Annotated in this window: 56 protein-coding genes and 1 pseudogene (2 of these 57 running past the window's edge); 34 read left to right on the top strand and 23 right to left on the bottom strand. The window is 63.1% G+C overall.

The window, feature by feature from the left end:
* The 4 genes from B5V02_RS37395 to B5V02_RS37380 form a co-directional block, all read right to left on the bottom strand.
* Positions 1–400: the start of an acyl-CoA dehydrogenase family protein gene (locus B5V02_RS37395; RefSeq protein ID WP_111548924.1), read on the bottom strand. 821 nt of this gene lie to the left of the window's left edge; 400 of the gene's 1221 nt are visible here — the first part of the coding sequence; its start codon is at positions 398–400; the stop codon falls past the left edge of the window.
* Between the two features lie 10 nt (positions 401–410).
* On the bottom strand, positions 411–1448 hold the full coding sequence (locus tag B5V02_RS37390) for an ABC transporter substrate-binding protein (RefSeq protein WP_111548923.1): 1038 nt from the start codon (positions 1446–1448) through the stop codon (positions 411–413).
* 9 nt (positions 1449–1457) lie between these two features.
* On the bottom strand, positions 1458–2642 hold the full coding sequence (locus tag B5V02_RS37385; RefSeq protein ID WP_111548922.1) for an LLM class flavin-dependent oxidoreductase: 1185 nt from the start codon (positions 2640–2642) through the stop codon (positions 1458–1460).
* Positions 2643–2706: 64 nt separating this feature from the next.
* Positions 2707–4317, bottom strand: coding sequence for an ABC transporter substrate-binding protein (locus B5V02_RS37380; RefSeq protein ID WP_111548976.1), 1611 nt, complete (start codon positions 4315–4317; stop codon positions 2707–2709).
* 314 nt (positions 4318–4631) lie between these two features.
* On the opposite strand from B5V02_RS37380, the gene B5V02_RS37375 reads away from it, so the two are divergent.
* From B5V02_RS37375 to msuE, 6 genes are all read left to right on the top strand, one after another.
* On the top strand, positions 4632–5618 hold the full coding sequence (locus B5V02_RS37375) for an ABC transporter permease (protein ID WP_111548921.1): 987 nt from the start codon (positions 4632–4634) through the stop codon (positions 5616–5618).
* A complete protein-coding gene (locus B5V02_RS37370; protein WP_111548920.1) occupies positions 5618–6616 on the top strand; it encodes an ABC transporter permease in 999 nt (332 codons plus the stop codon). Before B5V02_RS37375 ends, B5V02_RS37370 begins: the two co-directional genes overlap by 1 nt.
* A 2-nt stretch (positions 6617–6618) precedes the next feature.
* Positions 6619–7617 carry an ABC transporter ATP-binding protein gene (locus tag B5V02_RS37365; RefSeq protein ID WP_111548919.1) on the top strand — a complete coding sequence of 333 codons (999 nt, stop codon included), beginning with the start codon at positions 6619–6621 and terminating at the stop codon, positions 7615–7617.
* The gene (locus B5V02_RS37360) at positions 7595–8542 is read left to right on the top strand and encodes an ABC transporter ATP-binding protein (protein ID WP_111548918.1); all 948 of its coding nucleotides are present in this window, start codon (positions 7595–7597) and stop codon (positions 8540–8542) included. Before B5V02_RS37365 ends, B5V02_RS37360 begins: the two co-directional genes overlap by 23 nt.
* 20 nt (positions 8543–8562) lie before the next feature.
* Positions 8563–9618 (top strand): aldo/keto reductase, encoded by a 1056-nt coding sequence (locus tag B5V02_RS37355; protein WP_111548917.1) that lies wholly within the window; start codon positions 8563–8565, stop codon positions 9616–9618.
* Positions 9619–9691: 73 nt separating this feature from the next.
* The gene (gene msuE, locus B5V02_RS37350) at positions 9692–10282 is read left to right on the top strand and encodes an FMN reductase (protein WP_111548916.1); all 591 of its coding nucleotides are present in this window, start codon (positions 9692–9694) and stop codon (positions 10280–10282) included.
* 76 nt (positions 10283–10358) lie between these two features.
* Here the strand turns inward: msuE and B5V02_RS37345 are convergent, their stop codons facing one another.
* The gene (locus tag B5V02_RS37345) at positions 10359–10706 is read right to left on the bottom strand and encodes a BRA0787 family protein (RefSeq protein WP_111548915.1); all 348 of its coding nucleotides are present in this window, start codon (positions 10704–10706) and stop codon (positions 10359–10361) included.
* A gap of 876 nt (positions 10707–11582) precedes the next feature.
* On the opposite strand from B5V02_RS37345, the gene B5V02_RS42870 reads away from it, so the two are divergent.
* The 3 genes from B5V02_RS42870 to B5V02_RS37325 are packed head-to-tail and all read left to right on the top strand — an operon-like array spanning position 11583 to position 12081.
* Positions 11583–11681, top strand: a complete 99-nt coding sequence (locus B5V02_RS42870) for a DUF982 domain-containing protein (RefSeq protein ID WP_111548914.1) — start codon at positions 11583–11585, stop codon at positions 11679–11681.
* Positions 11682–11737: 56 nt separating this feature from the next.
* Positions 11738–11923 (top strand): hypothetical protein, encoded by a 186-nt coding sequence (locus B5V02_RS37330; RefSeq protein ID WP_245446379.1) that lies wholly within the window; start codon positions 11738–11740, stop codon positions 11921–11923.
* Entirely contained in the window at positions 11920–12081 is a 162-nt protein-coding gene (locus B5V02_RS37325) for a hypothetical protein (protein ID WP_208647195.1), read from the top strand. Before B5V02_RS37330 ends, B5V02_RS37325 begins: the two co-directional genes overlap by 4 nt.
* A 68-nt stretch (positions 12082–12149) precedes the next feature.
* On the opposite strand, the gene B5V02_RS42085 is transcribed toward B5V02_RS37325, so the two are convergent.
* The 3 genes from B5V02_RS42085 to B5V02_RS42080 form a co-directional block, all read right to left on the bottom strand.
* On the bottom strand, positions 12150–12500 hold the full coding sequence (locus B5V02_RS42085; protein ID WP_245446378.1) for a hypothetical protein: 351 nt from the start codon (positions 12498–12500) through the stop codon (positions 12150–12152).
* A gap of 141 nt (positions 12501–12641) precedes the next feature.
* A complete protein-coding gene (locus B5V02_RS37315) occupies positions 12642–13085 on the bottom strand; it encodes a hypothetical protein (protein ID WP_111548913.1) in 444 nt (147 codons plus the stop codon).
* Positions 13086–13411: 326 nt separating this feature from the next.
* Positions 13412–13687, bottom strand: coding sequence for a hypothetical protein (locus B5V02_RS42080; RefSeq protein WP_245446377.1), 276 nt, complete (start codon positions 13685–13687; stop codon positions 13412–13414).
* Positions 13688–14056: 369 nt separating this feature from the next.
* On the opposite strand from B5V02_RS42080, the gene B5V02_RS37305 reads away from it, so the two are divergent.
* Positions 14057–14428, top strand: coding sequence for a response regulator (locus tag B5V02_RS37305; protein WP_111548912.1), 372 nt, complete (start codon positions 14057–14059; stop codon positions 14426–14428).
* A 43-nt stretch (positions 14429–14471) separates the two neighbouring features.
* Positions 14472–14753: a hypothetical protein gene (locus B5V02_RS40955; protein ID WP_167458814.1), complete on the top strand. Its 282-nt coding sequence runs from the start codon at positions 14472–14474 to the stop codon at positions 14751–14753.
* Positions 14754–14775: 22 nt separating this feature from the next.
* On the opposite strand, the gene B5V02_RS37295 is transcribed toward B5V02_RS40955, so the two are convergent.
* Positions 14776–16146, bottom strand: coding sequence for a tyrosine-type recombinase/integrase (locus B5V02_RS37295; protein WP_111548911.1), 1371 nt, complete (start codon positions 16144–16146; stop codon positions 14776–14778).
* 800 nt (positions 16147–16946) lie between these two features.
* Between B5V02_RS37295 and B5V02_RS37290 the strand changes: the two genes are divergently transcribed.
* Positions 16947–18824, top strand: coding sequence for an adenylate/guanylate cyclase domain-containing protein (locus tag B5V02_RS37290; protein ID WP_425374452.1), 1878 nt, complete (start codon positions 16947–16949; stop codon positions 18822–18824).
* Between the two features lie 359 nt (positions 18825–19183).
* Here B5V02_RS37290 and B5V02_RS37285 read toward each other — a convergent pair whose 3' ends face one another.
* The 5 genes from B5V02_RS37285 to secA form a co-directional block, all read right to left on the bottom strand.
* Positions 19184–19516 carry a hypothetical protein gene (locus B5V02_RS37285; protein ID WP_245446376.1) on the bottom strand — a complete coding sequence of 111 codons (333 nt, stop codon included), beginning with the start codon at positions 19514–19516 and terminating at the stop codon, positions 19184–19186.
* 201 nt (positions 19517–19717) lie between these two features.
* Entirely contained in the window at positions 19718–19963 is a 246-nt protein-coding gene (locus B5V02_RS37280) for a DUF982 domain-containing protein (RefSeq protein WP_111548909.1), read from the bottom strand.
* Positions 19964–20363: 400 nt separating this feature from the next.
* Complete coding sequence (locus tag B5V02_RS37275) at positions 20364–21644, bottom strand: GNAT family N-acetyltransferase (protein WP_111548908.1); 1281 nt, start codon at positions 21642–21644, stop codon at positions 20364–20366.
* Positions 21644–23044 (bottom strand): oligosaccharide flippase family protein, encoded by a 1401-nt coding sequence (locus tag B5V02_RS37270; RefSeq protein WP_111548907.1) that lies wholly within the window; start codon positions 23042–23044, stop codon positions 21644–21646. The genes B5V02_RS37275 and B5V02_RS37270 overlap by 1 nt, the downstream gene beginning before the upstream one ends.
* A gap of 402 nt (positions 23045–23446) precedes the next feature.
* On the bottom strand, positions 23447–26179 hold the full coding sequence (secA, locus tag B5V02_RS37260) for a preprotein translocase subunit SecA (RefSeq protein WP_111548905.1): 2733 nt from the start codon (positions 26177–26179) through the stop codon (positions 23447–23449).
* 249 nt (positions 26180–26428) lie between these two features.
* On the opposite strand from secA, the gene B5V02_RS37255 reads away from it, so the two are divergent.
* Complete coding sequence (locus B5V02_RS37255; protein ID WP_111548904.1) at positions 26429–27346, top strand: peptidylprolyl isomerase; 918 nt, start codon at positions 26429–26431, stop codon at positions 27344–27346.
* A gap of 79 nt (positions 27347–27425) precedes the next feature.
* On the opposite strand, the gene B5V02_RS37250 is transcribed toward B5V02_RS37255, so the two are convergent.
* From B5V02_RS37250 to B5V02_RS37245, 3 genes are all read right to left on the bottom strand, one after another.
* Positions 27426–28025 carry a TetR/AcrR family transcriptional regulator gene (locus B5V02_RS37250; protein WP_111548903.1) on the bottom strand — a complete coding sequence of 200 codons (600 nt, stop codon included), beginning with the start codon at positions 28023–28025 and terminating at the stop codon, positions 27426–27428.
* A 114-nt stretch (positions 28026–28139) separates the two neighbouring features.
* Complete coding sequence (locus B5V02_RS42345; protein WP_281005062.1) at positions 28140–28271, bottom strand: nuclear transport factor 2 family protein; 132 nt, start codon at positions 28269–28271, stop codon at positions 28140–28142.
* Positions 28261–29382, bottom strand: a complete 1122-nt coding sequence (locus B5V02_RS37245) for a caspase family protein (protein ID WP_245446375.1) — start codon at positions 29380–29382, stop codon at positions 28261–28263. The genes B5V02_RS42345 and B5V02_RS37245 overlap by 11 nt, the downstream gene beginning before the upstream one ends.
* Before the next feature lie 153 nt (positions 29383–29535).
* Here B5V02_RS37245 and argJ point away from each other — a divergent pair, with 153 nt between their 5' ends.
* The 5 genes from argJ (at position 29536) to B5V02_RS37220 (ending at position 32725) form a co-directional block, all read left to right on the top strand.
* The gene (gene argJ / locus B5V02_RS37240; RefSeq protein ID WP_111548902.1) at positions 29536–30777 is read left to right on the top strand and encodes a bifunctional glutamate N-acetyltransferase/amino-acid acetyltransferase ArgJ; all 1242 of its coding nucleotides are present in this window, start codon (positions 29536–29538) and stop codon (positions 30775–30777) included.
* Between the two features lie 29 nt (positions 30778–30806).
* Positions 30807–31559, top strand: coding sequence for a GNAT family N-acetyltransferase (locus B5V02_RS37235; protein ID WP_111548972.1), 753 nt, complete (start codon positions 30807–30809; stop codon positions 31557–31559).
* Positions 31560–31567: 8 nt separating this feature from the next.
* Entirely contained in the window at positions 31568–31990 is a 423-nt protein-coding gene (locus tag B5V02_RS37230; protein ID WP_111548971.1) for a (deoxy)nucleoside triphosphate pyrophosphohydrolase, read from the top strand.
* A gap of 128 nt (positions 31991–32118) precedes the next feature.
* On the top strand, positions 32119–32436 hold the full coding sequence (locus tag B5V02_RS37225; protein ID WP_111548901.1) for a hypothetical protein: 318 nt from the start codon (positions 32119–32121) through the stop codon (positions 32434–32436).
* A gap of 109 nt (positions 32437–32545) precedes the next feature.
* Positions 32546–32725, top strand: a complete 180-nt coding sequence (locus B5V02_RS37220; RefSeq protein ID WP_111548900.1) for a Flp family type IVb pilin — start codon at positions 32546–32548, stop codon at positions 32723–32725.
* Positions 32726–32752: 27 nt separating this feature from the next.
* Here the strand turns inward: B5V02_RS37220 and B5V02_RS37215 are convergent, their stop codons facing one another.
* Positions 32753–33628: a class I SAM-dependent methyltransferase gene (locus tag B5V02_RS37215; protein ID WP_111548899.1), complete on the bottom strand. Its 876-nt coding sequence runs from the start codon at positions 33626–33628 to the stop codon at positions 32753–32755.
* Between the two features lie 64 nt (positions 33629–33692).
* Between B5V02_RS37215 and B5V02_RS37210 the strand changes: the two genes are divergently transcribed.
* The 4 genes from B5V02_RS37210 to B5V02_RS37195 are packed head-to-tail and all read left to right on the top strand — an operon-like array spanning position 33693 to position 36090.
* Complete coding sequence (locus tag B5V02_RS37210; RefSeq protein ID WP_111548970.1) at positions 33693–34493, top strand: ComF family protein; 801 nt, start codon at positions 33693–33695, stop codon at positions 34491–34493.
* A gap of 27 nt (positions 34494–34520) precedes the next feature.
* Positions 34521–34799: a glutaredoxin 3 gene (gene grxC / locus B5V02_RS37205; protein WP_111548898.1), complete on the top strand. Its 279-nt coding sequence runs from the start codon at positions 34521–34523 to the stop codon at positions 34797–34799.
* A 2-nt stretch (positions 34800–34801) separates the two neighbouring features.
* The gene (locus tag B5V02_RS37200; protein ID WP_111548897.1) at positions 34802–35668 is read left to right on the top strand and encodes a carbon-nitrogen hydrolase family protein; all 867 of its coding nucleotides are present in this window, start codon (positions 34802–34804) and stop codon (positions 35666–35668) included.
* The gene (locus B5V02_RS37195) at positions 35665–36090 is read left to right on the top strand and encodes a DUF1178 family protein (protein ID WP_111548896.1); all 426 of its coding nucleotides are present in this window, start codon (positions 35665–35667) and stop codon (positions 36088–36090) included. Before B5V02_RS37200 ends, B5V02_RS37195 begins: the two co-directional genes overlap by 4 nt.
* Positions 36091–36094: 4 nt before the next feature.
* Here the strand turns inward: B5V02_RS37195 and B5V02_RS37190 are convergent, their stop codons facing one another.
* Entirely contained in the window at positions 36095–36580 is a 486-nt protein-coding gene (locus B5V02_RS37190) for a MarR family winged helix-turn-helix transcriptional regulator (RefSeq protein WP_111548969.1), read from the bottom strand.
* 98 nt (positions 36581–36678) lie between these two features.
* Here B5V02_RS37190 and B5V02_RS37185 point away from each other — a divergent pair, with 98 nt between their 5' ends.
* Both B5V02_RS37185 and B5V02_RS37180 read left to right on the top strand, forming a co-directional pair.
* A complete protein-coding gene (locus tag B5V02_RS37185; protein ID WP_111548968.1) occupies positions 36679–37602 on the top strand; it encodes a DMT family transporter in 924 nt (307 codons plus the stop codon).
* Between the two features lie 110 nt (positions 37603–37712).
* Positions 37713–38228, top strand: a complete 516-nt coding sequence (locus tag B5V02_RS37180; protein WP_111548895.1) for a flavin reductase family protein — start codon at positions 37713–37715, stop codon at positions 38226–38228.
* A 200-nt stretch (positions 38229–38428) separates the two neighbouring features.
* Here the strand turns inward: B5V02_RS37180 and ubiG are convergent, their stop codons facing one another.
* Positions 38429–39178, bottom strand: a complete 750-nt coding sequence (gene ubiG / locus B5V02_RS37175) for a bifunctional 2-polyprenyl-6-hydroxyphenol methylase/3-demethylubiquinol 3-O-methyltransferase UbiG (RefSeq protein WP_111548894.1) — start codon at positions 39176–39178, stop codon at positions 38429–38431.
* Positions 39179–39461: 283 nt separating this feature from the next.
* Here ubiG and B5V02_RS42075 point away from each other — a divergent pair.
* Positions 39462–39512, top strand: a pseudogene (locus B5V02_RS42075) (hypothetical protein); the annotation flags it as partial.
* A 156-nt stretch (positions 39513–39668) separates the two neighbouring features.
* On the opposite strand, the gene B5V02_RS37165 reads toward B5V02_RS42075, so the two are convergent.
* The gene (locus tag B5V02_RS37165; protein WP_245446374.1) at positions 39669–41471 is read right to left on the bottom strand and encodes a CHASE3 domain-containing protein; all 1803 of its coding nucleotides are present in this window, start codon (positions 41469–41471) and stop codon (positions 39669–39671) included.
* 303 nt (positions 41472–41774) lie between these two features.
* On the opposite strand from B5V02_RS37165, the gene B5V02_RS37160 reads away from it, so the two are divergent.
* The 8 genes from B5V02_RS37160 to B5V02_RS37125 all read left to right on the top strand — a co-directional run bounded on the left by B5V02_RS37160 (position 41775) and on the right by B5V02_RS37125 (position 53479).
* On the top strand, positions 41775–43028 hold the full coding sequence (locus B5V02_RS37160; RefSeq protein ID WP_111548892.1) for an aspartate kinase: 1254 nt from the start codon (positions 41775–41777) through the stop codon (positions 43026–43028).
* A gap of 83 nt (positions 43029–43111) precedes the next feature.
* Positions 43112–45382 carry a phosphoenolpyruvate--protein phosphotransferase gene (ptsP, locus tag B5V02_RS37155; RefSeq protein WP_111548967.1) on the top strand — a complete coding sequence of 757 codons (2271 nt, stop codon included), beginning with the start codon at positions 43112–43114 and terminating at the stop codon, positions 45380–45382.
* Positions 45383–45392: 10 nt separating this feature from the next.
* Complete coding sequence (gene prfA / locus B5V02_RS37150; RefSeq protein ID WP_111548891.1) at positions 45393–46472, top strand: peptide chain release factor 1; 1080 nt, start codon at positions 45393–45395, stop codon at positions 46470–46472.
* Positions 46465–47343: a peptide chain release factor N(5)-glutamine methyltransferase gene (gene prmC / locus B5V02_RS37145; RefSeq protein ID WP_111548890.1), complete on the top strand. Its 879-nt coding sequence runs from the start codon at positions 46465–46467 to the stop codon at positions 47341–47343. The genes prfA and prmC overlap by 8 nt, the downstream gene beginning before the upstream one ends.
* Before the next feature lie 305 nt (positions 47344–47648).
* A complete protein-coding gene (locus B5V02_RS37140; protein WP_111548889.1) occupies positions 47649–48590 on the top strand; it encodes a DUF4167 domain-containing protein in 942 nt (313 codons plus the stop codon).
* A 221-nt stretch (positions 48591–48811) separates the two neighbouring features.
* On the top strand, positions 48812–51418 hold the full coding sequence (clpB, locus tag B5V02_RS37135; RefSeq protein WP_111548888.1) for an ATP-dependent chaperone ClpB: 2607 nt from the start codon (positions 48812–48814) through the stop codon (positions 51416–51418).
* 59 nt (positions 51419–51477) lie between these two features.
* Positions 51478–51843 carry an MmcQ/YjbR family DNA-binding protein gene (locus tag B5V02_RS37130; RefSeq protein ID WP_111548887.1) on the top strand — a complete coding sequence of 122 codons (366 nt, stop codon included), beginning with the start codon at positions 51478–51480 and terminating at the stop codon, positions 51841–51843.
* A gap of 151 nt (positions 51844–51994) precedes the next feature.
* On the top strand, positions 51995–53479 hold the full coding sequence (locus B5V02_RS37125; protein ID WP_111548886.1) for a L,D-transpeptidase family protein: 1485 nt from the start codon (positions 51995–51997) through the stop codon (positions 53477–53479).
* Between the two features lie 24 nt (positions 53480–53503).
* Here the strand turns inward: B5V02_RS37125 and B5V02_RS37120 are convergent, their stop codons facing one another.
* Positions 53504–54136 carry a TMEM175 family protein gene (locus tag B5V02_RS37120; protein ID WP_111548885.1) on the bottom strand — a complete coding sequence of 211 codons (633 nt, stop codon included), beginning with the start codon at positions 54134–54136 and terminating at the stop codon, positions 53504–53506.
* 255 nt (positions 54137–54391) lie between these two features.
* Between B5V02_RS37120 and B5V02_RS37110 the strand changes: the two genes are divergently transcribed.
* Positions 54392–55951 (top strand): MFS transporter, encoded by a 1560-nt coding sequence (locus tag B5V02_RS37110; protein ID WP_111548884.1) that lies wholly within the window; start codon positions 54392–54394, stop codon positions 55949–55951.
* Between the two features lie 29 nt (positions 55952–55980).
* On the opposite strand, the gene B5V02_RS37105 is transcribed toward B5V02_RS37110, so the two are convergent.
* Positions 55981–56551, bottom strand: partial view of a M23 family metallopeptidase gene (locus B5V02_RS37105; protein WP_167458812.1) — the final stretch only. Its footprint extends 1397 nt past the window's final position; 571 of the gene's 1968 nt are visible here — the last part of the coding sequence; the start codon falls outside the window, past its right edge; it ends in the stop codon at positions 55981–55983.

The raw sequence follows: 56551 nt of genomic DNA, 5'->3' as shown, positions 1-56551 counted from the left end.
GGGCGGGTGAGCCGATCCCCGGCTCGGCCTGCGCGGCGTTGATCAAGGCAGGGCCGAGACGGCCGGCCTCGACAATGCGCTGCACCAGATGGCGCGGCCATTTCCCGGATTTCCGCAGCGCATACTGGCTGTTGTAATGCATGGCCAGCACCAGCGCGGTCGACGGTTCGCCACGGCCGATCTCGGCGATCACCGCCTGGGCTTCCGTCAGCCCGCCACCCAAGCCGCCATGCTCGCGCGCCGTGACCAGACCAAGCAGCCCGGCCTGGTGAAGCCGGCCGAAATTGGCGAAGGGAAATTCCCCGGTCGCGTCGTGATGCGCGGCGGTCAGCGCGAAGTCGTCGGCAAGGCCAGCTGCCGTGTCGAGAAGTTGCGGAAATTCGGGGATCGTCGAGGTCATGAGCTTCCTCTCAGGCGGCGGCGCGGATGGTCACCAGATCGAGCGGCCGGCGATCGACCCATGTTCCGACGTCGAAATCGCTGGCGAGAAAACCCCAGTCGCGCAGGAAATCCTTGTAGTGGGAAACCGCCGCGACGAGCTCGGGCTGCAGTCCGAGGCCGAGATGCTTGTGGACATCCGGCCCGTTGGCAGCCAGCACCTGTTCTTCGGTGGCGCCGGATTCGCGGGCGACGAAGCGGCGCGTCTCGTCCGGATGCGCCTCGGCCCAGGTGCTGGCGCGCAGGATCGTCTCGATCAGGCGCGCGACCAGATCGGGGCGCTCTTCGGCCAGCAGATCATCGACGGTCAGCACACGCGGCGAACCGGAATTGATGCGGATGTTCGGGTCGGGGTGGAAGCCGAATTCGGCGACCTGGATGGCGCCGATCAGATTGGCGACATTGATGCCGGCCGTGCCTTTGACATAGATGGCGTCGACCTCGCCACGGATTAGCGCGGCGGCCTCCTCGCCATAGACCTGCTTGCGCTTGAGGCCGAACAGCGATGGTCCTTCCTGGCCATCGAGCACGCTGTCGGTCAGCGCGATGTCGACAATCTCGACGTCGGCATGGCTGAGGCCTTCGAGCGACAGCGCCGAGACCAGTCCCTTCAACGCCGTCGCCCGCATGAAGTCGACAATGCCTTCGGGGCGCCGGGCGATGCCGAAGCGGCGGCCTTTCAGGTCCTGGGTCGTCCGGATGCCGGTACCGGGCAAGGTGGTGATCGCCTGGAATTCGTCGGTCCAGGTGATGCCGACGAGACGCGTCTTGCGCCCTTCGGAGCGCGCGCGGATCGGCGGCACGTTGCCGCCGTGGCGGAACGACCAGTCGAGCGTGTGGTTGAAATGGCTCTGGCGGATATCGCGGTTGGGCGAGTCGATGATCGACTTCAATTCGATCCCTTCCTTGCGGAAGGTCTCGTCCAAGAGCCCGAGCTGCGCCGCAAGCCCGACAGGCGTCGGCACCGGGCAGCGTGTGTACCAGATTTCGGAGATCGCAGTCGTGGTCATGAATACTCCTCAGGCGTTGCGCAGGCCGGCCTGCTTCATCAGCGGCAGGATGTTCTCGCCGAAGAATTCGAGGTCGGGCTTGAAGTCGAAGAAGGACAGCTGCAGGCCGTCTATGCCGGCGTCCTTGAGCTTGACGAACTGGTCGACGATCTGTTCGGGCGTGCCGATGAGATAGATGTTGCCGCCGACCTTGGCGTAGGGATCGTCGCGGCCTTCGCGGCCCTTCCATGCCTGGGCGTCGCTGTTGAAGGTCTGGAAGCCTTTCGGCGTGCGGCTGTCGGCATGGGCGACGATCTCGTCGGCGACCGCCCAGGCTTCCTTCTCGGTCGGACGGCTGATGACCAGCGGATTGAGCAGCGTGCGCACGGTGCGGCCGACGCCGAGGGCTGCGTCCTTGACCTTCTTGGTATGCGCCGGCAGTGCCTCCAGCGCGCTGGCGATGTCGGAGCCGGCCGGGCTGGTGACGAAGACGATGTCGGAGTAACGGCCGGCAAAGGCGATGCCGGCATCGGAGCCGGTGGCGTTGACCAGGATCGGCCGACCGTAATTCGGCTTCGGCGTGACGAAGCCGCCATTGAGCTTCCAGCTCGATTCTCCGGAGAAGGAGAAATTCTCATCATCCTGCCACAGCCGCTGCAGCACCTCGACGAATTCGGCCGCCAGTTCGTAGCGGCGGTCATGCTCGATCCGGTTCCAGCCGAACATTTCATGTTCGACGGCGCGATGACCGGTGACCACGTTGATGCCCCAGCGGCCGCCGGAAATATGGTCGAGCGTGGCGCCGAATTTGGCCAGATGCAGCGGATGCCAGGGCCCATAGAGAACATGCATGGTCGAGATCAGCATGATCTTTTTGGTGATCGCGGCCATGGCCGCGACGGACACGAAGCTGTCCAGCGCCTGGCCGTTGAAGACACCGCCGTAGCCGCCCTTGGGCAGCCATTGGCTGAGCGCGAAGACGAGGTCGAAGCCAAGCTCTTCGGCCTTGAGCGTCAGGTCGCGATTGTAGTCGAAGCGCCAGTCGGTCGAGCGCGGCAGGGTGGAGTTGGTCCAGCCGCCGGCCTGGATCGGCAGGAACAGCCCGAGCAGCACCGGCTGCTGAAGCGCTTTCGACAGCGGGCTGTCCGGATAGTCGGTCGGCGCCTTGAAGAAGGGTGTGCCGACGATGGAACCAGGCTTGTGGGCGAGCGTCATGGGGGGTCTCTCGGGGAAGGAGAAAGAGAAGCCATGCGCGAAGCACCGCGCATGGGGCGGCGGATCAGGCGACGATATGGGCTGAAGCGAGGCTACCGGCATTGCCCTCGGCGCCCACCGTGTGATCGGCGATGCGCCTGTTGTAGAGGGTGATTTCCGGCTGGCTAACGATGCCGATGTCGGGCAGGTCCTCGACAAGGATCTGCTGGATCGCGGCCCATTGCTCGAAGCGCTTTTCGTGATCGACCTCGACGGCGGCCGCTTCAAGCAGCTCATCCACCTTGGGATTGCTGTATTTCGACCCGTTGGAGAACGGCACGCCCGGCTTGAAATTCTTCGACCAGTAGAGCCGCTGCACGCCGACCGTCGGGTCGAACAGATTGCTCATGCCGTTGAAGGTGAAGTCGAAATCGCGGTCGGTGTAGATGCGCTTTGTGTAGGTGGCGAAATCCTGGCTGCGCACGGTGACCTCGACACCGACCGCGGCCAGTGCCTGCTTGATGTAGTCGGCGCCGCGCTTGTAGGTCTCGCCGCTCGGGACATAGTCGTGGACAAGCTTGAGGCGTGTGCCGTCGGCGTCGCGCGGCAAGCCTGCTTCGTCGAGCAGTTTCTCGGCGGCGGCTGCGTCGACCGGATAGGTCTTCAGGTCGGCGACGAACCACTTTTTCAGATTGGGGTTGATCGGACCGGGAATGGTCTCGCCATAGCCATAGTTGATCGTGTCGCGGATGACGTTGCGGTCGATGACGTGGGCGAAGGCGCGGCGGACCCGAACATCCTGGAAGTAGGGCTTCTCCAGGTTGAACTCGACCCGGCTGACACCATTGGAATACTGATAGCCCTGCTTCTCGAAGCCGATATGCGGCAGCGTTTCGAAGCGCTGCAAATCGCTGTACGGGATCGGCGTTGCCGGCGCCAGGTCGATCTCGCCGGTCTCCAGCGCCAGCGCGCGCGCCGAAGCGTCGGGGATGAAACGGACGATCAGCCGGTCGAGATAGGGGCGCGGCGCATCCCAATAGTCTGGATTGCGGTCGTAGACGATGTGGCTGCCGCGGACCCATTCCTTGAAGACGAACGGGCCGGTGCCGACCGGCGCGTTGTTGACCGGATTTTCGGCTGCCTTGCTGCCGTCATAGAGGTGCTTGGGCACGATCGGCGTCTCGGCCGCGGCCAGCGCCGTGATCAGGTAAGGCGCCGGCTTCGACAGGACCAGTGTCACGGTCAGCGGATCCGGTGTCTGGATGTCGACAAGATTGAGGAAGGTGTTGCGGCCACGCGGATGAACATCCTTGATCGTGGCGATCGAGTAGGCGACGTCAGCGGCGGTGAATGGCTGGCCATCATGCCACTTCACACCTTCGCCCAGTTTGAAGGTGTATTGCAGGCCATCGTCGCTGACCGACCATTGCCTGGCCAGCGACGGGCGCGGCGTGAGATCGAAATCATAGGTCAGCAGACCCTCGGTGGTCTTTGCCGAGACGTAGACGGAATTGAACGCCGTGTGGGCGATCGTCGTCAGCACCGGCGGCTCGGCCGAGAGCAGCAGCGTCGCCGTCCCACCCAGTCTCGGCTCGGCTGCGTAGGCGCTGCGCGATGCAGGCAACAGGGCCGCTCCGAGCGCGGTTGCCGACAGGCCAAGGAACCTGCGGCGGTTCGGCGTGAGGAAATGAGACATGGCGCTCTGGTCCTTTTTTGCTGCCGGCATCGATCGGCCGGTCGTCGACAGCCGGGTAAAAAATCCATCGTTCCAAGAGCCGGCCCGTTTGTGAAAAGATTTGGCCGCTCTGCTCCCGCACTTAAGATTTCATACTTCAAACAGCTATTTTTGTAGCATGAAATAAAATTCTATTCTGCAATGTCGCCATTTACAGAATAAAATTTCTTAAATCAGATTTGACAATGTCTATAAATCTTGTCAACTAAAAAGCGCGGAACTTTCCGGGAAACAGCAAACCCGCATCGTCAGCCACAGCCGGGATAGCGAAAACGATGTCGACCCTGACGCGCATTGGCAGAACCTTCCGACGCACGGCCATCCAGGCGGTGCCGACGGTTCTGGGCATCGTCGTCCTGAACTTCTTCCTGCTGCAGCTTGCGCCGGGCGATGCCGCCGACGTCATGGCTGGCGAGGCCGGTTCGGCCACGGTGGAAACCATGGCGGCGCTGCGCCAGCGCTTCGGGCTCGACAATCCGCTGCTCGTCCAGCTGTTCAACTATCTCTACAACCTGGCGCATTTCAGCCTCGGCTTTTCGCCGCGCTACGGCATGCCGGTCGCCGACCTGATCGGCCAGCGGCTACCGGGAACGCTGTTGCTGATGGCGGTGGCGCTGACCATCGCCATCGCACTCGGTCTCGTCCTCGGATCGTTGATGGCAGTGTTCTCCGGTCGCCTGCCGGATCGTCTGCTTTCGGTCGTTTCGCTGCTGTTCTATTCGATCCCGGGCTTCTGGATCGGGTTGATGCTGATCGTGCTGTTCTCGGTCAAGCTAGGCTGGCTGCCGAGTGGCGGTTCGGGAACCATCGGCAGCAACCTGACCGGCCTTGCCGGTCTCTGGGACAAGGTGCGCTACATGATCCTGCCGGCGCTGTCGCTGGCACTGTTCTACGTGGCGATCTATGCGCGGCTGACCCGCGCGGCAATGCTGGAAGTCCAGTCGCAGGACTATGTGCGCACCGCCGCCGCCAAGGGCCTGTCGCCGACCGTCATCACCATCCGGCATGTCTTGCGCAACGCGCTGATCCCCATCACCACCATGGCCGGCATGCATGTTGGCGGCATGCTTGGCGGTGCCGTGGTCGTCGAGACTGTCTATTCCTGGCCTGGCCTCGGGCGTCTTGCCTTCGAGGCGGTCATGGGCCGCGATTTTACCGTGCTGCTCGGCATCCTGCTGCTGTCGTCGCTGCTGGTCATCGTCGCCAATGCGACGGTCGATCTGCTGCACGCCTGGCTCGATCCCCGCATCGGAGTACGCTGATGGCTTCCACCGATTTCACCGCCGGCGAGGCCCGCTCCCGCCGCGCCTATGCCGAGGCTCGCGAGCCTGCGGTACCGGCTGAACCCGAAGCCAGGAGCTGGAGCAACCTCCACGCGCCGGACGCGCGCTCTGCCTCGGCGGCGTCGGTACCTATTGCCGCCGGTGGCCGGGCGCTGAAGGTTTTCCTGCGCAATCCCAACGCCATGTTCGGCGTGGTGTTCCTGTCGCTGGTCGTGCTGGCTGCCCTGCTGGCGCCCGTCGTCTATCCGGCCGATCCGTTGTCGATGGTGGCGCGGCCCTTCCTGTGGCCGGGCCAGAATCCGGCCTTCCCGCTGGGCACGGATTCCATGGGCCGCGACGTGCTTTCCGGCATCCTGCATGGCGCCCGGATTTCGCTGTTCGTCGGCCTGGTGGCGACCGCGCTCGGTCTCAGCTTCGGCATCCTTGTCGGCGCCACCGCCGGCTATTTCGGCGGCTGGATCGACGACCTGCTGGTGCGCCTGATCGAGATATTTCAGACCATTCCGAGCTTCGTGCTTCTGGTGGTCATGGTGGCGATCGCGCAGCCGACCGCGCCTGTGGTGACGGTGGCGATCGCCGTCATCACCTGGCCGACGGTGGCGCGGCTGACCCGTGCCGAATTCCGGGCTATTCGCGAGAAGGATTTCGTCATGGCCGCCCGCAGCCTCGGCTACGGCCATGCCCGCATCATCTTCCGCGAGATCCTGCCCAATGCGCTGCCGCCTTTGATCGTGACCTCATCGGTGATGGTGGCAACCGCGATCCTGATGGAATCGGCGCTGTCCTTCATGGGTCTCGGCGATCCCAACGTCGTCAGTTGGGGTTCGATGATCGGAGCGGGCAGGGAACTGATCCGCACCGCCTGGTATCTGACGGCGCTTCCGGGACTGGCGATCGTCTTCACCGTGCTGGCGCTGAACCTAATTGGCGACGGCCTCAACGACGCGCTCAATCCGCGCTTCTCGCAGGAGCGCTAGAGATGGCCGCTCCTTTGCTCAAGGTCGACAATCTGACGGTTCGCTTCCCGACCACCGAGCCGGTCAGCCGGCTGAGCTTCGAGGTTGGCGAAGGCGAGACGCTGGCGATCGTCGGTGAATCGGGCTCCGGCAAGTCGCTGACAGCACTTGCCCTGATGCAGCTTTTGCCGCGCTCGGCAAAAATCCCCAACGGCCGGATCGAATTCGCCGGCAGGGACCTGTTCGGTCTCGACCAGAAGGCGATGCGGAACCTGCGCGGACGCGAGATCGCGATGATCTTCCAGGAGCCGATGACGTCGCTCAATCCAGTGCTGACCATCGGCCGGCAGATCACCGAGGTGCTGACACTACACGAAGGCATACGCGGCAAGGCAGCGCGGAGCCGTGCCATCGAGCTTCTCAATCTGGTGCGCATTCCCGATCCGCAGCGGCGCATCGACGACTATCCGCACCAGCTTTCCGGCGGCATGCGCCAGCGCGTCATGATCGCCATCGCCGTTGCCTGCCGGCCGCGCCTGCTGATCGCCGACGAGCCTACGACGGCTTTGGACGTGACCATCCAGGCGCAGGTGCTCGACCTCCTCGATACGCTGCGCCGCGAATTGTCTATGGCGGTGGTGCTCATCACCCACGATCTCGGTGTCGTCGCGCAATGGGCCGACAAGGTCGTGGTCATGTATGCCGGCCGCAAGGTCGAGCAGGCACTGCCAGGTGCATTGTTCAGAACCCCGCTTCATCCCTACACGCGCGGCCTGCTGGCGGCGTCGCCGCGGCTGAAGACCAATCTCCATTACCGCGACGCCAGGCTGACGGAGATTCCCGGCAGCATCGTCTCGGCCGCCGGCGAGAAGGGCTGCCCGTTCCGGCCGCGTTGCGCGGTGGCGCGCGACAGCTGCGCCCATTTCGTGCCCGATCTCGTCGAAGTCAGCGAAGACCGGTTGGTGGCTTGCCCCTACAGCTTCATTCCGGAGGTTGCGCATGGCGCTGCTTTCGGTCTCTGACCTCTCCACGCATTTTCATGCCCAGGGTGGTGCGCTGCGCGCCGTCGACGGCGTTTCCCTCGAGGTCGAGCGCGGCGAAACGGTTGGTCTCGTCGGCGAGAGCGGTTGCGGAAAGTCGACACTCGGCAAGACCATCATGCGGCTGGTCGATCCGACGGGCGGCAAGATCGAGTTCAACGGCATCGACATCACCGTGCTCGACGCTCGCCGGCTGAAGGCGGCGCGGCGCAACATCCAGATGATTTTCCAGGATCCGTTCGCGTCGCTCAACCCACGCCACACGATCGGCGATATTTTGACGGCGCCGCTGAAAGTCCATGGCATCGGCAACAAGGCCGAGCGGCGCAAGATTGTCGAGGACATCATCGAGCGTGTCGGTTTGCCAAGAGATTCGCTTGGCCGCTACCCACATGAATTTTCCGGCGGTCAGCGCCAGCGCATCGGCATTGCCCGCGCGCTGATCCTCAATCCGGAACTGGTCGTCTGCGACGAGCCTGTGTCGGCGCTCGATCTCTCCATCCAGGCGCAGATCCTCAACCTTTTGGTCGACATGAAGCGGCAGCTCGGCCTGTCCTATCTCTTCATCTCGCACGATCTCTCGGTGGTCCGCTATTTCGCCGACCGGGTGCTGGTCATGTATCTCGGCCGCATCGTCGAAAGCGCCGACAATGCAACGCTGTGGACCTCGCCGAAGCATCCCTACACGCTCGCGCTGATGGACGCCGTGCCCGACCCGGCGCGCCGTCGCCAGGCCGCACCGATCCACGGAGATCTGCCGAGCCCGCAGAACATCCCGAGCGGTTGCCGCTTTCACACGCGCTGCCCGCTGGCGACTGATCTCTGCCGTTCGCAGGAACCGGCGTTCCGGGCGGTCGCGCCCGGACACCACGTCGCCTGCCATTACGCCGAACCAACCCTCAACTGAAAGTTCAACGGAGCAGAACAATGTCCGATTACCGCTATCTTGGCCGTAGCGCCCTGAAGGTTTCCCCGCTCAGCCTCGGCACGATGATGTTCGGCGGGCCGACCGAGGAAAATGTCGCGCATCGCATCATCGACAAGGCGCGCGAGCAAGGCATCAATTTCATCGACACCGCCGACGTCTATCACAATGGCAAGTCCGAGGAAGTCGTCGGCCGCGGCATCAAGGCGACGCGCGATCATTGGGTTGTGGCGACCAAATTCGTCAACTCGCATGACAAGGGTCCCAATCTCGGCGGCCATTCGCGCAAATGGGTGATCCAGACCGTCGAGAACAGCCTGCGGCGCCTCGGAACCGACTACATCGACCTCTTCTACTTCCACCGCGCCGTCTTCGATGCGCCGCTGGAAGAGCCGGTGCGGGCGATCGCCGACCTGATCCGCCAGGGCAAGCTGCGTTATTTCGGCGTCTCCAACTTCCGTGGCTGGCGCATCGCGGAAGTCGCGCATCTGGCCGATGAACTCGGCATCGACCGGCCGGTGGCCAGCCAGCCGCTCTACAACATCGTCAACCGCACCGCCGAAGCCGAGCAGTTGCCGGCAGCCGCCTATTATGGTCTCGGCGTCGTCTCTTACAGCCCGTTGGCGCGTGGCGTGCTGACCGGGAAATACGAGCCGAACCAGGCGCCTGCGGCGGACACGCGAGCCGGCCGTGGCGACAAGCGCATCGCCGAGACCGAATGGCGTCCGGAGTCGATCGAGATCGCCAGGCAGATCGCCGCGCACGCAAAGTCGCGTGGGGTCTCCGCCACCGATTTCGCGTTGGCCTGGGTGCTGAACAACCGGCTGATCACGGCGGCAATTGCCGGTCCGCGCACCGAGGAACAGTGGGACAGCTACGCCAAGGCACTGGACTTCAGGCTGAGCGCCGAGGACGAGGCCTTTGTCGACCACCTCGTCACCGCCGGCCATGCCTCGACGCACCGCTTTAACGATCCGAGCCATCCGGTCGAAGGCCGCGTGCCGCGTTCGGAGCCGGCAGTACCGATCCCGCTGACGCGGCCTCTGCGCGCCGCCTGACAGTCGCTCACGAAATGGCGGGGTCAGTGGCCCCGCCTGAGTTTCCAATCGCATCGGACAGATGGGAGAATCCATGAATTTCCATGTCGAACGGCTGCGCCAGAACGTCGTCGTGCTGTCAGGCAACACCCACAGGCCGTCGAAATCACGGACGCTGGCGCATCATCTCGGTGAGGCGCTGCGCGAAAAACTGTCGGTCACGGCGAATTTCCTCGATCTCGTCGATGCCGGCCGCGGTCTGGGTGCCGCGTTCACGCGAAAGGAGTTGACGCCGGAGGCGCTGAATGTGGTGGAGGCCATCGAGCAGGCCGACGCGCTGATCGTGACGACGCCGGTCTACAACGGCTCCTATGCCGGCCTGTTCAAGCATCTGTTCGACCTCATTGATCCGCTGACGCTCGTCGACCGGCCGGTTCTGATCGGCGCGACTGGCGGTGGCCAGCGCCACGCGCTGGTGGTCGAACACCAGCTTCGCCCACTGTTCGGCTTTTATTCGGCGCTGACAGTGCCGAGCGCCGTCTGTGGCAGCGACAGCGATTTTGCCGACGGCAAGCTTGTGGACCCGCTCGTCCTGGCGCGAGCCGGGCAGGCCGTGGACCAGTTCGCGGCCCTGCTTTCAGCGCGCCAGCCGAGGAGCAACCTGGTCAGGCTGGCCTCGGGCTGACGGATACAGTGCCAAGGCGAGCGAGGAGCGTCCCAAGGCGCGGCGCGTCTGAAGGGCTTACACAACGCGCCGCAAGTTATTGTGCCAAGCGGACGTAGTCGTCGCCCCGAAGGCGCTTCACGCACAAGGCGCGAAGGACGAGAGCGGCATCGGCGTAGGTGATCGCCCTTTCGCCGCTGGAAATCAGTGCGTCACCGACGATATCCAGGACATCGGCCTCGATGCGCCAAGGCAGCATGTCGGTGCAGGTCCGCATCCGACCGAAGACCGAACTGATCGGGATCATGTGGTTCTCGAATTCCACTTGCGGCTCGTCCGTCCCCGGAGTCCAGGTCTGGTAAGCCTCCAAAGCCTCGTAGAAAGCTCCGTGCAAATGGATCGGTGCATGGCCCTCATGCAGTGCGGGCAAAAGGCGTGTGGTCATCGGTCTCCTCCATCATCGCAGCAGCAACCATGCTGCCAGGGAACCCCCGCATTTCGATTAGGCGCTTTGGTTCATTTCCATGAAGCGAACGCGGCAGCGTCTACCAATAGCCGCATGTGCCGACGCCCCAGTAGAAGCCTTCATCCCGTTCCGGGCGACGAGAGTCCGTTTCCGGCCTGAAATCGGCTCCCGCCTTGGGCGACCCCGCTAGACGGTGCGAAAGTTCCGAAGCTGGGAAAAGAGTGTCGATCACCGCTCTGAGGCGGCCTGGAACTGTCTCCAGGAATGTCTGCGTCATCGTCATCTCCTGATCATATGAACACGAATGGCGAAAGTGTCAGGCACTTGAACTCACAGTATGACGTGCTCTGCAGCAAATGTCTATAAAACTTGTAGACATTGCTTTGGTAAGGAGCGAGCCACAACCGGCCAGACGAAATGCCACACGGAATGGAGCATTTCCAGGCGAGAGGAGCCTCAACCGGAGTCCTCGCTACTAGGTTCGCCACCGAATACGAGAAGATACGAAGGATCTGGCTGGGCTAACCACCCGCCAACTGGTTGTTTTTGTTGAAAAGACGACGTCCCACCGGGATCTCCGGATCTCTCCGGCAGAATTCGATGAGGTCACAGCGGAACTGGGACGGACACTGGACTTCTTCAAGGTCCCGAAGCCCGAGAAGGCCGAGGTCCTGGCAGCCTTCGCCGCCCACAAGGACGAGGTCACCGCCGACTATGTCAAAGCTAAGGGCTGAAGCATCCTGTGTTTCCCGGGGTAGACGATCCCGCCCAGATTTGGCTGGGCGGAGATTGTTAGCTGCGCGCCGACGAGGTGATCGAACAGACCTGCTGTCTGCTGCGCCATGAGTCCGCCAGATGATGGACGTAATGGAGCAGCGCAAGACCGTGAGTGTCGCGAGAAATGCATTCGTCGGCGCTGCCAAGGAGGCAGGGGTGTTCATTCGTCAGGACTAGACGCGGAACTCTCCGAAATCTTGCTCGTTGTGGTTATTGCAAAAGGAGTCTCCGCCATGGGCAAAGACAACATCCCCAACGACAACCCAGCTCCCACCATCGACCCGGACAACGTGTTGGATGTCGAGGCACTGGCCCTTCGAACCGGCATCACGGGCGACCAAGCGCAGGCACTGATTGATCGCATCGGCAACGACCGCGAGGCCTTGGAGCAGGCGGCAAGGGAGCTTAAGAAGCCATGATGACCAAGAAGAAGACCGAAGGAGAAGACAAGAAGGCCCAGCACCTGGCCGAGACCACGGACGTATCCCCGAAGCAGGCGAAGGACCTCATGCGTGAGCACGGCAAAGACAGCCCAAAGGTCGAGAAGGAAGCGAAGAACTTCAAGGCCGAAGGCTGAGCCACCGGCTTGTGGCTGTCCTAGCTTGAGGGCACAGAGGCGGGCAGCTTGTTCTCAATTGCATTCTGCTAAGTACTGCCGGCATCATCCCTATCGTGAATGATCGATATCCCACGCACTGCCGCCTTTTTGATTATCAGCCCTTCCAAATCGGCATCGGAGCGCTCAGTGCCTGTGCGCTGCCTCAGCATGGCTATTGTGGCCTTGACCGATATGCGGTGCTCGCTCAGTATTTTGTCGATCACGGCAGCTACGTCAGTTGGTTCCCTATGCGGCGGTTGCATGGTGTTGGCCTCCGGCCAACCAAAAGATTGCGCTTCAAAACTATCAAAGTCGAGTCGACTGAAACTCAAGGCCGAAGGCTGAGCCGGACTCTCGGCTAGTCTTCCTAGCATCCGTCCGCCTGTGGTGCCGGCCATACCAAAGCCGTAACTTACCGCAGGGCGTCAGGTGATCTGGCGGGACGGGGATTGAGAAGGCTGCTTTCGACCCCTTTTAAAACTTCACAGGGTCCGTTTTCCGATTCGAGTCCAAGTACCAAGGTTGCGCTGTAGACTGATCTAAACGGATGCTCGATGGACGGCGTAGGCGATGATCAGGCCGAAACCGAGCATGGCCAGCAGGTCCTTGGCGATCTTCGAAATTCCCGGGAGTGGACGACTGGGCGCAACTGAAAGCGGTACGACGATATAGGTCATGACCACGAAAACTCCGACGCCGTAGGCCAGGCCGGTTGCGATCCACATCCTCGCTAGAATCGGCAGCCAAAGGCTGGCTAACCCATATATAGCTGCGATAACGACACTCATCGCCAATTGCAGAAGAAAGCCCGAGGCTGAGGCCAACGCTCCGCCTTTCAGCGCCTTGGGACCAAGAAGACCACTCGCGATGCCGCGCAGGATAGCGAGGGGGCCCTTTCGATTGATCGCCGCCGCCGCGCCGATGTCGAGGATTCCAGCAACCATCCCGCCAATCAGAACGGCGCTCAGCAAATCCGGGCCCATGAAAGTTCCTCCGCCGTTGTCGCGTATACGATCCTGGACGGCGTCTGCTGTCCACCCATTTCAGACGCTTCTCAAAAGCCCCGTTGGGATCTTGGCTAGAACAACGAACCGGAGCCGGTGCCTGCTGCGGAACTTTGATTTGCGTGGCAGGCTCCGGCGCCGTGCGCTGTAGCCGCTTGACCTTCGCCCATGGCGCAGGAAGCCACGTCTCAGTTTCCTCTTGCGTCGTCTGGATTACCGGCATCGCCTTCTTGTGGATCGGCTTGATGAGGGCGTTGGGCGCGGTTGTCAGGAAGCCATAGACCTCGTGCTCGCCGGGCCGTCCTTCACCTTGCGCACCCCTGCCAAGGCGTCCAGAGGCCAGCAAGGAAGAACAGCGGGCGGTCTTCGTTCAGCGCGAACCAGTAGTTCCCCTGGATGCCTGTCTCGGAGTCCTTGTCGTTCTCCACGGGGCTGGGCTCCGCGAAGCTGGTCACCGGCACCACGCTCAACTCCAAGATACTGCTGCGGCCGTACTGCGGGTTGCGGATATTGGTGGTGCCGTAGTCGGCCTTGCCCTTCACCCGCTCCAATAGCGTCGGCAAGCAGCCTTGCAAGCTCACGTTCGCCGTCCGGTGCATTGCGCACCACCGGGCCGGGCTGATTGGGATAAATGTCAATGGACGGCTCAAGGTTGCCTAGAATGTCCCGTAAGGCGCGGGTCCACTGGCGGATGGCCTCTTGGCTGGTGGTGATGTTGTATAGGTTGCACATGGCTGCGAAGGTGCCCCAACAGCTTCCTCTTCGCTACGCCATTTTGGGGCTACCCGGGCTCCGCAACTGTCCAATTCTACCCCTCGGATTTTCCGTCGATTTGAGACGCCATTGACGAAAATCGCACTGGGGGATTTACTCACAACGTCACCAGCCAATGTGAGGGCGCTGGTGCTTGAGAGCGACCATCAATCTCTCGCCCCGGCTGGGAGGGCGCGATGGACCGCCAGACGTGTGCATCAGTTGTTCTTTTAGAAGACGAAGCGCTAATTGCGCTCGATGTTGAGTACTCGCTGCGCAATGCGGGCTTCAATGTTCTCGGCGTTTTCTCATCGTGCGCCGCCACGCTGGAGTGGTTGAAGACCAACTCGCCCGACGTAGCGGTGCTAGATATCGACCTTCGTGATGGGGACTGCGTATCAATCGCCAAAGTGCTTTGCGCCCGCAAAATCCCGTTTGTTGTTCATTCAGGAAGTCCAGCGAGTTCGGGCTATCACGACCCAATTTTCCTCAAAGGAAAATGGGTTGCGAAACCTTGCTCACCCTCTGACCTAGCTGATGCGGTCACTGCGTCTCTTGCACTAGCCTAATGCGGTGGCTTCCGCCCTCCATATCCATCACAGGCGGCAGATCATGCGGCAACATCCTGACTGCGACGACCTCGATGACCACAGCAGTTCGAGCCGTGAAGATCAGAATCTGGCAACGAGTGAATACGAGCCTTCGGGGCCGTCGCAAAAATCGGTCGCCCAGCGCCGACTTTTTGCGCGAGACATTTGCGACAGCCAAGCCCTTGATCGGACTGAGACGTCCGGCAGCTCGGAAAATCAGGAATTACGCGACAAGATCACGGCTTTTGCCGCCTCAACGAAGCCCGATCCACCCGGCCCCCGCGTGATCCAGCACGGCGGCTGAGGAATCTGATCGAGGTATGCGGTCACGGTGCTGACGCCCACCGTATGCTGAAAGAACGAAAACATGGGCGCGTCGTTCCAACCTTGGTACGGGACGGGTATTTCCCATCTTCGAGGCCCGTCAGCGGGGCTGACGGTCTGACCTCCTTTGCCGGCTCCGGCGCTTTGCTCGGCGCGGCTTCGACAGCCTCCGGCGCGGGCAGGATGATTGCCGGCGCGTTGGGCGTCACAACCAATCGGCGACGGGCTGCGACCACGTCAGCGGCCAAGCGGACTGGGTCATCCTCGTTGTGAATGTAGCGCATGAACATCGCGACGGTCTTGTGGGCGGTCAGGGCCATGCCGACCTTCAACGGCACGCCGGAATTGGCAATGTCCGTCGCGGCGCGATGCCGGATGCCGTGCGTTCCGACATGGGGAATGCCTGCGCGCTTCAGGACCCGTCGCCACCCGTGATGATAGGTGTTCACCGTCATCGATTTGTCGGGATCGAAAATGGATGGGCAGACGAAGGGCGAGTCTTCGAAGCGTGGCGCTTCGCTCAGAAGATGGTGGCCCTCGTCGCTGAGCGGCTTGATCATGTCGCCGGTCTTGCTGTCCGGCCAAGTGACGCGGCGCTGTTCAAGGTCTATCCAAGACCATTCGAGTGACAGCACTTCTGACATCCGAGCGGCGAACTCGAATTGCAGGCGGATCGCCAGGATCAGGAACGGATGTTCGAGCCCGTCACGCTCCGCGGCGTCGAGATAGGTGAAGAGCTTGCGCATCTCGTCGTCGGTGATGAACCGCGTCGAACCCTTCTCTGCATACTTCTGCACATGGCGGCAGGGATTCGACCCGTCCGGCCGATAGCCCCAAATCTCGGAGAGATTGAACATCTTGCGGAGGCAAGCGAGCGTCCGATTTGCGATGATCGGACGGTCGGAGAGCGCCGTCATGAGAGTTGAAATATCCGCTCGCGTCACCTCGTGGACCTTCATCTGGCCGAGGCGCGGGACGATATGGTTCTTGATGTTGAGCTCATTGCCTTCGACCGTGTTCGGCTTGTTGTGCAACTTGGAATACTCTTCGATGAACTTCTCGCAGAGCTGCTTCATGGTCGGCGCGGCGCGAGCGGCGGACTTCTCAGCGCTGGGGTCATTTCCTTGGCGGACCTCGGCCAGCCAGTCTTGGGCGATCTTTCGTGCCTGCTCGACGGTCAGTTCTCCGAAGCGTCCGATGGCGGGCTTTCGGCGAACTCCAGAGTTGGTTTGATACTGGAGCATGAATATCTTGCGCCCCGCTGGTGTGACTTTCACCATAAATCCGGGTACGGTCGTATCCCGGAGTTCATAGTCGTGGTCCCTCGGGGTTGCGGCATCCACCGCGGTCTTTGTGAGCTTGATTTTGGCCATCTATCGTCTCCGAACCTCAAAATTCTAGGAGCCGAATAGGGGCACTCAGGCGGTCGGCTCCCGGCTACTGCCGAAAGCCATGGAGAAGGTTGGCGACCCCACGATGCAAGACAAGTCTTTGATCGTAGTAGGTTTTCGCATTCTTACTTGCATTCGGCGAGGTTCAGCATAGCCGCTCATGGACGGCTCAAAATCGAGTTCCGCAAGGAGTGCTGGTTCGATTCCGGCTAGGGGCACCAATTTCCTACTGAAAATGGCTTACTTCCAGTAGGATACAAGAACTGGATGGATTTCCATCCACCCGAAAATCCACCTTAGAAGGCTTCGTTGGCAGCCCTATGTAGCCCGTACCATGGCCGTCTAGGCGAAAATGGGGGTATTGGTTTGTATGCCTACCTGTTGGGGTCATGACCGCTGCGGCTTTCCAGCCTCAAGCAAACATCCTCCGGCGTCGGACGAGGGACGACAGGGGTTTGAAGTAAGTTGATGATCGCCATCGTCACGAAGAACGTCATTCACGGCCCATTCCCGCCGTTGACCAACAGTCCCACCGCTATCATTCAGCTTCCCCGAAGCGGCCATTGGTGTCGGCGGGAGCGTCAATTCTGCGGACAAAATGACCAAAGAAGGATGCCTAGGGCATCCAATTTGCGGCATGCTCACCTCGATAGTTTGGCCAACAGCAGACATGCCGTTTTGGCGGTGTGGTAGCGGCGCCACTTCGATGGGTGTAGGGTGATCGGCATACTGCATGTACATGCAGGGGCACGATGGTGAGTAGTTCCCCGCTCGACCGGAAGATGCTGGCGATCCTGGCGGCCGATATGGTCGGCTATTCAAAGGCGATGGAGGCCGATGAGGCCGGCACCATTGAGCGATTGAAATCCGTTCGTGCCGAGCTGTTCGACCCCACCATCTCCCTGCACCATGGCCGCCTCATCAAGCTCATGGGCGATGGCGCGCTTGTCGCCTTCGACAGCGTGGTCGACGCAGTCGCCTGCGCAGCGGAAATCCAAAGCGCGGCGGCCGCGCGCAATGAAGGTCTACCCGAGCCTGAGCGCATCGTGTTCCGCATCGGGGTCAATCTGGGTGACGTTGCGCTGGTTGACGGCGATGTCTATGGCGATGGCGTCAATGTCGCCGCGCGATTGCAGCAACTCGCTGATGCTGGCGGCGTGATCGTGTCGGGCACAGCCTTTGACCATCTGCAAGGCAAGCTTGATTGGTCCCTCGATTTCGCTGGCGAGCAACAAGTAAAGAATATCAGCCGTCCGGTGCGGATGTACCGGCTAAGGCTCGATGGCAAGCGGCCGCGCTGGACCTTGCGCAAGGCGATGCCGCGCTGGACCAGGAAGGCTGCGGCGGCCATCGTGGTGCTGGCTCTGGCGGGTGGAGGGACCTGGTGGTTCTTTCAGCCTACGCCACTGGGGGCCAAGCCGTCGGTCGCAGTGCTGCCCTTCAACAACTTTGGCGGCGACGACGCCACCGGGCGTCTGGCCGATGGCCTCACCGAGGACATCATCACCGATCTCGCGCAGTTTCCCGAACTCGACGTCGTGGCACGCAATTCGACGCAAGCGTACAAAGGCAAGTCGGTGGATGTCCGCCAGGTCGCGAGTGCGCTCGACGTCGGCTATGTGCTGGAAGGCTCGATCCAGCGCCAGGGCGGTCGGCTGCGGATCACCGCGCAGTTGATCGATGCAAAAACCGGCAACCATCTGTGGTCGGAGCGATGGGACCGGCCTGCTGAAGACGTATTCGCCGTGCAAACCGAGATCGCCGAGCAGGTCACCAACCGTCTCGGCAACGGCGTGGGGCTGATTCAGGGAGCGGGGCGGGCTGCAGCGAAGCGTAAACGGCCGGACAACTTGACTGTCTATGACTACTATCTGCTCGGAACCGAAAGGATTGAAAAGATTACCGTAGCGGATGAGGAGGAGGCCATTAGGCTGCTCAACCTCGCTGTCAAGCTGGACCCGGAGTTCGCCCGCGCCTGGGTGGAACTCTATCATGCTCATAACATATTGGCTGGCTTCGGTATCAATTCCGAGAGCGAGATCAAGGCGGCTGCCGATGTGGCCGAACGCGCGGTGCGGCTCGATCCGAGCGACGCCGAGGCGCACGCCGTTTTTGGCATGAGCCTCAAAGACAAGGGCGACAACGCCCGCGCCAAGGTCGAGCTGGACACGGCCCTCCGCCTCGCTCCCGGTTCGGCCGAAATCCTGACATTCTATTCCGGCTTTGCGTCAGGCTTCGACGAACCCGAACGCGGCGCTCAGTTGGTCGACCAAGTTATACGGCTCGACCCGAATTACCCGATGTGGGCAACTGGTTTCTACTCCACTGCCTATTTTATGGCTGGCCGCTATGAGGACGCCTTGAAGATGCTGGTACGCAAGACGCCCGATAACTACAGCAAATGGGAATGGGTGATGCGTAGCAGCTCCCTGGCGGCACTGGGTCGAATCGATGAGGCGAATGCTTCGGTTAGGGAAACCCTCAAACGGTATCCGGACCTGACCGTCGAGGGCATGGTCAATGAATTCAGCTCGAGCAAGACGGAGCGCGGTCGTTTCATCGAGACAATGCCGCTCGCCGGCTTCCCGCTTTGCGCCAAGCCCGAGGCGCTGGCAGGGCTCGCCAAACCAGTGCGACTACCGGAATGCGAGACGGGGTAGGCGAATTCGCCTGGGGAGCCATAGAACAGCCCTGTGCAAGGTGCGCGGGCCGCCGATCGCCCCGGTAGCGGCGGGCGCTGACGCAAATGGTTGCGCTGTCGGGCGTTTGTCGGGGCGACGACGGCCATTGCTAGCTGTGGTCGTATGTAAATGCCGGCTAGGGGCACCATTCTTCGACGTCATCTCTTCGAGCCGTCAGATTTCGGTAGCGTCTTCCTGTCTTGCGCGAAGATTATGACATTCGGGCTGGCGGGCAGGTCTTGCCGGTTGGCGCTGTCCGATTGTGCCGTCGTGCAGGCGTCGTTGAACGAGAGTTGCGACTTCTACTGGGCAAGGGCGGCGACGAGGACGCTGAAGCCCTATAGGACGACCACCGACAACAGCAACATGACGCCGATCCCGATCATCAGTAGGCCGGGCCAGTTTTGCGACAGGCCGAGGAAACCGAGCCCGCGACGGCGCGGCTCAAGTGTGGGACCTGGCGTTGCGAGATTTGGCGTCGGGCCATCGGGCGGCGCGGGAAAGGGCGTCGGATCGCTAAGCCGCCCGCGACTAAGGACTGCGAGCGCCATGTAGACAATGCCAGCGACAATGAGCAATGCACCGATCAGGATGACAGCCATTTCTACTCGCTCTTTTCGCTTGGCGAACGCCCCGGATTCGCCGGTTGCCCGCTGATACAGAACGGTCAAGATGGCCGGCAGGTTCCGACAAGGGTCACCTAATGGTTCGCGGCGTGAGCCAAACGGCAACGGAGCAGCAACTCAATTTACCGTGGACGACTGGGAGCTTGCCGCCGACGAGGCCATAGCGACCTGCGGCGGGGAGCCGACCACGCTCTTTGTTGGCGGGGACGTGCCTGACATGGAGTGAGGGTTGGGCGGTCAGGGGGCTTAAGCGGGTGGAAGGAGCATGCTCTCTTCCTTGGCCGCTGCCTCGAATGCCCTGCGGGCGTCCTGAGAGGGCACGTCTCCTTCAATGGCGGCCATGCAGGTCTCAATCGCCTGCTTCCACTTGGGGCCGCGCTTGGTCCACCTGAGGAGTTGCTCAGCGGCGCCCTCGGCGTGACTGACCCCGAAGCGGAGCCCAGGTCGATCAGTCCTAACGTAGACCGGAGGGTTGAACCAATGGAGAGACATGAGGGGATGGTAATGGAGGTCGGGAATGTTTGGTACAGATTTCTCTGAACCGATCAGATATGCGGCAGCGCGCGATTACCCGTTGAAGTACATTGAGACTATCGGCCTCGGGCGAGGGGCACATAAAGTCTTGTGATTGCTGATAGATTGTTCGGTCTGGACGCCAGTTCGATCCAGCCTTGAGACCCCGGCTAGGGACAGCATCCCATTTTCAGGCACTGATCTTATTGGGCTCAAGACGGCTTGCAGAGGCAGACACGACAACCGTTGGAATGCACTTCGACGGTTCGATCGTCTTGAGCTCAGTGTGCCTGAAGGCATTTCCAAATGTGATTGCAAGGCCAATCAGCAGCGCGGCCCACAGACCAGGTTGTCGCAATTTCCGGTTTGGCATCAGTTACTACCGCCGGCCCAGCAAGCTCTTCATCCGGAGGCGCAGCAGGCGGGCCATGTTGCGGGTCTCGCGGTAGAGATGCAGCTGCGAAGCGGCCTGGCGGGTGAGGCGGTCGGCGTCCGGCGTCAGGCCGATCACCAGCGTGCCCATCGGTTTGCGCTCGGTCCATAGCCGGCTCATCACCGGATGGTCGGGCATGGCGCAGGAATCGGTCATCATGATGTTGGGATCGTCGAGATGCTGCCTGGTCACCTCGATCATCAGCAGCGTGCCCGGCGAACAGGCGGCCAGCGTCTCGTCATAGGCCGTCTTCCAGGTGTAGGCGATGCCGGCTTCGACGAAGACGATCAGGCAGGCAATGGTGCGGCCGTCGAGCGTCAGCGAATGGATGCGGCACATGTCCTGTTCGGCCAGCCGGTGCACGGCTTCGCGGGCGAAGGCGGCGCGGTAGCGGTCGATCGCCATGGCTGTGCGTTCGCGGCCTTTCCAGCCGGCTGCTTCCAGCGACAGGAAGCTTTCGATGGCATGGCGGATCTCTTCAGGGCCGCGCGCCACGGCATGTTCCAGTTTGCCGAGATCGCCGAGGCGCCGCTTCAGGCGCCGGAACTCGCGATAATGGTGCGGGCGCAGCGAGGCCTTAAGATACTCGTCTCCGTCGGCTTCGCTGTCCAGCGCGGGGCGCTGGGTCTGGCCGGTGGTGACCAGCATCAGGCCGCGCGTCTCGGCCACGGTGGCAAGCAGGCTCGCCACCGGGCCATCGAGCCGGATGTCGGGCAGGACGAAGACTTTCGGCAGCTTGAGGTGCGGGCGCGACAGCACCGAGAAGAAGTCCTCGACGACGCCAACCGGATCGTCGCGATCGACCAGCGGCGTGCCGAGCGGGCCGAACGGGCTCGACCACGTGCGCATGACCGGCACGCCGAGCGGCATCCCCGGCCGTTCCACCGAGAACGGCACCAGCAGCCGCAACCGGTTGCGGTATTCGTCGCCGTCGCGGATCACCGCCAGCCGCACCTCGCGATCCTCCAGCCGGGGCATGGCCGGCGCCAGGAAGCGCGGGTTGAAGAAAACGTTCGGCTCGATCGTGCGGGTGCAGAGATAATCCAGTTCCTCGACCAGGTCGAAGCCGGCCGATGCCGGGTAGATGGCGAGTTTTCGCTCCGGCCGGTTGTTGGCGAAAATTTCGATATGGGCGGGGTCGGCGTCGCGGGTCAGCCCGGCAAGGCCGGACACCATGGCGCCGGCCGTGCCGCCGCTGGTTTCCTCAAGCAACGGGATGGCGGCCATCACGCGGCTCCTTTCGCAGGCACGAAGATGAGCATGACGATGCCGAGCTTGCGCCACACGGTGAAGGACAGCGCGCAGGCTTCGAAGATCATGGCAAAGGCGGTGGCCATCGCCGCGCCCCACAGGCCGAAAGGCGGGATCAGCATCACGTTGAGGCCGATGTTGAAGGCCAGCGTCATGGCATAGACGGCGGCGCAGATGTTCTGGTTGCCGCTCATCGTCAGCAGGCTTTCGCACGGACCGACGGCGGCGCGGGCCACGACGCCGAAAACGAGCAGGAACAGCAGCGGATAGCCACTGCTGAATTCAGGGCCGAACAGCACCAGCATCGGCTCACCCAAGGCAAGCACCAGCAGCGCCATCAGCAGCGAGGGCCAGAAGGTCCACGACACCGTCTCGCGGGCGAAGGCGACGAGCTTTTGCGGCTCGCCATGGGTGAACTGCGCATAGCGCTGGGCAACACCGGCCTTGACGGCGAAATAGACGAAATGCACCAGCGCCAGCGTCTTCACCGTGGCGAAATAGACGGCGACGTCGTTGGGATTCATATAGGCGCCGACCATCAAGACATCGGCATTGGTGAGCAGGAAGAAGAAGCTTTCGACCAGGAAGATCGGCAGCGACACGATGAACCATTGCGCGAAATGCACCTTCATCGGCCCTGCCGGGGTTCTCTTGTCCATGCGTTGGGTAACGCCGATGAGTTGACCGAGCGTGGTGACATAGGTGGCGGCGATCGAAGCGAAGATGGCGGTCTTGGCGTCCGGCGCATAGCCGGCGACCAGCATCAGCGCCATGAACAGCAGGATCAGCACCGGCCGTATCAGATAGGTCGGCGACAGCGCGAACAGCGCCCATGAATTGGCGCGCGCCAGCCCTTGCAGCAGGTCGGACATGGCGATCATCGGCAGGCAGATGACGCCGAGGATGAACGGTACCACGTAGTAGTTCTCTATCCACGGCGAAGCCAGCCAGACGCCGAGCGCGCCGAGCCCGGCGATGAGCGTGGAGGCGATCAGCACGAACAGCCGGCTGGCCAGCACGATGCCGCGCAATTCGGCCAGCATGCCGCGCTCGCGGTATTCGGGAATGAAGCGGATGACCGAGGTGTGGAAGCCAAGGCAGGCGAGGTTGCCGACGATGACCATCGTCACCCAGACGAGGACGAAGATGCCGTATTCGAACGAGCCCATCCAGCGGGCCATCAGCACCTGGCTCACGAAGGCGATGACGGCGCTGATGATGCGGATGGAGAAAGCGATGACCGACATGCGGCCGGCCTCGCCGCGTTCGTCGGCGGTGAACAGCACGGCGTCGATGCGGCCTAGCAACGGCCCCATGCGCAGCGCCAAACGCCGCGGCAAGAACCGCCCGGCTGTCGTGGCCGCGGAAAAGCGCACCCCGATTACTCTCCGTTTTCCGCCTCTTTTCAGGCTTTGGTGTATCAAAGACACATTAAGAAACGGTTGGGTGAGGAGCGGTCCGCACAGCGGACGAAAAGCCAACGATTTGGCTTTTCGAGCGACGAACGCCCGGAGCCATAGCGAAGGGCCGGCAAGGCCGCCGATGCGCGGGGCGCGCATTCGCTATGCCGGCAGACGTCATGCAGGTCGCCGGCGAGATCGAAGAGCATATACGTGCGTGGGCGATGCCGCCTGAGCGAGCCAGGCGCGGCGCCACAGCGCCCCCGATGGCCTGCCGGCCTCTGGTGGGGATCGGCTAATCGCGAAGATCCGCGCCGCCCCTCATCCGGCCCTCCGGGCACCTTCTCCCCGTGAACGGGGAGAAGGGAGAACGCGCGCTTAGGCGAACGCGCCGTGGCAGTGCTTGTACTTCTTGCCGGAGCCGCAGGGGCAGGCTTCGTTGCGGCCGATCTTGCCCCAGGTCGCCTGGTTGTTCGGGTCGCGGTCTTCGGGAGCGACAATCGCGTTGGTCTCCGGGCGGACCAGGAGGGCGGTCTCGCCGCCGTCAAAATCGTTTTCGCCAGTGCTGCCGTCGATATGGGTACCGAACATGTCGGGCGCTTCGGGCGGCGGTGCTTCGGCGGCCTGGCGGACCAGTTCGACGCGCATCAATTGCGCGGTGACGGCCTGGCGCAGATTGCCCAGCATCGCCTGGAACAGCTCGAACGCTTCGCCCTTGTACTCCTGCAGCGGATCACGCTGGGCGTAGCCGCGGAAGCCGACGACCGAACGCAGATGGTCGAGATTGACGATGTGCTCGCGCCACAGATGGTCGAGCGTCTGCAGCACCACCGAACGTTCGACATAGGTCATCACCTCGGGGCCGAAACGCTCGGAGCGTTCCTTGGCGGCGGCGTCGGCGGCCTCGGTGATGCGCTCGCGGATGTCGTCCTCGGCGATGCCCTCTTCCTTGGCCCAGTCCTCGACCGGCAGGTCGAGATTGAGGAATTCGGCGACCTCGGCCTTCAGCCCGGCAACATCCCACTGCTCGGCATAGGCATTTTCGGGGATGGCCTTGGCGACGATCTCGTCGATGACGCCCTCGCGCATCTCGCCGATGATTTCCGAGAGGCCTTCGCCGTCCATCAGTTCGATGCGCTGCTCGAACACCACCTTGCGCTGGTCGTTGGAGACGTCGTCATATTTCAGCAGGTTCTTGCGGATGTCGAAGTTGCGCGCCTCGACCTTCTTCTGCGCCTTTTCCAGCGCCTTGTTGATCCATGGATGGATGATCGCTTCGTCTTCCTTGAGGCCGAGCTTCTGCAGCATGCCGTCCATGCGTTCGGAGCCGAAGATGCGCATCAGATCGTCCTGCAGCGACAGGAAGAATTTCGAGCGGCCGGGGTCGCCCTGGCGGCCGGAGCGGCCTCTGAGCTGGTTGTCGATGCGGCGCGATTCATGGCGTTCGGTGGCGAGCACGTACAGGCCGCCGGCGGCCAGCGCCTTTTCCTTCAGCCTGGCGATGTCGTCGCGGATCGCTTTTTCCTTGGCCTCGCGCTCGGGGCCCTCAGGCATGTCGCCCAGTTCGTCGGCGATGCGCATCTCGGCATTGCCGCCGAGCTGGATGTCGGTGCCGCGGCCGGCCATGTTGGTGGCGATGGTGATGGCGCCCGGCTTGCCGGCCTGGGCGACAATCGCCGCCTCGCGCTCGTGGTGGCGGGCATTCAGCACCTCGAAATCCTTGAAGCCTTCCTTGCGCAGGCGCTCGGCCAGTTGCTCGGACTTTTCAATGGAGGTGGTGCCGACCAGCGTCGGCTGGCCCTTGGCGCTGGCCTCTCGGATCTCCTTGACGATCGCCTTGTATTTCTCCTCGACCGTCCGGTAGACCTCGTCGTCCTCATCCTTGCGGATGACGGGCAGGTTGGTCGGGATCTCGGTGACGTCGAGATTGTAGATGTTGCCGAATTCCTCGGCCTCGGTCAGCGCCGTGCCGGTCATGCCGGCGAGCTTCTTGTAGAGGCGGAAATAGTTCTGGAAGGTGACGGAGGCGAGCGTCTGGTTCTCCGGCTGGATCGCCACATGCTCCTTGGCTTCGAGCGCCTGGTGCAGGCCTTCCGAATAGCGGCGGCCCGGCATCATGCGGCCGGTGAACTCGTCGATGATGACGATCTCGTCGTTGCGGACGATATAGTCCTTGTCCTTCTGGAACAGCCGGTGCGCCTTCAGCGCATTGTTGACATGGTGGACGATGGCGACGTTCTCGACGTCGTAGAGCGACTCGCCCTTGAGCAGGCCGGCGTCGCGCAGCAGGTTCTCCAGCTTCTCGGTGCCTTCCTCGGTGAAGATCGAGGTCTTCTGCTTCTCGTCGATCTCATAATCCTGCGGCTGCAGCTGGATGATGAAGGTGTCGATGGTGTTGTACATTTCCGAGCGGTCCTCGAGCGGACCGGAAATGATCAGCGGCGTGCGCGCCTCGTCGACCAGGATGGAATCGACTTCGTCGACGATCGCGTAATTGTGACCGCGCTGCACCATCTGGGCGCGCTCGTACTTCATGTTGTCGCGCAGATAGTCGAAGCCGAGCTCGTTGTTGGTGGCGTAGGTGACGTCGGCGGCGTAGGCGACGCGGCGCTCCTCGTCGGACAGGCCGTGGACGATGACGCCGACCGAGAGGCCGAGGAACTTGTAGACGCGGCCCATCCATTCGGAGTCGCGGGTGGCGAGATAGTCGTTGACGGTGACGACGTGGACGCCGTTGCCGGCGAGCGCGTTGAGGTAGACCGGCAGCGTCGCGACCAGGGTCTTGCCTTCGCCGGTGCGCATCTCGGCAATGCCGCCATTGTGCAGCACCATGCCGCCGATCAGCTGGACGTCGAAGGGGCGCATGCCGAGCACGCGGCGCGCCGCCTCGCGGGCGGTGGCAAAGGCGGGTACCAAAAGGTCATCGAGCGTGGCGCCGTTGGCGATGTCCTGGCGGAATTTCGCGGTGCGGGCGACCAACTCTTCGTCGGAGAGCGCCCTCATCTCGTTTTCCATGGCGTTGATCGCCTCGACACGGGGCCGGGTCGATTTGACGCGACGGTCGTTGGAGGAACCGAAAACCTTACGGGCGAGACCGCCGAGACTGACCATCCAATGGTCCTTTCGATAGAATTCTCAATCTTGAGATGGGCGCCGGCCGGCCCCATCAAATCCACGTGAACGCGGACAAACACAAAAAGCGCCCGGAAAACGGTTCTGGACGCAAAGTCGTTGGACAGATAAGAGGGGGCTCAACTGATGTCAACGCCGCGCTGGCCCTGCCGGTCGCGCCAAATTCCGCCACAATCCGGCTGATCTGGAAACCTTCCCGCCCTCATAATCCCTTACCGGAGTCATCTTATGTCCTTGTTGTTCCGCCGCGCGTCGCTCGCCAGCTTTGGTCTGGCCTTCGGCTTGTCGGCCCTTTCGCTGTCGCCGCTGATGGCGCAACAGACCGCTCCCGCTCCGGCGGATGCAGCAGCACCTGCCGCGGCACCGGTCGATCCGAATACCGTGGTCGCCACGATCAACGGCCAGCCCTTGACCGAAGCCGACCTCGTGCTTGCCGAAGGCGAGCTGTCGCAGCAATTCGCCCAGCTGCCGGCCGAGCAGCGCCGCGCCGCGGCCCTTTCGGCGGCCATCGAAATCCGCGTCATGGCCGCCCAGGCGGTCACCACCGGCCTCGACAAGGATCCCGACTTCCAGCGCCGCATGGCCTTCCTGCAGCAGCGCGCGCTGCATGGCGAGATGGTCGAGAAGGGCGTCGTCGACAAGGTCACCGACGCCGAGGTTCGCGCCCGCTATGACCAGGAGATCGCCAACACGCCGCCCACTAACGAGGTGCATGCCCGTCACATCCTCGTGAAGACGAAGGAAGAGGCCGAGGCCATCATCAAGCAGCTCGACGGCGGCGCCGACTTCCAGAAGCTCGCCAACGAGCACACCAGCGATCCCTCAGGCAAGACCAGTGGCGGCGATCTCGGCTGGTTCGGACCTGGCCAGATGGTGCCGGAGTTCGACAAGGCGGCCTTCGCGCTCGAGGTCGGCAAATACACCGAGCAGCCGGTGCAGTCGCAGTTCGGCTGGCATGTCATCAAGCTCGAGGACAAGCGCACCAAGCAGCCGCCGGCGTTCGACGACGTCAAGGACCAGGCCAAGCAGGCGGTCATCCGCGACAAGTATTTTGCGCTGGTCAAGTCGCTGCGCGGCGGCGCCAAGGTCGAGATCCCCGATGCGAACCTGAAGAAGGCGGTCGAGACGCTGGAAAGCGCCAAGTAAGCCTGAAGGAATTTTTGAAGAGGGCGCGGCAGCCAAGGGTTGCCGCGCCCTTTTTTGTCAGCCGGCGCCGGCCGCTTTTTTACTTTCCGGGTGCGGCTATGCCTCGCATCACGTAGTTGACCGTCTTGCGTATGGTCGCTTCATCCTCGTCGAGCCGGTTGGTCAACAGATGCTTCCAGGCGAAAGAGGCGATCAGGTCGGCGACCAGCGCTGAATCGATGTCGACGCCGATTTCGCCCCTTGCCTTGGCGCGTTCGAGTATCTGGCCGGTATGCGAGCGTCGGCCGAGCGCATAGCCGGCAAGTGACGCGGACGCCGTATCATCCGACTGCGCCTCGGCGATCAGCGACCGGAACACGCTGCCAGACGATGTCTCGCGCCAGTGGGCGAACAGGTTTTTCAGGAAGCCGACGAGATCCTCCTCCAGTCGGCCGGTATCGGGAACATCGACGCGTTTCTGGCGCTGGTAGACCTCAAGCAGCAATGCGGCCTTGCTCGGCCACCAGCGATAGATGGTGGGTTTTCCGGCACGAGCCCGCCGCGCCACCGCCTCGATCGAGAAACCGGCATAGCCGGCCTCGACCAGTACTGCCTCGGCGGCTTCGAGAATGGCGTCGGCGCTGTCGGGATTGCGCCGAGCGCCAATCGATTTGCGCGCCGGATCGGCGTCTGCGGCCATTCCTGTCGTCCTCGTCAACAACTTCGCCGGCAATATACGTGACCCGGCGATCAAACGAAACGGCCCGTTTTCAGGCTTCTGAAAGCCGGTGACGATGGCGGCGCCGGCCGGTGTCTATTGCATCGCTTGCGATGTCTCGGACTCGATGCGCCAGCCGCCGTCGGCCTTGACCAGGCCAAGCGTCACCCGCGCCTTGCCGGTCAGGCGCACCGCCGACTTGTCCTTCGGCAGATAATCATAGCGCATCGCGAAGACCGCCTCGGCGCGGTCCTCGCCGTGCGGGGTGACCTCCAGGCTGCCGGGCTCCAGGCCGAGCGACCAGGAGGGCCCACTGCGCGAACCAGTCGGTCTTCACCTTGACGATGGCGTCGGCGTCGTAGCGGGTGCCGAAAATGGTGGCGGAGGGGCCGTAGAGCCGCTTGACGGTCTCGCTCATCGCCTTGGTGTCCGGCGTTAGATAGTCCCGGCGCAGGAATTTCTCGATCGAGCCCTTGTCGTCACCCACCGAGCGTTCAAGCGCGGCAACTTCAGTCGAAGGCGCCGGAGCCGCGGCCGGCTTCGGTGGCTGAGCGGGTTGTCCGTCCGAGACAAATTCGAAGCGCTCGAGCAGCGAGCCTTGCTCCCAGGGGCGTTGCGCCTCGCGCGTTTGCGACACCACGTCTCGGCGCACCGCGATCATCATGTCGTTGATGCTCTGGCCGGGCTCGGCGATGTGCCGCAGCAATGCTTCGGCGAAGGGCGAGTTGCGCCCGCTTCCGTCCATGGCGACCGCACCTGGCGCGGTCGAGAAGGCAATGAACGAGCCGCGCGTCGAATCGAACTGCGCCAGCCCGGCCAGCGCTGTTGCCGAGCGGGTGGTGGCTGTGCGGCTCAGGCTGCGGGCAAACGGGTTGTTGCGGCAGGCATCGAGAAACACCAGGCTGACCTTGGTCTGCTGTTCCATGATGTCGAGGACTTCGTCGATCGGCACGGCCTCGAGTTGCAGCTTGACCGGCATGTCGAGCCTGGCGTCGACCGGCACGATGTAATTGCGCCCCTCGACCTGCAGGCCGTGGCCGGCATAGTAGAAAAGCCCGACGCCGGCGCCTTCGAGCGCGTCGGAGAACTCGCCGATGCTGCGTTCGAGCTCACGCTTGCCGAGATCATTGCCTTCGATGACCTCGAAGCCGATGGAGCGCAGCTTGTCGGCGATGTCGAGCGCGTCGTTGACCGGATTGGCCAGCGTACCGGCTTCGGCATAGGTGCCGTTGCCGATGACCAGCGCCACGCGCCGTTGCGGCTGTGCATCGACGCTCAGCAGCAAAAGTCCCAGAAATGCCCATGCGAGGATCGCAAGCCTGCCCTCGCGGAAGATCATAACGTCATCGGCCCCGGCGACGCCAACAGATTTGAAATGCAGGCTTAATCCCGATTGGGTTTCCGCCCCTGGCGACAAGCGAAACGCCCTTGCGCCCGCGCGTCGTATCGGGCAAACCGGCCTTCCCTTGCGATTTTCCCGCCCGAGGTCCCCATGTCCACGACGATTTCGCCGCTTGCGCCGAAGAAATACCCCAAGATGCCGGCCATTGAGGGGGTGCGCATCGCCACCGCCGAGGCGGGGATAAAGTACAAGAACCGCACCGACCTGCTGACCATGGTGTTCGATGAAGGCACCGCGGTCGCCGGTGTGTTCACGAAATCGAAATGCCCCTCGGCGCCGGTCGATTTCTGCCGGCAGAATCTCGGCGCCGGCAAGGCGCGGGTGCTGGTCGTCAATTCCGGGAACGCCAACGCCTTCACCGGCAAGAAGGGCCGCGAGTCCACTGCACTGACGGGCGAAGCCGCGGCGAAGGCTGCCGGCTGCAAGGCGAGCGAGGTTTTCCTGGCCTCGACCGGCGTCATCGGCGAGCCGCTCGACACCAGCAAGTTCAGCCATTTGCTGGCGGGACTGGTCAGCAACGGCAAGCCTGGTTTGTGGACCGAAGCGGCAAAGGCGATCATGACCACGGATACCTATCCGAAAGTGGCGACCGCAACCGTCAAGCTCGGCGACACCGATGTCACCATCAACGGCATCTCCAAGGGCGCCGGGATGATCGCGCCCGACATGGCAACGATGCTGTCCTTCGTCGCCACCGACGCGCCGATCGCCGCACCCGTGTTGCAGGACCTGTTGTCGCGCGGCACGGCCAAGACCTTCAACGCGGTCACCGTCGACAGCGACACTTCGACCAGCGACACGCTGCTGTTCTTTGCCACCGGCAAGGCCGCCAGCCGTGGCGCGCCTGATATAACGGACCCGAAGGATGCCCGCCTTGGCGCGTTCCGCCGGGCGCTCGGCAAGGTGCTGAAATCGCTGGCGCTGCAAGTGGTGCGCGACGGCGAGGGCGCCCGCAAGCAGGTCGAAGTCACCGTCACCGGCGCCAAGTCGGCGCGGTCGGCCAAGCGCATCGCGCTGTCGATCGCCAATTCGCCGCTGGTCAAGACCGCGGTCGCCGGCGAGGACGCCAATTGGGGGCGTGTCGTCATGGCCGTCGGCAAGGCTGGCGAGCCCGCTGACCGCGACCGGTTGTCGATCTGGTTCGGCGAAAACCGGCTGGCGCATGAGGGCGAGCGCGATCCCGGCTATTCCGAGGAAGCGACCTCGGCCTACATGAGGCGCGACGATATCCGCATCCGTGCCGATATCGGCATCGGTCGCGGCAAGGCGACGGTGTGGACCTGCGATCTCACCAAGGAATATGTCGCCATCAATGGCGATTATCGGAGCTGATGGCTTTGGCTTCCAGGCATCCGGCAAGCATGCTCGCGATCGTGCGCCGCTACGAGGCGGCCGGCTTCCGCGCCTGGCCGGCAGCGGCGGTCCATTATGACGGCACCTGGGTGGTGCGGCTGACCGCCGGCCATCCGGCCAAGCGGCTGAATTCGGTCAATCCGCTCGATCCCGGCGACATCCAGCATATTGCCGACCGCATCGGCCGGGCCAGCCGCCGTTTCGACGCCTATGGCAGGCCGCTGACGTTCCGCATGTCACCGCTGTCGGGTCCCGATCTCGCCAGTCATCTCGACCGCGAGGGCTGGAGCCGTTTCGACGAATCGCTGGTGATGCGGCTGCCGCTGGCCGACGCGCAACTCGATGCCGCCATGGACCAGATCCCGCTGAAGGATATCAGTCGCTTCATCGGCGCGTCGCTCAAGGTCAGCGGTTCGGACGTTTCGTTGCGACCCGGCCTGTCGGAGATCATCGGCGCCATCCAGCCCGAGGCCGGGCTGTTCGCGCTCGAAGATGGAGCCGACCCGCTGGCGACGCTGATCTGCGTGCACGACGGCGATCTCGCCGGCCTGTTCGAGATCGCCACCGACAAGTCGGCGCGCAACAAGGGCCACGGCCGCAACCTGATCCTGTCGGCGCTGAAATGGGCGCGGCTGCGTGGCGCCCGCGAAGCCTGGCTGCAGGTCGAGGCCGGCAATGTGCCGGCGCTGGCGCTCTATCGTTCGCTCGGCTTCGACGAGGTCTATCGCTATCACTATCGCCGGCCGCCTGTTCATGGGTGAAATTGGGCATGAGTGATGTGGCGATCGCCGGCAAGCGCCTGCTCCTGGTCGCCGCCTGCGCGCTGGTCGATGCCGATGGCCGCGTGCTGCTGGCACAGCGGCCCGAGGGCAAGCAACTTGCTGGCCTGTGGGAATTTCCCGGTGGCAAGGTCGAGCCCGGCGAGACGCCCGAACAGTGCATCATTCGTGAACTGCACGAGGAAATCGGCATCGAGACCGACATCCCCTGCCTGGCGCCGCTCACTTTCGCCAGTCATTCCTACGACGATTTCCACCTGCTGATGCCGCTGTTCATCTGCCGCCGCTTCCGAGGCATCGCCCAGCCCAGGGAAGGGCAGGGGCTGAAATGGGTGCGGCCAAAGCAGATGCGCGACTATCCAATGCCGCCGGCCGATGCGCCGCTGATCCCGTTCCTCATCGATCTTCTTTGAGGGGCGCCCGTCCGGCTTGCCGGTCGAGGCGTCGTATCAGCCAGCGTTAATGGAAGATTTATCTCGTCATGAAAAAGTGAAGCAAGGTCGTTCGCGGCCGCGCCGCCGATTCGCTGGGGAGCGATAGAATGAGCCTAGACAGGGATTGGGACTCGATCCGGCCCGAGCGCGGTTTTCGCACCGCCGACGCGGGCATGGGCATATTGCGCATCACGCTTCTGTTCGGTTCGGCCGCGGTGGCGCTGGCGCTGATCGCGGCACCTTTCCTCGATAGCCAGACGCGTTCGCTGTCGGCCCGCGATGATCTTGCCGTCGGGCTCGACATGACGGCCACCGGCTCGGTCAGCCATCGCGAAACCTATACGGTGCGCCGCAGCGTGCTGCAGCCGCAACCCAGTTCGGTCTGCATCATCAGGTCCAATGGCAGAAGCAGCGGCGACTGCTGACATGGTTAAGAGATTTCGGCAAGGCGGCGGTTTCACCGCCTGTTAAGCCTTTGCCGTTAACCTTTCTTAACAGATCGGCGGTAAGGTCCTGGCGAGAGGGGTTGAGGTCATGAAAGCAGTGCTGCTGGGATTTCTGAAGGACGAGAACGGCGCCACGGCCATCGAATATGGCCTTATCATCGCCGTGCTGTCGCTGGCGATTGTCGGCGGCATAGGTCAGGTCTCCAACTCGATCACCTGGCTGTTCAGCGACAACAGCAGCAGGCTTGCGAACGCCTTCGCACCCTGACCTGGCTGTCCGTGTCCACGGACCGGATCATTGCCCGTCGGGAGCCTCCAGTATCGTCTTCAGCGAGACCTTGGCCGAACCCGGCTTCAGCGGTTTTTGCTGCGAGGCGTCGGGCGCCCAGCCGGACATCCAGACAATCGAGAAACTTGCCCTTACGCGGCCGTCGAGGTCGGAAAACCGCTCGGCGTAGATTTCAGCCGCGCGGGCAAACAGCTTGCGTGCCCCGGGCCGGCGGCTGCGATCGGTGAGCGCGCTGGTTTCGCCCATGGCCCGCAGATCCGCCATCAGGCCGAACAGGCTGGCATAGCGCACCGTCACCGTCTCGACGTCGGCGACCGGCAGAGCGAGACCGGCGCGCTGCAGTAGCGCGCCGGCATCGCGCACATCGGTGAACGGGATGACACGCGGGCTGGCGCCGCCGTAAAGCTCGGTCTCGGCCGCAAGCAGGCTTTCGCGCAACTCGAAAAGCGTGCCGGCGCCGGCAAAGGCGCCGAGGAAAAGCCCGTCCGGCCGCAGCGCGCGGCGGATCTGGATCAGCATGCCCGGGACATCGTTCATCGCCTGCAGCGACAGAAGGGAGACCGCCAGATCGAGGCTTTCCGGTTCGAACGGCACGGTTTCGAGCGGTGCGATCAAGCCGACGCCGCCGCCAGTCAGGAAAGCCGTGTCCGCCTCGACGCGGACAATGTGCGCGACCTTGCAGCTCTCGGCAAGCGTTTCGGCTGCCGCCGGCGTCTGGCAAAACAGCACCGCTGCCTTGCCGAACCGGCGCTCGACGGCATCCAGCCGGTCGGCAAGATCCTCGGCCGTGCGGCGCATGAGGAAATCCGCGCCGTCAACCGGATGGGCAAGCGCGCGCCGCTTGTGCGCCAGCCAGAGAGAAATATCCATTATCGGCTGCAACCGGCAAATCCTTGATTGTCCACGCTCTGACATAGTTCATATAGTGGCGCGCAGGACCAACCACGTGGCCGATCCGATGCCCAAGATCAAGCCCATCGAGATCAAGAGCCTGGCCCGATCGGCCTTCGGCTGGCCGGCGCGCATTTTGTTTCCGCCGGTCTGCGCCGGTTGCCGCCGGCATGTCTCGCAGCCCGGCGTTCTGTGTGGCGCCTGCTGGCCGAAGCTGCGGCTCCTGGAACGGCCATGGTGCCCGGTGATGGGCACGCCGTTCACCCACCATATGGGCGAGGGCTTTCTATCCGCCGAGGCGATCGCCGATCCGCCGCCCTTCGAGCGGGCGCGGGCCGCCGTTGCTTATTCCGGCGTCGCCCGCCAGATGGTGCAAGGGCTGAAATACCAGGATCGCACGGATCTTGCGCCATGGATGGCGCGCTGGATGGTGCGCGCCGGCGCCGATCTCATCGCCGAGGCGGATGTGGTGGTGCCGGTGCCGCTGCACTGGCGGCGCTTTTTCAAGCGTCGCTTCAACCAGTCGGCGGAACTGGCCAGGGCGGTCTCCGTGCTCAGCCAATTGCCCTTCGCACCCTCGGCGGTGCGGCGCGTAAAACTCACCCGCCAGCAGGTTGGGCTGGAGAGGCAGGAACGCGAGGAGAATGTGCGGGCCGCCTTTCGGGTGCCCGCCGAAGCGGAAATCGAGATTGCCGGCCGCAGGGTGCTGTTGATCGATGACGTCTACACCACAGGCGCCACCGTTCGTGCCGCAACCAAGGCGCTGAAAAGAGGTGGCGCCGGCGCCGTCGACGTGCTGACCTTTGCGCGTGTGTTGCCGGGGGACTTTCGGGCGGACGAGTCCGCGACTATATAAGTAGGCAACGAACAGCGGAAATTCGTCATGGTCGATGTCACCATCTACACCCGCATGATGTGCGGCTATTGCACGGCAGCCAAGCGGCTGCTCGAGCGCAAGGGCGTCGCCTTTACCGAGCACGACGCCTCCTTCTCGCCCGAACTGCGCCAGGAGATGATTTCCCGCGCCCAAGGCCGCTCGACCTTTCCGCAGATTTTCATCGGCGATACGCATGTCGGCGGCTGCGACGACCTGCACGAGCTGGAGGCCGAAGGCCGGCTGGACAAACTGCTCGCCAACGGCGCGACGATTCGAGGGATATGACGATGGGTGTTTTCAAGGCCGCTGCGATCCAGATGCGTTCAGGCGAAAGTCCCGAACGCAACGCGGTCGATCTCGAACGGCTGGTGCGTGAAGCCGCGGCCCAAGGTGCGACCTACATCCAGACGCCGGAAATGACCGGGGCGCTGATCCGCGACAAGGAAGCGCGCGCCGCCTCCTTCACCTCCGAGGACAAGGACATCGTCGTCGCGACCGCGCGCAGACTGGCGAGCGAACTCGGTGTCTTCCTGCATATCGGCTCGACCGCCATCCTGCGCGCCGACGGCAAGCTCGCCAACCGGGCGCTGCTGTTCGGCCCGGACGGCGCCACGCTTGCCACCTACGACAAGATCCACATGTTCGACGTCGATCTCGACAATGGCGAGAGCTGGCGCGAATCCGCCGCCTACGAACCGGGTACCGAGGCTGTCGTCACCGAGATCGCGGGCGCGAAACTGGGTTTCGCCGTTTGCTACGATTTGCGGTTTCCGCAATTGTTCCGCGCCGAGGCGCTGGCCGGTGCCGACCTGCTTTCCGTGCCCGCCGCCTTCACCCGTCAGACGGGCGAGGCGCACTGGCACGTGCTGCTGAGGGCACGCGCCATCGAGAACGGCGCCTATGTCGTTGCCGCGGCGCAAGGCGGCCTGCATGAGGACGGCCGCGAGACCTATGGCCATTCGCTGATCGTCGACCCCTGGGGCCGCATCATCGCGGAAGCCGCGCATGACGAGCCGGCGGTGATCGTTGCCGAGATCGATCCGGCGCAGTCGGCGGCGGCGCGCAAGAAGATTCCCAATCTCAAAAATGCGCGGGATTTCGCGGTCAATGCAGGTTCGTCCGAGGCGCCGCGTCTCAGGGGTGCTGCCTCTTGATCCGCTTTGCCCTGATTTGCGAGCATGAGCACGAATTCGAGGGCTGGTTTCGTAGCAACGACGATTTCGACATCCAGAAGAAGCGCGGCTTTGTCGATTGCCCGACCTGTGGCTCGCACAAGGTGCAGAAAGCCCTGATGGCGCCCGCCGTCTCCACGGCTCGCAAGCAGGAAACGATAGCGCTCGCCATGGGCGAGGCGCAGAAGCAGGCCCTGGCGCAGCTCAAGGCGATGGCCGAGAAAGTGCGCGAGAATGCCGACTATGTCGGCGACAAGTTTGCCGAGGAAGCCCGCAAGATCCATTTCGGCGAAAGCGATGCGCGCGGCATCTATGGCGAGGCGACGCTGGACGAGGCCAAGAGCCTGGCGGAGGACGGCGTCGAGTTCATGCCGATCCCGGTGTTTCCGGACGACCGCAACTGACTGGTTACCTCACGCTACCGATCAATTTCTCAAGCAGTCGAGACAGCGTTTCCCGTTCCGCCGGCGTCAGGCCCGCGAGGATCTCGTGCTCGTTGGCAACGTGGGCGCTAACGGCTTCGTCGATCAGCGCGAGACCCTTTTCGGTCAGCCGCACGACAATGCCTCGCCGATCGTTGGGGTGCGGCCCGCGCAGGATCAATCCGGACGTTTCGAGCCGGTCGAGCCGGTTTGTCATGGCGCCCGATGTCACCATTGTCGCTTCGTAGAGAGCGGTCGGCGTCAGCGCGTAGGGTGATCCCGAGCGGCGCAGCGTCGCCAGCACGTCGAATTCCCCGGACTGCAGCCCGAAGCGGGCAAAGAGCGGAGCGAGGCGCTCGCGGGCGATCAGCGAGGCGGCCTCGTTCAACCGCCCAAGCACGGCCATCGGCGAGACATCCAGATCCGGCCGCTCCCGTTTCCATTGCTCGATCGCTCTTGCTGCCCTATCCAACTGTCTCACCATCATGTATCTTGACGTTAAGAATCTTTCCATTATCTTACCCCAAGATGCAATGCTGGCCAAGGGGCCGCGCACGACAGGGCTCGATGATGAAATTTCTCTGGGATTCGGCGCTCGGCCTGCTGGTCGTCACCGGCGGCCTGCTCGGCCTAACGCTGCCGTTCGGCAAGATCGCCACGGCGGTCGGCGTTCCGGCCATGGTCTGGGCCTTCGTCATCTCGCTTGGCGCCGGCGGCGTGCTGCTGTGCGCCTTGCTGCTGCGCGGCCAGCGTGTCCGGCTTACTCCGCACAAATTGCGCTATTTCTTCGTTACCGCGGCGGTGTCCTATGCCGTCCCCAATCTCCTGATGTTCTCGGCCATCCCGCATCTTGGCGCCGGTTACACCGGCATCATGTTCACGCTGTCGCCTGTCATCACGCTGGTGTTCTCGATCCTGCTGCGTGTGCGCCGTCCAAATATGCTGGGCGTTGTCGGCATCGCCGTCGGCTTCGTCGGCGCCGTCATGGTCGCGATTACACGCGGCGAGGCCGGCCAGCCCGCCGATTTGTTCTGGGTGGTGATGGGGCTGCTCATCCCGGTCAGCCTTGCCGCCGGCAATATCTACCGCACGGTGGACTGGCCGGAAGGCACCGGCCCGATCGAGCTTGCCGTCGGCAGCCACCTGGCGTCGGCGGCGATGCTGTTAGTCGGCATTCTCGCTCTGTTCGGCGATAGGGCTTTCGTTCCACTCGGCGGCGTGCCCCTGATCGTCGTCGCGCAGGCTGCGTCGGCGTCGGCGATGTTCGCCTTCTTCTTCCGACTGCAGGCGGTCGGCGGCCCCGTCTATCTCAGCCAGATTGGCTATGTGGCGGCGGCGGTCGGGCTATTTGCCGGCACGGTCTTCCTTGGCGAACACTATCAGCTGCTGACTTGGGCTGGCGCGGTCATCATCACCGCCGGCGTGTTCATCACCACCAAGGCACAAAGCAAAGGCGTCAGCACCGTACCGGCGGCCGTGCAGTCGGCCGCTTAGAACGGATTTCACCTGAATTTGTATCTGGATTATCTTTATCTTCCTGTTCGAGCATGATCTTTTCCGAAAACCGTTTCCATTTTTCGAGATCACGCTCCGGGAGCCGGCCCATGACTGAAGCAAAGGTTCCGGGGGGAACTCCCGTCGATGTCGCCGATTTTCGAGCCGCGATGCGGTTGATCGTCGGCAATGTCAGCGTCATCACTGCCGGCGTCGGCGAGGATCGCTCCGGCCTGGTGGTCATTTCGGTCGTATCGTTGTCGGCCGAGCCACCCAAGGTGATCGCTTGCGTCAACCGGTCATCGTCGACCTGGCCGCTAATCGAACACTACCGGCATTTCGGTGTCAATTCGCTCGGGCCCCAGCATCAGCGCGTGGCCGAGCGGTTCTCCGGCTTTGGCGGCATCAAGGGCAAGGACCGCTACGAGGGCGCCGAATGGATGACGCTGAAGACCGGAGCGTCATTGCTGTCGGATGCGGTGGTGGCCTTCGACTGCAGCCTCGACGAGATGATCGATCGCGGCACGCATTCCATCGTCATCGGCTCGGTCGCGGCCGTGCACACTCGCGATGCCGGCCAGGCGCTGATCTACTGGCGGGGCGGCTACAGGCCGCTCGACGCCTAGGATGTGTTGATATTCAGGTGATGCCGGCCCGCAAACGGTGAGTTCCTGCGCTTCCGGTGCTCACGTACCCAAAAGTACGCTCCGCTCCGGTTCTCGGAACCCATCTAGTTTGGTCGCTTCGCGCCCGTCTTCGACTCCGGCTCGGCCTGACCTGAATCTCAACACACCGGGAGCAAATTTCAGAAAAAAAGTGCGGTGGGTCAGACCGAGCCCTTTTCCGCCAGCACCATGTAGTTGACGTCCATGTCCTTGGAGCGTGCCCAGCGGTCGGCAAGCGGATTGTAGGTGACGCCGGTGCGGTCGATGATGCTCAGGCCGGCGCCGCCGAGCGCCTTTTCGAGTTCTTCTGGGCGCACCAGCTTGCCGAACTGGTGGGTGCCGCGCGGCAGCCAGCGCAGCACATATTCAGCGCCGATGATGGCCAGGCCGAGAGCCTTCAGCGTGCGGTTGATGGTGGCCACGAACATGATGCCGCCGGGCCGAACCATCTCGCCGCATTTGGCGACGAACAGGTCGATGTCGGCGACATGCTCGACCACTTCCATGTTGAGAATGACGTCGAATTTCTCACCGGCGTCGGCCAGATCCTCGGCGGTCGTGGCGCGATAGTCGACGCTCACATTGCCCTCGGCCGCGTGCAGCTTGGCCACTTCGATGTTCGTTTCGGAGGCATCCGCTCCCACCACTTCGGCGCCAAGCCGCGCCATCGGCTCGCACAAAAGCCCGCCGCCGCAGCCGATGTCGAGGATGCGCAGACCCTCGAAAGGCCGTGCGGCGCGCGGGTCACGGCCGAAGCGCGTCGCTATCTGGTCGCGGATATAGGAGAGCCGAACCGGATTGAACTTGTGCAGCGGGCGAAACTTGCCGTTCGGATTCCACCATTCGGCGGCAAGAGCGGAAAAGCGTTCCACTTCTCCGGCATCGATCGTCGATCGTCGGGGCTCTGGCATCGGTTGGTCTCCTCGACACTACAGCGCCGCGCGTCCTTGGATGCGCAAAGGACGCTGTAGCACTTTGATTCTGCGCATGATCCTTTCCGAAATCGAAATCGATTTCGGGGTCATGCGCTAGGAAGTCGGGCGTGAGGCAGCGAATGTCAAGGCAGCATTTTCCTCTGCCGACAGAACGATCGCTCTGTCAGGGCATGTCAGTTGCCGAGCGCTGCGGGTGAAACACAATTGGTCTGGCAACCGCGGCTATCTGGAGGAAACAAGCAGTCGCGAACTGAGGCGCATGGAGCGTTCCGAACAGCCTCTGGCAATGATCATGCTCGATGTCGATCATTTCAAGCAGTTCAATGACACGTTCGGCCATGAAGCCGGCGATCTCGTCCTCAACCAGGTGAGGTCCGGCGTCCCGCTGTCGCAGCCCGGCCAGATCGGGAACTCCAATCATAGGCAGCCCTGCGAAAGCTTCACGACAAGATCATTCCCGGCCGGGCTACTTCATGTCCAGCACGTCGCGCAGTTTCGCCGCCAGCTGCTCGATGGTGAAAGGCTTGGCCAGGAAGTGCACGTCGTGATCGAGCACGCCGTTGTGGACGACGGCGTTCCTGGTGAAGCCGGTGGTGAAGATCACCTTGAGCTGCGGCATGCGGGCGACCGCCTCTTCCGCCAGCTTGCGGCCGTTCATCACCGGCATGACGATATCGGTGAACAGAAGGGCGATGCCGGGGTTTTCCGCCAGCGCCTGCAAGGCTTCCTGGCCGCTGCCGACATGGATGACGGTGTAGCCGAGTTCGCGTATGGCGTCCGTGGTTGAAGCGCGCACGCGAGCATCGTCCTCGACGACGAGGATGGTTTCGGTGACCGGAGCCGCGGGGTTGTCGCCTCGCCCCGTGGGCATGGCAACCTCCTCCGGTCCGAAGAATCGCGGCAAATAGATCTTGATGGTCGTGCCTTCGCCGGGCTCGGAATAGATCTTGACGTGGCCGCCCGACTGTTTGACGAAGCCGTACACCTGGCTCAGCCCTAGTCCCGTGCCCTTGTTGACCGGCTTGGTGGTGAAAAAGGGCTCGAAGGCCTTGGCTATAGTGTCGGGGACCATGCCCGAGCCGGTGTCGCTGACGGCGATCATCACATACTGGCCGGCCGTGACCTCGGCATGGGTGCCGGCGTAGCTGTCGTCGAGATGGCTGTTGGCGGTCTCGATGGTCAGCTTGCCGTCGTCGCCCATGGCGTCGCGCGCATTGACAGCAAGGTTGAGAATGGCGTTCTCGATCTGGCTCGGGTCGGCATGGGTTTTCCACAAGCCTCCCGCCAGCACTGTTTCGATGCGGATGGATTCGCCGAGCGCCCGCCGAAGCAGGTCGGACATTCCGGTCAGCAGGCGATTGGTGTCGACGATCTGGGGCGCCAGCGGCTGCTGGCGCGAGAAAGCGAGCAGCCTGGCCGTCAGATTTGCCGCCCGGTTTGCCGCGTCGATCGCCGCTTCGATGAATTTTGCGATGTCGTGCTCGCCGCGCTCCAGCTTGCGCTGGGCAAGGTTCATGGCGCTGATGATCACCGCCAGCATGTTGTTGAAGTCGTGGGCGATGCCGCCTGTCAGCTGACCGACCGCCTCCATCTTCTGCATCTGGCGGATCTGGGATTCAGCATTTTCGCGCGTCTGGATCTCATTGCCGAGCGCGATGTTCTTGCGCGTCAGCTCATCCTGGGCGACGGCCACCTCACGGAAGCGGCGCCGGGATTCGCGGATGGTGTAGGTACCAAGCAGAAAGATCGCCAGCAGTGCCGCCAGCGAGCCGATGCGCAGCCAGGCCTCCACCTGGTCTGTATGCTCGTCGCGCTTGGCAACGGCGGCGGCGCCGATGCGCCGGATCGTATCCATACTGGCCCGGACCTCGTCCATGGCGGCCTTGCCCTGGCCGCTGCGGACCAGCTCCAGCGCTTTGACCGCGTCACCTCTGTCGTAGAGGACGATCGTTTCGGCCAGCTCAGCCTGCTTTTGCGAAAGCGCGTCCTTGATGTGACTGACTTGCGGAGCGAGCTGGTCGTCAGAGGCTGTCATGGTGTCGATGCGGGCGAGTTGCCCGGGGATTGCCTCGACGGCCTTCCGATAAGGTTCGAGGTAGGATTTCTCGCCGGTCAGCAGATAGCCGCGCTGGCCGCTCTCGGCATCCTGCGGCAATGAAAGCAGCCCGGAAAGCAGTTCCTGATACTCGATTGTCTCACGCGCGGCGGCACGATTGGCCCTCTGGCCCTCGACCAGCATGGCGCGCGTGCCGACGATCAGCGCCAACATTGCGAAGCCCATGAAAAGCGGGAGCGATTGCCATCGCGTGGCGCGTCGAAGACGAGCAATCATCTGTTATGCCGAACCAAATGGAATTCCCCGCGGGCAGCTTTTCGTAAGCGGCGGCGGGGCGGAACGCAATATGCCGTCTTCTTGAAGTCGGCAATCCGCCGCCAGCCTTGCGAAAGCTTCATCATTTGGCTAAGGAGGCCGCGCATTCAGCGGCCGGCGTCAGCCGGACGTATCCTTCCGTTTTTCGGGATTCCGCTTTCAGGGCTGGGGTCCGGCTTCAGTCAAAGGCATTTCGCTTCCATGGCGCGCATCGTGATGAAATTCGGCGGAACCTCCGTCGCCGACATCGCCCGCATCCGCAATGTGGCGCGTCACGTCAAACGCGAGGTCGACGCCGGCCATGAGGTGGCGGTGGTCGTCTCGGCGATGGCCGGCAAGACCAATGAACTGGTTGGCTGGACGCGCGAGGCCTCGCCGATGCACGACGCACGCGAATATGACGCGGTCGTCGCTTCCGGCGAACAGGTCACCGCCGGCCTTCTGGCAATCACGCTGCAGAACATGGGCGTGCATGCGCGTTCCTGGCAGGGCTGGCAGATCCCGATCAAGACTGACAACGCGCACGGCGCGGCGCGCATCCTCGACATTGACGGCGCCTTCCTGATCAAGCGTTTTGGCGAAGGCCAGGTGGCGGTGATCGCCGGCTTCCAGGGCATCGGTCCGGACAATCGCATCGCCACGCTTGGCCGCGGCGGCTCCGACACCAGTGCGGTGGCCATCGCAGCAGCGGTCAAGGCCGATCGTTGCGACATCTACACCGACGTCGACGGGGTCTACACCACCGATCCGCGCATCGAGCCCAAGGCGCGGCGGCTGGCCAAGATTTCGTTCGAGGAAATGCTTGAAATGGCTTCGCTCGGCGCCAAGGTTCTGCAGGTGCGTTCGGTCGAGCTTGCCATGGTGCACAGGGTGCGTACCTTCGTGCGGTCGTCCTTCGACGATCCCGATGCGCCCGGAATGGGGGATTTGCTCAATCCGCCCGGAACGCTCATTTGCGACGAGGAAGAGATCGTGGAACAGCAGGTCGTCACCGGAATTGCCTATGCCAAGGACGAAGCGCAGATTTCGCTGCGCCGTGTCGGCGACCGGCCGGGCGTCGCCGCCGGCATCTTCGGGCCGCTGGCCGAGGCCAACATCAATGTCGACATGATCGTCCAGAACATTTCCGAGGACGGCAAGTTCACCGACATGACCTTCACCGTGCCGTCGGGCGATGTCGACAAGGCGCTGGCAGTGCTCGAGCGCCTGAAAGCCTCGATTGGCTACGATGTCGTGCAATCGGAAGCCGGCATGTCGAAGGTTTCGGTCATCGGCATCGGCATGAGGAGCCATGCCGGCGTCGCCGCCACCGCTTTCAAGGCGCTGGCCGACCGTTCGATCAACATCCGCGCCATCACGACCTCCGAGATCAAGATTTCGATCCTGATCGACGGTCCGTACACCGAACTTGCGGTTCGCACTTTGCATTCCGTCTACGGTCTGGATAAGCAGTAGCGAGAACGATTTGAGTTGTTGCGTGTGCGCCGGTCGCAGTGGAAACTGCGGCGGGCAAAATGCCCATTGGAGAAGAAGCCGCGATGCGTGATCAGGCCAGTGGCCCGCGCGTTTTGCTGAAACGGCTCCGCGAGCTCATGCAGGAGCCGCTGGAGCCGCAGGAGCGGCTTGACCGGATCGTGCGCGACATCGCCTCCAACATGGTCGCCGAAGTCTGCTCGCTCTACGTGCTGCGCGCCGATTCGGTGCTCGAACTCTACGCCACCGAAGGTTTGAACCCGAACGCCGTCCACCTGGCGCAACTGCGGCTGGGGCAAGGCCTGGTCGGCACGATCGCCGCCAGCGCGCGGCCGCTCAACCTTTCCAACGCCCAGGAACACCCGGCCTTCGCCTATCTGCCGGAGACCGGGGAAGAGATCTACAACTCCTTCCTTGGCGTGCCGGTGCTGCGGGCAGGGCGCACGCTGGGCGTGCTGGTCGTCCAGAACAAGACCATGCGCCACTACCGCGACGACGAGGTCGAGGCGCTGGAAACCACGGCGATGGTCATCGCCGAGATGATCGCCACCGGCGATCTGGCGCGGCTGACGCGGCCCGGCCTCGAACTCGACCTGCGCCGTCCGGTCAGTTTCACCGGCCTGTCCTTCAACGACGGCGTCGGGCTTGGCCATGTCGTGCTGCACGAGCCGCGCATCGTCGTCACCAATTTGTTCAACGAGGACAGCGAGGAAGAGGTCCGCCGGCTCGAGACCTCGCTCGGCTCGCTCAGGCTCTCCATCGACGACATGCTGGAACGCCGCGACGTCGCCTTCGAGGGCGAGCATCGCCAGGTTCTGGAAGCCTATCGCATGTTCGCCAACGATCGCGGCTGGGTGCGCCGGCTGGAAGAGGCGATCCGCAACGGCCTGACGGCGGAAGCGGCGGTGGAAAAGGTGCAGAGCGACATGCGCGCCCGCATGCTGCACATGACCGATCCCTATCTGCGCGAGCGGATGAGCGATTTCGACGACCTCGCCAACCGGCTGCTGCGCCAGCTGATGGGGCGCGGGCCAGAGGATGTCGCCGCGTCGCTGCCGAAGGACGCCATCATCGTCGCCCGCTCGATGGGCGCCGCCGAACTGCTTGACTATCCCCGCGACAAGATGCGCGGGCTGGTGCTCGAGGATGGTGCTGCCACCAGCCACGTCGTCATCGTCGCGCGCGCCATGGGCATTCCTGTCGCCGGCCAGATGAAGGGCGCCGTTTCCATGGCGGAAAACGGCGACGCCATCATCGTCGACGGCGAAGAGGGCGTGATCCATTTGCGGCCGCAGCCCGACCTCGAAGCCGCCTATGCCGAAAAGGTGCGTTTCCGGGCGCGCCGGCAAGAGGTCTATCGCGAGCTACGCAAAAAGCCGTCGATGACCAGGGATGGTGTCCAGGTCGATTTGTTGATGAACGCCGGTCTTGCCGTCGACCTGCCGCAGCTTGTCGAGTCGGGCGCGGCCGGCATCGGCCTGTTCCGCACCGAACTGCAGTTCATGGTCGCCTCGACATTTCCCCGTGCCGAGGCCCAGGAAAAGCTTTACCGCGACGTGCTCGAGGCGGCGCGCGGCAAGCCGGTCACCTTCCGCACCATCGATATCGGCGGCGACAAGGTGCTGCCCTATTTCAAGGGTGCGATCCAGGAGGAGAACCCGGCGCTCGGCTGGCGGGCGATCCGCCTGACGCTTGACCGGCCGGGGCTACTGCGCACCCAGATCCGCGCCTTGCTCAAGGCCAGTGGCGGGCGTGAATTGAAGCTGATGCTGCCGATGGTGACCGAGCTTGGCGAGATCGCGCAGGCGCGCGAGATCATTGACCGCGAGGTCAGGCATCTGTCGCGCTTTGCCCATCACCTGCCGACGAGCCTCAAGCTGGGCGCGATGCTTGAAGTGCCGTCGCTTCTGTTCCAGCTCGACGAGTTGATGAAAGCGGTCGACTTCGTCTCGGTCGGTTCGAACGATCTGTTCCAGTTCGTCATGGCCGTCGACCGCGGCAACACGCAATTGGCCAACCGCTTCGATACGCTGTCGGCGCCGTTCCTGCGCGTCCTGAAGCAGATCGCCGATGCCGGCGTCCGCAACCACACGCCTGTGACCCTGTGTGGCGAACTCGCCGGCAAGCCGATCTCGGCGATGGCGCTGATCGGTCTTGGTTTCCGCTCGATCTCGATGTCGCCGGCCTCGATCGGCCCCGTCAAGGCGATGCTGACGGAACTGCCGCTGGATGAGTTGGAGGCGTTTTTCGAGGACAATCTGATGGCACCGGCGCAGGGGCTGCCGATGCGGGCGCTGCTGCAGGCCTTTGCCGACGACCGTTCGATTCCATTGTAGCATCCTCATTATGGTCAACCTGCCACGCGATCGTATGGATCAAGTCGTCAAGCGTTTCGAGATGCTCGAGGCGCAGATGTCGGCCGGCCCGGCACCGGATGCCTATGTACGGATGGCGTCCGAATACGCCGAGATTCAGGACATGGTGGCCAAGGTCAGGGCGCTGCGCTCGGCCGAGCATGAGCAGGCCGACCTCGGAGCGATGCTTGCCGACAAGGGTACCGATGCCGAGATGCGGGCCTTGGCGGAGGCCGACCTGCCGGAGGTGGAGGAACGCATCGAGGCGCTGCAGAAGGACATCCAGATCCTGCTGCTGCCCAAGGATGCCGCCGACGACAAGAACGCCATTCTCGAAATCCGCGCCGGCACCGGCGGCGACGAGGCCGCCCTTTTCGCCGGCGACCTGTTTCGCATGTATGAGCGCTACGCTGCCGAACGCGGCTGGCGTTTCGAGACGGTGTCGGCCAGCGATGGCGATGCCGGCGGCTACAAGGAAATCATCGCCACCATCTCAGGCAAGGGCGTCTTTGCGCATCTGAAATTCGAATCCGGCGTGCACCGCGTGCAGCGCGTGCCGGCGACCGAGGCGAGCGGGCGCATCCACACTTCGGCCGCAACCGTCGCCGTGCTGCCGGAAGCCGAAGAGGTCGACATCGACATCAGGGCCGAAGACATCCGCATCGACACCATGCGCGCCTCGGGCTCGGGCGGCCAGCACGTCAACACCACCGATTCGGCTGTCCGCATCACCCATCTGCCGACCGGCATCATGGTGGTGCAGGCGGAAAAGTCGCAGCATCAGAACAGGGCGAAGGCCATGCAGATCCTGCGCGCCCGCCTCTATGACCTGGAGCGCAGCAAGGCCGATGAGGAACGCTCCGAATCACGCAAGTCGCAGGTCGGCTCCGGCGACCGCTCCGAGCGCATCCGTACCTACAATTTCCCGCAAGGCCGCGTCACCGACCACCGCATCAACCTGACGCTCTACAAGCTCGACCGGGTGATGATGGGCGAACTCGACGAAGTGATCGACGCGCTGATCGCCGATCACCAGTCGAAGCTGCTCGCCGACATCGGCATCGATGGCTGATCAACTGTCCGAGGCGCTGGGGCCGCTGCTGCGGCAGGCGCAGGCTCGGCTTGCCGCTGCCGCCGTCGATGATCCGGCGCTCGATGCGAGGCTGATCGTCGAACATTTTTCCGGCACGACGCGCACGCAGGCGATTGCCGATCCTAAGCGCAAGATCGAAGGAAGCGCCATCGCGGCAATTGGTGATGCCTTGAGACGGCGCGCCGGCGGCGAGCCGGTGCATCGCATCCTCGGCTATCGTGAATTTTATGGTTTGCGCCTGTCGCTGTCGCCGGAAACGCTGGAGCCGCGGCCGGATACCGAAACGCTGGTCGAGGCTATGCTGCCTTTCGTCAGGGCAGTGGCAGTTCGGGAAGGTGAATGCCGCATCCTCGATCTTGGCACCGGCACCGGCGCCATTGCGCTGGCGCTGCTCAGCGCCGTGCCAGCCGCGATCGCCATCGGCGTCGATATGTCCGCGGGCGCGCTGGCGACGGCGACCCGCAATGCCCGGCAACTGGGCCTTGCAGATCGGTTCACGGCGCTCCAGTCAGACTGGTTCGAAAAAGTTTCCGGCCGGTACCATGTAATTGCCGCAAACCCTCCCTATATACGTTCCGAAGACATTGGAAATCTGCAGGACGAAGTCCGCAATTTCGACCCGCGCCTGGCATTGGATGGTGGCGCGGACGGTCTGAACCCCTACAGGACCATCGCCGCGGAGGCGGCAAGGTTTTTGGAAGCTGAAGGCAGGATTGCGGTCGAGATCGGCCACACGCAGCACAAAGAGGTCGCAGAAATATTCGCCGCAGCCGGCTACGGGCCGGGCGGTGCTTTTCGGGACCTTGGTGGAAACGACAGGGTTCTTGTCTTTGAAATGACAAAGCCTTGACGCAGTGCAAAAAAAAGCGCTTGGCAATGCCGGGGAATGCGGCTAGGGTCGCCTTAACCGGATGAGACGAAGCAGGCAGTGCTCTTAGCGATTCGGTTTTCCTTGGAAATAGCTGCCTTCTTGCGCAAACGATGCCCAAGCTTCGTGCGGGAATCGTCCGGCAAGTGATGTAACCGGAACAGGATGGCACGTGGCGCCAACGCAATTGATGCGGGCGAACGCCGGTGAAGAGACGAAACGGCTGGCTGCATGAGCGCCTCCGTTCGTGAAGAGTTTTTCGAAAATTTCAAAATGAAGAGAGTTTGATGAGGCCACAACAGCAGAACAGGCGCATGCGCGGTCGCAACAACAATGGCGGCGGCGGTGGCAATAACAACAATAACAACAACAACAACCGCAAGGGACCAAATCCCCTGACGCGCAACTACGAGAGCAACGGCCCGGACGTGAAGATCCGCGGTTCGGCTCAGCAGATCGCCGAAAAATACGCCACCTTGGCCCGTGATGCGCAAAGCTCCGGCGACCGGGTCATGGCGGAGAACTATCTCCAGCACGCCGAACACTACAATCGCATCATCGCGGCCGCACAGGCGCAGATGCCGATCCAGAACACGCAACAGAATCGCGATGATTTCGACGATGACGGCGACGATGATCGCGACGAGTTCGACAATGCCGGCAACAACAGCAACACGATTTCCGATGCCCAGGCGCCGGTGATCAACCATGGCGCCGGCCCGCAGCCGGTCATCGAAGGCATGCCGGCCGAGGTCGCGCTGAATCGAGAAAGCGGCCGCGACACTCGTGATAGCAATAGCGGGCGCAACAATGGCGGCCGCGACAACAACGGTGGGCGCCATCGCGATCGTCGCCCCAATGGCGGTTACGGCCAGAACGGCCAGCGCGACTATGGTTCGTCCGCCGAGCAAGGCGGCCAGCCGCAGCGCAACGAGGGCCCGACCCAGGCCGAAACCGCTTCCCCGGCCGAATCCACCGAATCCGTAGTGGCAGCCGAGCCGGCTCCGCTGTTCGAGAACTTGTCGCCGGCAGGTCTTGCCGCTCAGGCCGAGCTCAATGAGGCGGCCGCCGAAAGCGGTGCTGCCCGTCGCCCGAGGCGTCCGCGCCGTCCGCGCGTCAGTGCCGATCAGGTCGACAGCGGCAGCGACAATGCCGATGCCGGCGAGGCGGCCGCGGCCCCGGCCGACGGCGGCAATGCTGAACCGGTCATTGTCGACATCGACAACTGATCGAACGACATTTCAGGACATTGGACGGCGGAGAGAAATCTCCGCCGTTTTCGTTTTGTGCCGCTATGGAATATTGTGCGTTGACCGACATCAAGGCGTCTTGAGACAGCATGGCCTATGCACCATATCTCGGCTGAACTGGACCCGGCTCAAATGGGCGGGTCCGTCACCGCAATCGGATCCGGTGCCGCAAAGCGGGCCGGTGATGGAAGGAGACAGATATGAACCTTGAGAAATACTCAGAGCGCGTGCGCGGCTTCATCCAGTCCGCGCAGACCATGGCGCTCTCCCGCAACCACCAGCAGTTCACGCCCGAACACATCCTGAAAGTGCTCGTCGACGACGACGAGGGCTTGGCCGCGTCGCTGATCGAACGCGCCGGCGGCAACGTCCGCGACGTCAAGCTTGGCGTCGAAACGGCGCTCGAAGCGATGCCCAAGGTCGAAGGCGGCAATGGCCAGCTCTATCTGGCGCAGCCGCTGGCCAAGGTGTTTTCGACGGCTGAAGAGCTGGCCAAGAAGGCCGGCGACAGCTTTGTCACCGTCGAGCGGCTCTTGCAGGCGCTCGCCATGGAGAAATCGGCCAAGACCGCCGACATCCTGGCCAAGGCCGGCGTCACCGCGCAGGCGCTCAACCAGGTCATCAACGATGTCCGCAAGGGCCGCACCGCCGATTCGGCGAGTGCCGAACAGGGCTACGACGCGCTGAAGAAATATGCGCGCGACCTGACTGCGGATGCCCGTGCCGGCAAGCTCGATCCGGTCATCGGCCGTGACGACGAGATCCGCCGCACCATCCAGGTGCTGTCGCGCCGCACCAAGAACAATCCGGTGCTGATTGGCGAGCCGGGCGTCGGCAAGACGGCGATCGCCGAAGGCCTGGCGCTGCGCATCGTCAATGGCGACGTGCCGGAATCGTTGAAGGACAAGCAATTGATGGCGCTCGACATGGGCGCGCTGATTGCCGGCGCCAAATACCGCGGCGAGTTCGAGGAGCGGCTGAAGGCCGTGCTCTCCGAAGTCACATCGGCCAACGGCAACATCATCCTGTTCATCGACGAGATGCACACGCTGGTCGGCGCCGGCAAGGCGGATGGCGCCATGGATGCATCGAACCTTTTGAAGCCGGCATTGGCGCGCGGTGAATTGCACTGCGTTGGCGCCACCACGCTCGATGAATATCGCAAGCATGTCGAGAAGGATGCAGCCCTTGCCCGCCGCTTCCAGCCGGTGTTTGTCGATGAGCCGACGGTGGAAGACACCGTCTCGATCCTGCGCGGCCTGAAGGAGAAATACGAGCAGCACCACAAGGTGCGCATTTCGGATTCGGCGCTGGTGGCTGCGGCGACGCTGTCCAACCGCTATATCGCCGACCGCTTCCTGCCGGACAAGGCGATCGACCTCGTCGACGAAGCCGCTTCGCGGCTGCGCATGCAAGTCGATTCCAAGCCCGAAACACTCGACGAGATCGATCGCCGCATCATGCAGCTCAAGATCGAGCGCGAGGCGCTGAAGGTCGAGACAGACGATGCGTCGAAGGATCGGCTCGCCCGCCTGGAAAAGGAACTCGTCGGCCTCGAGGAGGAATCGACCGAGATCACCGCCAAGTGGCAGGCCGAGAAGCAGAAGCTCGGGCTTGCCGCCGATCTGAAGAAGCAGCTCGACGAAGCGCGCAACGAGCTTGCCATTGCCCAGCGCAAGGGTGAATTCCAGCGCGCCGGCGAGCTTGCCTATGGCAAGATCCCGGAACTGGAAAAGAAGCTGAAGGAAGCCGAAGCCCAGGACGGCAAGGTCGGGATGGTCGAAGAGGTGGTCACCCCCGACCACGTCGCTCATATCGTCTCGCGCTGGACCGGCATTCCGGTCGACAAGATGCTGCAGGGCGAGCGCGACAAGCTGTTGCGCATGGAAGACGAGATCGGCAAGCGTGTCGTTGGCCAGGGCGAGGCGGTGCAAGCTGTCTCGAAGGCCGTGCGCCGGGCACGTGCCGGCCTGCAGGATCCGAACCGGCCGATCGGCTCGTTCATGTTCCTCGGGCCGACGGGCGTCGGCAAGACCGAACTGACCAAGGCGCTTGCCAGTTTCCTGTTCGACGATGAAAGCGCCATGGTGCGCATCGACATGTCGGAATTCATGGAGAAGCACTCGGTCGCCCGGCTGATCGGCGCACCTCCCGGTTATGTAGGCTATGAGGAGGGCGGTGCGCTGACCGAAGCGGTGCGGCGCCGCCCCTATCAGGTCGTGTTGTTCGACGAGATCGAGAAGGCGCATCCGGACGTGTTCAACGTGCTGCTGCAGGTGCTCGATGACGGCCGCCTGACCGACGGCCAGGGCCGCACCGTCGACTTTCGCAACACGCTGATCATCATGACGTCGAACCTTGGTGCGGAATATCTCGTCAATCTCGGCGAGGGTGAGGATGTCGACCAGGTCCGCGACGAAGTGATGAATGTCGTCAAGGCATCGTTCCGGCCGGAGTTCCTCAACCGCATCGACGAGGTGATCCTGTTCCACCGGCTGCGCCGGCAGGATATGGGCCGCATCGTCGAGATCCAGCTCAAGCGGCTGCAAAGCCTGCTGACCGATCGCAAGATCACGCTGTCGCTGGACCAGGAGGCGATCGACTGGCTGGCGGCCAAGGGTTACGATCCGGCCTATGGCGCGCGGCCGCTGAAGCGGGTGATGCAGAAGGAACTGCAGGACCCGCTGGCGGAGAAGATCCTGCTCGGCGACATCCTCGACGGCTCGACCGTCAAGGTGACAGCCGGTTCCGACCGGCTGAACTTCCGCTCGAAGCCGACGATTGTCGCGGCCGAGGCGGCAGCCTGATCCAACGCCGCGCGTCCAGGGTGGACGCGCGGCGTTTTCATATAAAAAGCGGGGCGCGGATGACGCTGGACGACTACAACAGTTTCTGCGCCTCGCTGCCTTCGACGACCCATGTCGTCCAGTGGGGCGGCGCCCATGTCTGGAAGGTCGGGGCCAAGGTCTTTGCGATCGGCGGTTGGGACCAAGGCCAGCAGCTCTTCGTCACCTTCAAATGTTCCGACATCGCCTATGATGTGCTCAAGGAGCAGCCGGGCCTGCGGCCGGCACCCTATCTTGCTTCGCGTGGCATGAAATGGATCCAGCGTCAGACAAGCCAGAGCATGGATGATGGTGCGCTGAAGGACTATCTGCGCGATAGCCATCGCCTTGTTGCCCTGAAGCTGACGAAGCAGGCGCGAAGGGAATTGGGACTTGCCGCAAGCTAGCTAATATTCATCGAGGCGCCGGGAAACCGCCATCTTCACGCCCGGTTCATGTTGGAACCATATGGTGGTTAACTGGTTTGCTGGCGAAGGGGTTCGCCGTACAGGGACACTGCCGGGCGGCGGCAATTACGGACCGGAGAGTTTGGCCACCATGCTGCGCACGATCTTCACCCTTTCGGTACTCGCCGGCGGGCTTCTGTCTTCTGGCGCGCTCGGCGCGCCGACGCAGGACAGTGCACCACGGATTGCCCGCGCTGCCGATGACGGCGGCATCCTTGTCGCCCAGGACGGCAATCTCGACATCTATTACGACGCCAGGGGCAACCGCGTCATCGTCGATGCCGATACCGGCAAGGTCATCGCCATCCAGCCGCCGCAGACGCGGCTCGACCGGCGCGCGCTACGCCGCGAGACACGGCTGCGCGAGCTGGGCCGCGCCCCTAATGACAATGACCGCTACTATCTCGACGATCCGGAAGATATGGCGCGATTCCGCCGCAAGCAATTGGAAGAGGAAGGCCGGGTCATTCCGCCGCCGGCGGACGAATACGATCCTGGTAGCGACAATTCCGTGGAAGCCTATCCGCCGCCACCGCAGGACGATGGCGGCTACGACAACAATTATCCCGATGCGCCGCAGCCGCTCACCATCGAGCGCCAGCCGCTGAACGAGGCCTCGATAGATCCTGCCCAGCCGGCGTCTCCCTCCGACGAGGCTGCACCCGCCGATCAGGCGGGACTGCCGCCGAAGGCCGGCGGCAAGACGACCGTCGAGCCGGCGCTTTCGCTGGGAGCACGCCAGGATGTCGCGGCACTTCAGGTGCTGCTCGACAGGGGTGGCGCTTCGCCTGGTGTCATCGATGGGCGTTTCGGTTCGAATGTCGACAAGGCACTCGCCGCCTACAACCAGATCACCGGCAGCAATCTGCGATCGACCGATGCGGTCGGCATCCAGGCAGCACTTGCGCAATCCGGCGGCGATGCGTTCGCCAATTACACCATCACACCGGAGGATGCGGCCGGTCCCTATGTCGCCTCGATCCCGGAAGACTACAGCCAGAAGGCGCAGCTCGATCGCATGGGCTACACGTCGGTGACCGAGGCACTCGCCGAGCGCTTCCACATGGACGAGAACTACCTCAAGGCGCTCAACCCGGACGCCAACTTCAATCGTCCCGGCACGATCATCAGGGTCGCCAATTTCGGCAGACTCGTCTCGACGCCGGTTGCCCGTATCGTCGCCGACAAGGGCAGGAAAGAGGTCTTCGCCTATGATGCGGGCGGCAAGCTAGTCGCGGCCTATCCCGCAACCATCGGCTCGTCAGATACGCCGTCACCGTCCGGCATACATGCTGTATCGCGCGTCGCGCTCGATCCGAACTACACCTACAACCCCAGCATCAACTTCAAGCAGGGCCAAAACGACAAGGTCCTGACCATTCCGCCGGGCCCGAACGGTCCGGTCGGCTCGGTTTGGATCGCGCTCGACAAGCCGACCTACGGCATCCACGGCACACCGGAACCGTCGAAGATCGGCAAGACCGAAAGCCATGGCTGTGTGCGCCTGACCAACTGGGATGCGCGGGAACTGGCGAAGCTGGTGTCGCCGGGCGTCACCGTTGAGTTCGTCGAGTGAGGAGCGTGCAGCTTCCGTTACGCCTCAGCCGATGATCCTGCGCACCCACTTCGCGCCTGGCGTTGCCGCATAGATCAGCTGCACCACCAGGATAAATCCGACGCTGAGCAACGGCGTGATCAGACACAATGCCGCGCCGATCGCCCACAGGATCTGCGCCTTGACGATGCGCAGATAGACCGTGCGTTTGGTTTCCGCATCGACCCCCTCTGCAAGGAAGCCGTTTTTCTCCGCATAGCGCCAGCTGGCGAACAATGTGACGCCGAGCATCAGTAGGTTGAGCCAGTAGACCAGCACCGCGGTTCTGAATTCGAGGAAGTCGGCCAAAAGATCGGTCGAGAACGGCAGCAGAGCGATGAAAGCGAGAAAGCAGAGGTTCAGCGTGGCAAGCCGCCGGTCGGATTTGGCGATTAGCCCATGCTGCGCCTGCTGGCCGAACCAGAAGATGGTCAGCGTCAGGAAGCTCAAGGCATAGGTCAGGAAGCGTGGCGCCAGTGCAGCGATCGCCGCGAGCAGGTCGCGCTCCGAATGGATCGCCTCGTGCGCCGGCACCCTGATTTCGAGGACGATCAGGGTGAGTGCGATGGCGAACACCCCGTCGGTGATACCGACGATACGGCCGCGTCCCTCCGCCGATGCTTCAAGTGGCCGCTTCATCGATTTCTCCCCGTCTGCAACTTTCCAGAAACCTAATGCATGTCGCTCAAAAGTGGCCCCGGTTTTGAGACAACGACATGCATACAAACAAAGACTTAAAGCGCGTCGCATGAATCCGTTTCGACGCGACGCGCTTTAGCATGACTGCGGCTGTTTGCACCCGGACAGGCGCAACCCTGGCAATGTGGCTGGTTTCAAGGACAGCAAGCCACTGGCCGGTTGTTGCCGACACGCATGCGGTCTAAGCAGAGTTCCATGCATTCATCCAGCGAAGCCGCCGCCGTTCCGCTGACCAGTCCGGTCACGAACGGCACGTTCTGTCCGCAATCGCAGCGGCGATTTGTGCTGATCGCGGCGATCCTGGCCTCGGCGCTCGGCTTCATCGACGGTTCGATCCTGGCCATCGCCATGCCGGCGATCCGCGTCAACCTTGGCGCCAGCCTTGCCGAGGCGCAGTGGATTTCCAATGCCTATGCGTTGACGCTCTCGGCACTGATCCTTGCCGGGGGTGCCGCCGGCGATCGGTTCGGGCTGCGCCACGCCTTCGTGGCGGGCATTGCGCTGTTCATTGTCGCCTCGCTTGCCTGCGCGCTGGCGCCGAATGCGGTGGTGCTGATCGCATTTCGCGCGCTGCAGGGCATTGGTGCCGCGATCATGGTGCCGGGCAGTCTCGCCATCATCGCCAAGGCCTATCCGAAAAAGGAACGCGGCCGGGCGATCGGCATCTGGGCGGCGGCTTCGGCGCTGACCACGGCACTTGGCCCGGTGCTCGGCGGCTTCGTGCTGTCGGCTTTCGGCGACGGCATCTGGCGGGCGATCTTCGCCATCAACCTGCCGCTTGGCCTTATCTCGATCTATCTTCTGCTGGCGAAGATTCCAGCCGATGCGCCGACGGAAAAACGCAGCCTGGATCTCGGCGGTGCCGCGCTCGCGACATTGGCCTTCGGCGCGCTTGCCTACGGGCTGACCTCGATGAGCGCCAGCGGCGAGGGTCATTTGTCGGGGCCAAGCATTGCCGCCGGCGCCGTGTTGCTGGGCGTCTTCATCGTCTTCGAGCTCCGGCAGCGCGAGCCGATGATCGATCTGTCGCTGTTTCGCGTCGGCGCTTTCGCCGGCGCCAATGTCGCGACGTTCTTCCTCTATTTCGCGCTGTCGGCCAATCTTTTCTATCTGCCGATGCTGCTGATCGCCGGCTGGGGACTGAGCACGGCCGAGGTCGGCTTCATCTTCCTGCCCTTGTCGGCATCGATCGCACTTTTGTCGGGGCCGGTCGGCCAGCTGTCCGACCGGATCGGGCCGCGTTTTCCGATCGCCTGCGGCGGCCTTGTCGTGGCTTTCGCCTTTGCCGGACTTGCCTTGCTCACCTATGCCGGCATCCACAATTTCTGGACGGGAACATTTCCGCTGATGGCGCTGATGGGGCTCGGCATGGCGCTGGTCGTTTCGCCACTGTCGACGGCGATCATGACGGCAGTGGAAGACAAGGATACCGGTGCTGCCTCCGGCATAAACAATGCCGTCTCGCGCATCGGCGGCCTGATCGCGGTGGCGGCGATGGGCTCGCTTGCCGCCTGGGTCTACGCGAATGCACTCGATGGGAATGCAACGCCCGGCGTGCCAGGATTTGGCGAACCGGCGACGGTTGGGCTTGCGCCGGCCGTCGATGCGGCGAGGCTCGCCGCCAGCGACGCGGCGTTTTCCGCCGTCTCCGCGGTGACGGCGCTGCTTTGCCTGCTTTCGGCAGTGATCGCGTGGACGACCATTTCCGGTCAGCGGCTGCCATGGCCGCGGCGTGCGGAAAATCGGCAAGGCTGAGAAATAGGCTAGGCTGACAAGTCAGCGAATCAGCCGTCGATCTTGGCGCTCGCGACCTTCAGCGAATCACTGTCTTCCTGCTTCAACAGGTCGTCGATGCGCTCGCGTTCACGCTTGAAGGCGACGAGGTCATCGCCCTTCAGCACTTTGCCGACCGGCAGCCGGACGCGCATCGAATCGACTTTGGTGCCGTTGACGATCAGCTCGTAGTGGAGGTGCGGACCGGTGGAGAGGCCGGTCTGGCCGAGATAACCAATGACCTGGCCCTGGCGAACGCGCACGCCGGCTTCGATGCCTTTGGCAAAGGCGCTCTGGTGATTGTAGGACGTCTCGTAGCCATTGGCATGACGAATGATGATCTGTTTGCCATAGCCGCCGGCCCAGCCCGCCTTCTCGACGACGCCATTGCCGGCGGCGATGATCGGCGATCCGATCGGGGCGGCCCAGTCCGTACCTGTGTGCATGCGGACATAGCCGAGGATAGGATGCCTGCGCGCACCAAACCCGGAGGTAAATCTCCCGTTTGGCAGTGGGTTGCGCAGTAGGAACTGCTCGGCGCTGCTGCCGTCCTCGTCGAAATAGTCCGTGCTACCGTCCTGC

The organism is Mesorhizobium kowhaii (genome assembly GCF_003253745.1).
Lineage (GTDB): Bacteria > Pseudomonadota > Alphaproteobacteria > Rhizobiales > Rhizobiaceae > Mesorhizobium > Mesorhizobium kowhaii.
Note: the sequence above shows the minus strand (reverse complement) of the source record. Positions and strands in the feature narration are given on the sequence as shown.

Coding starts and splice junctions, on each gene's coding strand:
- B5V02_RS37390 (WP_111548923.1), bottom strand. CDS start 1,448: ATGACCACGACTGCGATCTCCGAAATCTGGTACACACGCTGCCCGGTG.
- B5V02_RS37385 (WP_111548922.1), bottom strand. CDS start 2,642: ATGACGCTCGCCCACAAGCCTGGTTCCATCGTCGGCACACCCTTCTTC.
- B5V02_RS37380 (WP_111548976.1), bottom strand. CDS start 4,317: ATGTCTCATTTCCTCACGCCGAACCGCCGCAGGTTCCTTGGCCTGTCG.
- B5V02_RS37375 (WP_111548921.1), top strand. CDS start 4,632: ATGTCGACCCTGACGCGCATTGGCAGAACCTTCCGACGCACGGCCATC.
- B5V02_RS37370 (WP_111548920.1), top strand. CDS start 5,618: ATGGCTTCCACCGATTTCACCGCCGGCGAGGCCCGCTCCCGCCGCGCC.
- B5V02_RS37365 (WP_111548919.1), top strand. CDS start 6,619: ATGGCCGCTCCTTTGCTCAAGGTCGACAATCTGACGGTTCGCTTCCCG.
- B5V02_RS37360 (WP_111548918.1), top strand. CDS start 7,595: ATGGCGCTGCTTTCGGTCTCTGACCTCTCCACGCATTTTCATGCCCAG.
- B5V02_RS37355 (WP_111548917.1), top strand. CDS start 8,563: ATGTCCGATTACCGCTATCTTGGCCGTAGCGCCCTGAAGGTTTCCCCG.
- msuE (WP_111548916.1), top strand. CDS start 9,692: ATGAATTTCCATGTCGAACGGCTGCGCCAGAACGTCGTCGTGCTGTCA.
- B5V02_RS37345 (WP_111548915.1), bottom strand. CDS start 10,706: ATGACCACACGCCTTTTGCCCGCACTGCATGAGGGCCATGCACCGATC.
- B5V02_RS42870 (WP_111548914.1), top strand. CDS start 11,583: ATGATGGACGTAATGGAGCAGCGCAAGACCGTGAGTGTCGCGAGAAAT.
- B5V02_RS37330 (WP_245446379.1), top strand. CDS start 11,738: ATGGGCAAAGACAACATCCCCAACGACAACCCAGCTCCCACCATCGAC.
- B5V02_RS37325 (WP_208647195.1), top strand. CDS start 11,920: ATGATGACCAAGAAGAAGACCGAAGGAGAAGACAAGAAGGCCCAGCAC.
- B5V02_RS42085 (WP_245446378.1), bottom strand. CDS start 12,500: ATGGCCGGCACCACAGGCGGACGGATGCTAGGAAGACTAGCCGAGAGT.
- B5V02_RS37315 (WP_111548913.1), bottom strand. CDS start 13,085: ATGGGCCCGGATTTGCTGAGCGCCGTTCTGATTGGCGGGATGGTTGCT.
- B5V02_RS37305 (WP_111548912.1), top strand. CDS start 14,057: ATGGACCGCCAGACGTGTGCATCAGTTGTTCTTTTAGAAGACGAAGCG.
- B5V02_RS40955 (WP_167458814.1), top strand. CDS start 14,472: ATGCGGCAACATCCTGACTGCGACGACCTCGATGACCACAGCAGTTCG.
- B5V02_RS37295 (WP_111548911.1), bottom strand. CDS start 16,146: ATGGCCAAAATCAAGCTCACAAAGACCGCGGTGGATGCCGCAACCCCG.
- B5V02_RS37290 (WP_425374452.1), top strand. CDS start 16,947: ATGCTGGCGATCCTGGCGGCCGATATGGTCGGCTATTCAAAGGCGATG.
- B5V02_RS37280 (WP_111548909.1), bottom strand. CDS start 19,963: ATGTCTCTCCATTGGTTCAACCCTCCGGTCTACGTTAGGACTGATCGA.
- B5V02_RS37275 (WP_111548908.1), bottom strand. CDS start 21,644: ATGGCCGCCATCCCGTTGCTTGAGGAAACCAGCGGCGGCACGGCCGGC.
- secA (WP_111548905.1), bottom strand. CDS start 26,179: ATGGTCAGTCTCGGCGGTCTCGCCCGTAAGGTTTTCGGTTCCTCCAAC.
- B5V02_RS37255 (WP_111548904.1), top strand. CDS start 26,429: ATGTCCTTGTTGTTCCGCCGCGCGTCGCTCGCCAGCTTTGGTCTGGCC.
- B5V02_RS37250 (WP_111548903.1), bottom strand. CDS start 28,025: ATGGCCGCAGACGCCGATCCGGCGCGCAAATCGATTGGCGCTCGGCGC.
- B5V02_RS42345 (WP_281005062.1), bottom strand. CDS start 28,271: ATGCGCTATGATTATCTGCCGAAGGACAAGTCGGCGGTGCGCCTGACC.
- B5V02_RS37245 (WP_245446375.1), bottom strand. CDS start 29,382: ATGATCTTCCGCGAGGGCAGGCTTGCGATCCTCGCATGGGCATTTCTG.
- argJ (WP_111548902.1), top strand. CDS start 29,536: ATGTCCACGACGATTTCGCCGCTTGCGCCGAAGAAATACCCCAAGATG.
- B5V02_RS37235 (WP_111548972.1), top strand. CDS start 30,807: ATGCTCGCGATCGTGCGCCGCTACGAGGCGGCCGGCTTCCGCGCCTGG.
- B5V02_RS37230 (WP_111548971.1), top strand. CDS start 31,568: ATGAGTGATGTGGCGATCGCCGGCAAGCGCCTGCTCCTGGTCGCCGCC.
- B5V02_RS37225 (WP_111548901.1), top strand. CDS start 32,119: ATGAGCCTAGACAGGGATTGGGACTCGATCCGGCCCGAGCGCGGTTTT.
- B5V02_RS37220 (WP_111548900.1), top strand. CDS start 32,546: ATGAAAGCAGTGCTGCTGGGATTTCTGAAGGACGAGAACGGCGCCACG.
- grxC (WP_111548898.1), top strand. CDS start 34,521: ATGGTCGATGTCACCATCTACACCCGCATGATGTGCGGCTATTGCACG.
- B5V02_RS37200 (WP_111548897.1), top strand. CDS start 34,802: ATGGGTGTTTTCAAGGCCGCTGCGATCCAGATGCGTTCAGGCGAAAGT.
- B5V02_RS37185 (WP_111548968.1), top strand. CDS start 36,679: ATGAAATTTCTCTGGGATTCGGCGCTCGGCCTGCTGGTCGTCACCGGC.
- B5V02_RS37180 (WP_111548895.1), top strand. CDS start 37,713: ATGACTGAAGCAAAGGTTCCGGGGGGAACTCCCGTCGATGTCGCCGAT.
- ubiG (WP_111548894.1), bottom strand. CDS start 39,178: ATGCCAGAGCCCCGACGATCGACGATCGATGCCGGAGAAGTGGAACGC.
- B5V02_RS37165 (WP_245446374.1), bottom strand. CDS start 41,471: ATGTTGGCGCTGATCGTCGGCACGCGCGCCATGCTGGTCGAGGGCCAG.
- B5V02_RS37160 (WP_111548892.1), top strand. CDS start 41,775: ATGGCGCGCATCGTGATGAAATTCGGCGGAACCTCCGTCGCCGACATC.
- ptsP (WP_111548967.1), top strand. CDS start 43,112: ATGCGTGATCAGGCCAGTGGCCCGCGCGTTTTGCTGAAACGGCTCCGC.
- prfA (WP_111548891.1), top strand. CDS start 45,393: ATGGTCAACCTGCCACGCGATCGTATGGATCAAGTCGTCAAGCGTTTC.
- prmC (WP_111548890.1), top strand. CDS start 46,465: ATGGCTGATCAACTGTCCGAGGCGCTGGGGCCGCTGCTGCGGCAGGCG.
- B5V02_RS37140 (WP_111548889.1), top strand. CDS start 47,649: ATGAGGCCACAACAGCAGAACAGGCGCATGCGCGGTCGCAACAACAAT.
- clpB (WP_111548888.1), top strand. CDS start 48,812: ATGAACCTTGAGAAATACTCAGAGCGCGTGCGCGGCTTCATCCAGTCC.
- B5V02_RS37130 (WP_111548887.1), top strand. CDS start 51,478: ATGACGCTGGACGACTACAACAGTTTCTGCGCCTCGCTGCCTTCGACG.
- B5V02_RS37125 (WP_111548886.1), top strand. CDS start 51,995: ATGCTGCGCACGATCTTCACCCTTTCGGTACTCGCCGGCGGGCTTCTG.
- B5V02_RS37120 (WP_111548885.1), bottom strand. CDS start 54,136: ATGAAGCGGCCACTTGAAGCATCGGCGGAGGGACGCGGCCGTATCGTC.
- B5V02_RS37110 (WP_111548884.1), top strand. CDS start 54,392: ATGCATTCATCCAGCGAAGCCGCCGCCGTTCCGCTGACCAGTCCGGTC.